At 50.4% G+C, this 57,671-nt stretch carries 48 protein-coding genes (1 of these 48 only partly in view); 40 read left to right on the top strand and 8 right to left on the bottom strand.

What is annotated here, in order from left to right; genetic code table 11:
* The 6 genes from HMPREF2625_RS08640 to hemW all read left to right on the top strand — a co-directional run.
* On the top strand, window positions 1–878 hold the 3' portion of the coding sequence (locus HMPREF2625_RS08640) for a ComEC/Rec2 family competence protein (protein WP_246826763.1). The gene continues 850 nt to the left of window position 1, outside the view; the window shows 878 of its 1,728 coding nt (coding positions 851–1,728); its start codon lies off the left edge, out of view; its stop codon occupies window positions 876–878.
* Window positions 875–1,903, top strand: coding sequence for a DNA polymerase III subunit delta (gene holA / locus HMPREF2625_RS08635; protein WP_070523950.1), 1,029 nt, complete (start codon window positions 875–877; stop codon window positions 1,901–1,903). The genes HMPREF2625_RS08640 and holA overlap by 4 nt, the downstream gene beginning before the upstream one ends.
* A 66-nt stretch (window positions 1,904–1,969) precedes the next feature.
* Window positions 1,970–2,566, top strand: a complete 597-nt coding sequence (locus HMPREF2625_RS08630; protein WP_070524456.1) for a type II toxin-antitoxin system PemK/MazF family toxin — start codon at window positions 1,970–1,972, stop codon at window positions 2,564–2,566.
* Window positions 2,567–2,781: 215 nt separating this feature from the next.
* The gene (gene rpsT, locus HMPREF2625_RS08625) at window positions 2,782–3,045 is read left to right on the top strand and encodes a 30S ribosomal protein S20 (RefSeq protein ID WP_004004703.1); all 264 of its coding nucleotides are present in this window, start codon (window positions 2,782–2,784) and stop codon (window positions 3,043–3,045) included.
* 178 nt (window positions 3,046–3,223) lie between these two features.
* On the top strand, window positions 3,224–5,083 hold the full coding sequence (gene lepA / locus HMPREF2625_RS08620; protein ID WP_041321792.1) for a translation elongation factor 4: 1,860 nt from the start codon (window positions 3,224–3,226) through the stop codon (window positions 5,081–5,083).
* A 109-nt stretch (window positions 5,084–5,192) separates the two neighbouring features.
* A complete protein-coding gene (hemW, locus tag HMPREF2625_RS08615; RefSeq protein ID WP_070523947.1) occupies window positions 5,193–6,464 on the top strand; it encodes a radical SAM family heme chaperone HemW in 1,272 nt (423 codons plus the stop codon).
* A 313-nt stretch (window positions 6,465–6,777) separates the two neighbouring features.
* On the opposite strand, the gene HMPREF2625_RS08610 is transcribed toward hemW, so the two are convergent.
* Together HMPREF2625_RS08610 and HMPREF2625_RS08605 are read right to left on the bottom strand one after the other, a co-directional pair.
* Window positions 6,778–7,185, bottom strand: a complete 408-nt coding sequence (locus HMPREF2625_RS08610; RefSeq protein WP_004004700.1) for a DUF4870 domain-containing protein — start codon at window positions 7,183–7,185, stop codon at window positions 6,778–6,780.
* Between the two features lie 226 nt (window positions 7,186–7,411).
* Entirely contained in the window at window positions 7,412–8,263 is an 852-nt protein-coding gene (locus tag HMPREF2625_RS08605) for a DUF3097 family protein (RefSeq protein WP_246826762.1), read from the bottom strand.
* 230 nt (window positions 8,264–8,493) lie between these two features.
* Between HMPREF2625_RS08605 and hrcA the strand changes: the two genes are divergently transcribed.
* From hrcA to HMPREF2625_RS08485, 24 genes are all read left to right on the top strand, one after another.
* Entirely contained in the window at window positions 8,494–9,594 is a 1,101-nt protein-coding gene (gene hrcA / locus HMPREF2625_RS08600) for a heat-inducible transcriptional repressor HrcA (RefSeq protein ID WP_048778169.1), read from the top strand.
* Window positions 9,595–9,691: 97 nt separating this feature from the next.
* The gene (dnaJ, locus tag HMPREF2625_RS08595) at window positions 9,692–10,828 is read left to right on the top strand and encodes a molecular chaperone DnaJ (RefSeq protein ID WP_004004697.1); all 1,137 of its coding nucleotides are present in this window, start codon (window positions 9,692–9,694) and stop codon (window positions 10,826–10,828) included.
* 84 nt (window positions 10,829–10,912) lie between these two features.
* A complete protein-coding gene (locus tag HMPREF2625_RS08590; RefSeq protein ID WP_004004696.1) occupies window positions 10,913–11,680 on the top strand; it encodes a 16S rRNA (uracil(1498)-N(3))-methyltransferase in 768 nt (255 codons plus the stop codon).
* A gap of 46 nt (window positions 11,681–11,726) precedes the next feature.
* Entirely contained in the window at window positions 11,727–12,842 is a 1,116-nt protein-coding gene (locus HMPREF2625_RS08585) for a PhoH family protein (RefSeq protein WP_070523943.1), read from the top strand.
* On the top strand, window positions 12,842–13,363 hold the full coding sequence (ybeY, locus tag HMPREF2625_RS08580) for an rRNA maturation RNase YbeY (protein WP_004004694.1): 522 nt from the start codon (window positions 12,842–12,844) through the stop codon (window positions 13,361–13,363). The genes HMPREF2625_RS08585 and ybeY overlap by 1 nt, the downstream gene beginning before the upstream one ends.
* Before the next feature lie 8 nt (window positions 13,364–13,371).
* A complete protein-coding gene (locus HMPREF2625_RS08575; RefSeq protein ID WP_004004693.1) occupies window positions 13,372–14,724 on the top strand; it encodes a hemolysin family protein in 1,353 nt (450 codons plus the stop codon).
* 53 nt (window positions 14,725–14,777) lie between these two features.
* Entirely contained in the window at window positions 14,778–15,896 is a 1,119-nt protein-coding gene (locus tag HMPREF2625_RS08570; protein WP_070523941.1) for a GTPase Era, read from the top strand.
* A gap of 30 nt (window positions 15,897–15,926) precedes the next feature.
* On the top strand, window positions 15,927–17,357 hold the full coding sequence (locus tag HMPREF2625_RS08565) for an LCP family protein (RefSeq protein ID WP_037230916.1): 1,431 nt from the start codon (window positions 15,927–15,929) through the stop codon (window positions 17,355–17,357).
* Window positions 17,358–17,702: 345 nt separating this feature from the next.
* Window positions 17,703–19,460 (top strand): 2-isopropylmalate synthase, encoded by a 1,758-nt coding sequence (leuA, locus tag HMPREF2625_RS08560; RefSeq protein ID WP_013399088.1) that lies wholly within the window; start codon window positions 17,703–17,705, stop codon window positions 19,458–19,460.
* A gap of 136 nt (window positions 19,461–19,596) precedes the next feature.
* Window positions 19,597–20,430 carry an undecaprenyl-diphosphate phosphatase gene (locus HMPREF2625_RS08555; RefSeq protein ID WP_172884759.1) on the top strand — a complete coding sequence of 278 codons (834 nt, stop codon included), beginning with the start codon at window positions 19,597–19,599 and terminating at the stop codon, window positions 20,428–20,430.
* A 95-nt stretch (window positions 20,431–20,525) separates the two neighbouring features.
* Window positions 20,526–21,842, top strand: a complete 1,317-nt coding sequence (gene mshC / locus HMPREF2625_RS08550) for a cysteine--1-D-myo-inosityl 2-amino-2-deoxy-alpha-D-glucopyranoside ligase (protein ID WP_070523939.1) — start codon at window positions 20,526–20,528, stop codon at window positions 21,840–21,842.
* Between the two features lie 123 nt (window positions 21,843–21,965).
* A complete protein-coding gene (locus HMPREF2625_RS08545; RefSeq protein ID WP_004004687.1) occupies window positions 21,966–23,021 on the top strand; it encodes a tRNA (adenine-N1)-methyltransferase in 1,056 nt (351 codons plus the stop codon).
* A 273-nt stretch (window positions 23,022–23,294) separates the two neighbouring features.
* Entirely contained in the window at window positions 23,295–24,953 is a 1,659-nt protein-coding gene (gene arc / locus HMPREF2625_RS08540) for a proteasome ATPase (RefSeq protein ID WP_141745436.1), read from the top strand.
* A gap of 21 nt (window positions 24,954–24,974) precedes the next feature.
* Window positions 24,975–26,693, top strand: coding sequence for a depupylase/deamidase Dop (gene dop, locus HMPREF2625_RS08535; protein WP_070523937.1), 1,719 nt, complete (start codon window positions 24,975–24,977; stop codon window positions 26,691–26,693).
* 8 nt (window positions 26,694–26,701) lie between these two features.
* Window positions 26,702–26,902 (top strand): ubiquitin-like protein Pup, encoded by a 201-nt coding sequence (locus tag HMPREF2625_RS08530; RefSeq protein WP_004004684.1) that lies wholly within the window; start codon window positions 26,702–26,704, stop codon window positions 26,900–26,902.
* A 48-nt stretch (window positions 26,903–26,950) separates the two neighbouring features.
* Entirely contained in the window at window positions 26,951–28,411 is a 1,461-nt protein-coding gene (gene pafA / locus HMPREF2625_RS08525; protein WP_070523935.1) for a Pup--protein ligase, read from the top strand.
* 204 nt (window positions 28,412–28,615) lie between these two features.
* A complete protein-coding gene (locus HMPREF2625_RS08520; protein WP_070523933.1) occupies window positions 28,616–29,737 on the top strand; it encodes an FKBP-type peptidyl-prolyl cis-trans isomerase in 1,122 nt (373 codons plus the stop codon).
* A gap of 73 nt (window positions 29,738–29,810) precedes the next feature.
* Window positions 29,811–30,206, top strand: a complete 396-nt coding sequence (locus HMPREF2625_RS08515; RefSeq protein WP_004004681.1) for an FKBP-type peptidyl-prolyl cis-trans isomerase — start codon at window positions 29,811–29,813, stop codon at window positions 30,204–30,206.
* A 97-nt stretch (window positions 30,207–30,303) separates the two neighbouring features.
* A complete protein-coding gene (locus tag HMPREF2625_RS08510; protein WP_004004680.1) occupies window positions 30,304–32,400 on the top strand; it encodes a WYL domain-containing transcriptional regulator in 2,097 nt (698 codons plus the stop codon).
* A gap of 423 nt (window positions 32,401–32,823) precedes the next feature.
* Window positions 32,824–33,060: a Sec-independent protein translocase subunit TatA gene (gene tatA, locus HMPREF2625_RS08505; RefSeq protein WP_004004679.1), complete on the top strand. Its 237-nt coding sequence runs from the start codon at window positions 32,824–32,826 to the stop codon at window positions 33,058–33,060.
* Between the two features lie 132 nt (window positions 33,061–33,192).
* Complete coding sequence (locus HMPREF2625_RS08500; RefSeq protein WP_037230906.1) at window positions 33,193–34,077, top strand: twin-arginine translocase subunit TatC; 885 nt, start codon at window positions 33,193–33,195, stop codon at window positions 34,075–34,077.
* 61 nt (window positions 34,078–34,138) lie between these two features.
* A complete protein-coding gene (locus HMPREF2625_RS08495) occupies window positions 34,139–37,060 on the top strand; it encodes a DEAD/DEAH box helicase (RefSeq protein WP_070523931.1) in 2,922 nt (973 codons plus the stop codon).
* A 16-nt stretch (window positions 37,061–37,076) separates the two neighbouring features.
* Window positions 37,077–38,180, top strand: coding sequence for an amidohydrolase (locus tag HMPREF2625_RS08490; protein WP_070523929.1), 1,104 nt, complete (start codon window positions 37,077–37,079; stop codon window positions 38,178–38,180).
* A gap of 138 nt (window positions 38,181–38,318) precedes the next feature.
* Entirely contained in the window at window positions 38,319–39,053 is a 735-nt protein-coding gene (locus HMPREF2625_RS08485) for a polyprenol monophosphomannose synthase (RefSeq protein ID WP_041322097.1), read from the top strand.
* A 64-nt stretch (window positions 39,054–39,117) separates the two neighbouring features.
* Here HMPREF2625_RS08485 and HMPREF2625_RS08480 read toward each other — a convergent pair whose 3' ends face one another.
* Window positions 39,118–39,816, bottom strand: a complete 699-nt coding sequence (locus HMPREF2625_RS08480; protein WP_256387841.1) for a TetR/AcrR family transcriptional regulator — start codon at window positions 39,814–39,816, stop codon at window positions 39,118–39,120.
* 200 nt (window positions 39,817–40,016) lie between these two features.
* Between HMPREF2625_RS08480 and HMPREF2625_RS08475 the strand changes: the two genes are divergently transcribed.
* The 6 genes from HMPREF2625_RS08475 to HMPREF2625_RS08450 all read left to right on the top strand — a co-directional run bounded on the left by HMPREF2625_RS08475 (window position 40,017) and on the right by HMPREF2625_RS08450 (window position 48,876).
* Window positions 40,017–41,459, top strand: coding sequence for a flavin monoamine oxidase family protein (locus tag HMPREF2625_RS08475; RefSeq protein ID WP_070523925.1), 1,443 nt, complete (start codon window positions 40,017–40,019; stop codon window positions 41,457–41,459).
* A 95-nt stretch (window positions 41,460–41,554) separates the two neighbouring features.
* The gene (locus HMPREF2625_RS08470; RefSeq protein WP_238382326.1) at window positions 41,555–42,448 is read left to right on the top strand and encodes a universal stress protein; all 894 of its coding nucleotides are present in this window, start codon (window positions 41,555–41,557) and stop codon (window positions 42,446–42,448) included.
* Between the two features lie 56 nt (window positions 42,449–42,504).
* The gene (locus HMPREF2625_RS08465; RefSeq protein ID WP_070523923.1) at window positions 42,505–43,977 is read left to right on the top strand and encodes an NAD-dependent succinate-semialdehyde dehydrogenase; all 1,473 of its coding nucleotides are present in this window, start codon (window positions 42,505–42,507) and stop codon (window positions 43,975–43,977) included.
* A gap of 132 nt (window positions 43,978–44,109) precedes the next feature.
* On the top strand, window positions 44,110–45,537 hold the full coding sequence (locus HMPREF2625_RS08460) for a gamma-aminobutyraldehyde dehydrogenase (protein WP_070523920.1): 1,428 nt from the start codon (window positions 44,110–44,112) through the stop codon (window positions 45,535–45,537).
* Window positions 45,538–45,678: 141 nt separating this feature from the next.
* Window positions 45,679–47,049 (top strand): 4-aminobutyrate--2-oxoglutarate transaminase, encoded by a 1,371-nt coding sequence (gene gabT / locus HMPREF2625_RS08455; protein ID WP_070523918.1) that lies wholly within the window; start codon window positions 45,679–45,681, stop codon window positions 47,047–47,049.
* Window positions 47,050–47,289: 240 nt separating this feature from the next.
* On the top strand, window positions 47,290–48,876 hold the full coding sequence (locus HMPREF2625_RS08450; protein ID WP_070523916.1) for an APC family permease: 1,587 nt from the start codon (window positions 47,290–47,292) through the stop codon (window positions 48,874–48,876).
* A gap of 83 nt (window positions 48,877–48,959) precedes the next feature.
* On the opposite strand, the gene HMPREF2625_RS08445 is transcribed toward HMPREF2625_RS08450, so the two are convergent.
* From HMPREF2625_RS08445 to trpD, 4 genes are all read right to left on the bottom strand, one after another.
* Entirely contained in the window at window positions 48,960–49,298 is a 339-nt protein-coding gene (locus HMPREF2625_RS08445; RefSeq protein ID WP_070523914.1) for an RNA polymerase-binding protein RbpA, read from the bottom strand.
* A 166-nt stretch (window positions 49,299–49,464) separates the two neighbouring features.
* Window positions 49,465–50,457, bottom strand: a complete 993-nt coding sequence (locus HMPREF2625_RS08440) for an SPFH domain-containing protein (protein WP_070523912.1) — start codon at window positions 50,455–50,457, stop codon at window positions 49,465–49,467.
* Window positions 50,458–50,522: 65 nt separating this feature from the next.
* Window positions 50,523–51,008, bottom strand: a complete 486-nt coding sequence (locus tag HMPREF2625_RS08435; protein ID WP_070523910.1) for an NfeD family protein — start codon at window positions 51,006–51,008, stop codon at window positions 50,523–50,525.
* 317 nt (window positions 51,009–51,325) lie between these two features.
* Window positions 51,326–52,417 carry an anthranilate phosphoribosyltransferase gene (gene trpD / locus HMPREF2625_RS08430; protein WP_210394406.1) on the bottom strand — a complete coding sequence of 364 codons (1,092 nt, stop codon included), beginning with the start codon at window positions 52,415–52,417 and terminating at the stop codon, window positions 51,326–51,328.
* 232 nt (window positions 52,418–52,649) lie between these two features.
* On the opposite strand from trpD, the gene HMPREF2625_RS08425 reads away from it, so the two are divergent.
* From HMPREF2625_RS08425 to HMPREF2625_RS08410, 4 genes are all read left to right on the top strand, one after another.
* Window positions 52,650–53,288 (top strand): aa3-type cytochrome oxidase subunit III, encoded by a 639-nt coding sequence (locus HMPREF2625_RS08425; RefSeq protein ID WP_004004662.1) that lies wholly within the window; start codon window positions 52,650–52,652, stop codon window positions 53,286–53,288.
* A 62-nt stretch (window positions 53,289–53,350) separates the two neighbouring features.
* Window positions 53,351–54,145: a cytochrome bc1 complex diheme cytochrome c subunit gene (locus HMPREF2625_RS08420; protein ID WP_004004661.1), complete on the top strand. Its 795-nt coding sequence runs from the start codon at window positions 53,351–53,353 to the stop codon at window positions 54,143–54,145.
* A gap of 43 nt (window positions 54,146–54,188) precedes the next feature.
* Window positions 54,189–55,295, top strand: a complete 1,107-nt coding sequence (locus tag HMPREF2625_RS08415; protein WP_004004660.1) for a cytochrome bc1 complex Rieske iron-sulfur subunit — start codon at window positions 54,189–54,191, stop codon at window positions 55,293–55,295.
* A gap of 3 nt (window positions 55,296–55,298) precedes the next feature.
* Window positions 55,299–56,963 carry a cytochrome bc1 complex cytochrome b subunit gene (locus tag HMPREF2625_RS08410; protein WP_070523908.1) on the top strand — a complete coding sequence of 555 codons (1,665 nt, stop codon included), beginning with the start codon at window positions 55,299–55,301 and terminating at the stop codon, window positions 56,961–56,963.
* A 524-nt stretch (window positions 56,964–57,487) separates the two neighbouring features.
* Here HMPREF2625_RS08410 and HMPREF2625_RS10960 read toward each other — a convergent pair.
* A partial coding sequence (locus HMPREF2625_RS10960) for a hypothetical protein (protein WP_210394404.1) occupies window positions 57,488–57,671 on the bottom strand: 184 nt, incomplete at its 5' end.

The following is a 57,671-nucleotide window of genomic DNA, read 5'->3' as shown; positions in this document are numbered from 1 at the left end:
GAGCAAATATCGCCATTATTTTCATGGCTGGCTACCGTTTTGGAATTCTCGTGCGCGTTCCACGCCGCCTTATGATCGGAATGGGTATTACCGCCGTCGTTCTCTACTCCACGATTCTCACCTTTGAGGGATCCGTAATCCGCTCTATTCTCATGGGGTCACTAGGGGCTTTGGCGATGCTCCGCGGCACCGGGAGAAATACTCTTAGCGCGCTCGCCACCACTATCGTGTTCTGCCTCGCCGCTGCGCCGAAACTCGCTGGTGATCTCGGCTTTGTGCTCTCCACCGTGGCTACGGCATCGCTGATAGCGCTCGGACCCTCACTCACGCGTCTCTTGATGCGCGTCCTACCGCACACCCTCGCCGAACTTATAGCAGCTTCCGCCAGCGCCTCGCTCTGGTGTACCCCTGTGATTTTAGGTATCAGCGGCAAAATACCGCTCTATACCATTCCCGCGAATATGCTTGCCGCTCCACTAACCGCGATCACCATGTTTGCTGGTCTTGCCGCGTTCCTGAGCTACAGCATCAACTTCACGGCCATCACGGATATTGCTCTTATTCTCGGTAGAATACCGGCACAGGGCATCGAATACATAGCGAAATATTTTGCACACGCACCCGCAAATCCACTCGATGTAGATGTTACTCTGGCATCTGTAGCTTTTGCTGGAGTTACTGTCTTTGCGGGTAGCCTGCTGATATGGCTCTGGGATTACCGTATTTACAAGCGCGAGCTTCACCTCGATTATGTACGTATACCCGGTACTCGGCATGTAACTAGTACGCACCGTCAATCACCAACGCACCAAATCGGTCAAAGACACTTCGGTATGATAGAAACAGCAACACACCGAACGAGCAATGAGGTACCGTGACTCCCAGGGGAAGCTCATCACGCGGCAACTACCGCGGCCAACGCGCTAATAAAGCGCTTGATAACGCATGGCGCACCGTAAATCCCGCACCGGTCATCATGCTCCACGGTTCCGAAGAGTATTTCGCTTCACGAGCACGTGAACGTCTGCGCACCGCTTTTTATAGCACCTATCCAAATGCAGACCTAGTCACCATCAACGCTTCCACCTACACTGCGGGGGAACTCACTCTCCTCGCGAGCCCGTCGCTCTTCGGGACTGCCAAAATAATAGATGCTGACAACGTCGCCACCATGAGTGAAGACTTCCTTAACGATGTTCTCAGCTACATGGCTGCCCCAGAATCTGACATTATGCTCATCATGCAGCATTCCGGCGGTAACCGCGGCAAAAAACTCATTGATGCCATACGTAAAAACCACGTTCTTATTCCTTGTAAACCGCTCAAAGCCGAGCGCGAAAAAACGGAATTTGTCACCGGTGAATTCCGAGCGGCTAAACGCACTATCGATCCCGGCGCCCTACGCCTACTTGTAGCCGCCACCAATGACACCGCTGAACTCGCCTCCGCCTGTGCTCAACTTCAAGCAGATGTTGCGGGAAATATTACCGAAGAGATCGTGAACCGTTACTATGGCGGGCGAACCGAAGTTACCGCTTTTCGGGTGGGAGACGCCGCTGTTACGGGAAACGCAGCAGAAGCGCTTAGGCTTTTGCGACATGCATTAGCAACGGGAACAGAACCTATCCCTCTGTTGGGGGCACTTGCCATGCGTATTCGCAATATTGCCCGCGTGCATCATGTGCGTGCCAGTGCCCAGGAACTTGCCCGTGAGGTAGGTATGGCTCCATGGCAGGTTGAACAGGCACAACGTGACGGAAGGCGTTTCACCGGTGAACAGATCGCCCGTATCGTGCAGCTACTTGCTGATGCCGACGCACAGCTCAAGGGGGAGGGTCTAGACCCGGTATATGCGGTTGAACGCGCGGTACTTGCCATTGCGTTGCCTCATAACCGCTCATAAATGCATTTTTATTTTGCTCATATATGAGCTAGGGAAAGATTTACGTCATAAGGCATAATGGACCCCATGCTACAAACACTGAAAAAAGCATTCTTCGCCGTTTTGCCTTCGCTTCGGAAAGCAGCAGAAGATGCTCTGCGCGATAACGCACAACAGTCGCAAGCACAGACCAACCACGATTCTGAACAACCTCAGACGTCAAATGCGCCGAAACCAGGCCCCGGTGCTTCTAAATCTGCTCCCCCTCAACAGCAGAGCTCGCAGAGGCAGGGCTCAGACTATCCAGGAGACTATCGCGGGTCTATTGACTTTGAGTATTCTCCCTCATTGGACGGCGATCCAGATCCTGGTGAGATCGTGTGGACTTGGGTTCCTTACGAAGAAGACCATACTCAGGGGAAAGACCGCCCGGTCATCCTTGTAGGACGTGACGGAGAATACCTGCTTGCCTTCATGATGACCAGCAAAGACCACAACAACCGCGATCATGCAGATTCTAATTATCTAGATATTGGCTCAGGCTCTTGGGATTCCCAGGGTCGGGCCTCCGAGGTCAAACTCAATCGCGTCTTACGGGTGCGTCCTGAGAACATGCGCCGTGAAGGGGCAATTATGCCTCAAGAGACTTTCCGTCTTATCGAACAAGCCTACAACCGCCGTTAGTCCGAGATTGTACCTATCTCAAAAGCGCGAAAATCATATATCATCCTTGAAATAAAAGGTATTCTTACAGGCACTTATCTGCTATGATTTGTGGTTGAGTGTCTGGTGGTCATCAGGCACTGCTGACCGGTTGCCATAGGCATCCCCACGCCGCTCAGTCGATGATCGGTCAGCATAGCCCTCACCGACCAATAAGACAAACAGAAAGTTTAATCGTGGCTAATATCAAGTCCCAGAAAAAGCGCATCCTCACCAACGAGAAGGCTCGTCTGCGTAACAACGCTATTAAATCTGAGCTGAAGACCGCAACCCGCCGGGTTAAGGAAGCTGTTGAGGCACAGAACAAGGAAGCTGCCGAAGAGGCACTGCGTTTTGTGAGCCGCAAGCTGGATAAGGCTGTTTCTAAGGGTGTTCTGCACAAGAAGAACGCTGCTAACAAGAAGTCCGGTCTAGCGCATCTGGTTAACAAACTTTCCTAATGTCAGCCTCTGTATGAGGCGCATTGCGAAGTGATAAGGTTTCCCCGTCGGTTGTCTCCCGGCGGGGAATTCTTTGTGCCCGCCAGCCGTGCCGGTTCGCGCTTCCAGCGTGCATTATGGGAAAATAAAAGATAATTGTGCCAGCTGCCTGATGAACCTCCATGAAAGGAATATGCGAGTGGCTCCTCTGTCGAAAAATCCGCCAATACCGGCGGCTACCGACCCCGCGATTATTCGCAACTTCTGCATCATTGCACATATCGATCATGGAAAATCCACGCTCGCTGACCGTATGCTTCAGGCAACTGGCGTTGTCGCGCCGCGCGATATGAAGGCACAATACCTTGACCGCATGGATATTGAGCGTGAACGAGGCATCACCATTAAATCCCAGGCAGTACGTATGCCATGGGAGATCGACGGCACTTCCTATGCGCTCAACATGATCGACACTCCAGGACACGTTGACTTCACCTATGAGGTCTCTCGCTCACTTGCCGCATGCGAAGGCGCTCTGCTTCTTGTTGATGCAGCACAGGGGATTGAAGCCCAAACTCTCGCCAACCTCTACTTGGCAATGGAGAACGATCTTACGATTATTCCTGTCTTGAATAAGATCGACTTGCCCGCCGCTATGCCCGATAAATATGCTGAAGAGCTGGCGAACCTTATTGGCTGCGAACCTGACGAGGTTCTGCGGGTCTCAGGCAAAACTGGTGAGGGTGTAGAAGCTCTGTTGGACCGTATTGTCGAAGGCATACCCGCGCCTGTGGGGCAGGCGGACACGCCGGCCCGCGCCATGATTTTTGACTCGGTTTATGATTCCTATCGCGGAGTGGTCACCTATGTGCGTGTCGTAGACGGAAAACTTGAACCGCGCCAGAAAATCAAGATGATGTCTACCGGCGCAGAACACGATCTGCTTGAGATTGGGGTAATTTCACCCGACCCCATTCCCTCCAAAGGGCTGAGCGTGGGTGAAGTGGGTTATTTGATCACTGGTGTGAAGGATGTTCGGCAATCCCGCGTGGGCGATACCGTAACCTCTGCTGTAAAGCCTGCCGCAGAATCCCTAGGCGGCTATGAAGACCCGAAACCTATGGTGTTCTCTGGGCTATTTCCTATTGATGGTTCAGATTATCCGGCGTTGCGAGATGCCCTAGACAAGCTCAAACTCAACGATGCTGCGCTTGTCTACGAACCCGAAACTTCTGCAGCACTCGGGTTCGGTTTCCGGTGTGGCTTCTTAGGCCTGCTGCACCTTGAAATCGTGCGCGAACGCTTGGAACGCGAGTTCAATCTCGACCTTATTTCGACCGCCCCCAACGTTATCTACGATGTTGTGGACGAATCGGGTAATGCAAAGCGCGTGACTAATCCAAGCGAGTTCCCCGAGGGTAAAGTCGCAACCATTCGTGAACCGATGGTGGCATGTACGATTATTGCCCCCAGCGACTATATTGGGGCGATCATGGAGTTGTGCCAGTCGCGCCGCGGGCAAATGGGCGGCATGGACTACCTATCTGAGGATCGCGTTGAGATGCGGTACCGCCTGCCGTTGGCCGAGATTGTCTTTGATTTCTTCGATCAGCTCAAGTCCCGTACTCGTGGGTATGCATCCTTGGACTGGAAGTTCGATGGTGAGGAAGAGGCTGACCTGGTGAAGGTCGATATCCTGCTTCAGGGTGAGAAAGTGGATGCTTTCTCGGCTATTACCCATCGCGACAAGGCCTATTCGTACGGTTTGATGATGACGAGTAAGCTTCGTGAGCTAATACCTCGTCAGCAATTTGAGGTTCCTATTCAGGCTGCTATTGGTTCTCGCATCATTGCCCGCGAGAATATCCGCGCTATGCGCAAGGATGTGCTGTCAAAATGCTACGGTGGCGATATTTCGCGTAAGCGCAAGCTGCTGGAAAAGCAGAAGGAAGGCAAGAAGCGCATGAAGATGGTCGGCCGCGTCGAGGTACCGCAAGAGGCATTCATCGCCGCCCTATCTTCGGGCGAAGAGAAAGAGAAGAAAGACAAAAAGAAGTAAATCTTTACCGTCTTTCTTGCGGGTAGAGACCTGACTCCAAGAAAAGAGCGTCTCTACCCGTCATTTTACGCACACGCACTCGGCTAGATTCTCATGAAGGAGGCATTGTATGGCACCCGCGCAACCGGTTGGCGCGCCCGCGCCGCGTGATGGACGCATCCCTGCCTCGTGTGCGCACGGGTGTCAGAACCGTGATTTTAGCCTCTACGTACATATTCCGTTCTGCTCGGTGCGATGTGGGTATTGTGATTTCAACACTTATGCCACCGAAGATTTTGGTGACGGGATAGGGCTGGGTACGTATGCGGACGATGCTACAGCTGAGATTTTCTTTGCCGCTCGCGCTCTTGAAGCATCCGGGGTGGTAAAGCGGCCGTTGCATACGGTATTCTTCGGCGGGGGTACGCCCACGAAACTCCCTGCGTATGATTTGGTGCGCATCCTGAGAACTGCAATTGATATTTTCGGTATCGAAGATGGTGCTGAGGTCACCACCGAGGCTAATCCTGACTCTGTCACCTATGAGGATCTGCAGACGTTAAAAGACGGCGGATTTACGCGTGTTTCTTTTGGTATGCAATCTGTTGTGCCCGAGGTTTTGAAAGTTCTTGACCGTACCCATACGCCCGAAAATGTTCCTAAAGTTGTGGCGTGGGCGCGAGATATTGGTCTTCAAGTATCGATAGATTTAATTTATGGCTCTCCGTCAGAAACGCTGGAGCAGTGGGAGCAAAGTGTGCAAGCGGCGATTTCTTATCAGCCAGACCACATTTCTGCATATTCTTTGATTGTTGAAGACGGTACTAAACTTGCCGCACAAATTCGGCGCGGTGAATATACAATGCCTGATGATGACCTCATGGCAGATATGTATTTGCGTGCAGAAGATCTTCTCATGCAAGCCGGATATCGGTGGTATGAGGTCTCGAATTATTCTCGGTCTGAGCATACTCGAAGTGACCATAATATGGCGTATTGGCGTAATCAAGATTGGTGGGGAATAGGACCGGGAGCACATTCACATATAAACGGTACCCGGTGGTGGAACCTTAAACATCCCGTTCCCTATGCGTATCGCGTTCGAGCTGGGCAGTCGCCGGCCGCTGCGCGAGAGATTTTAGACTCAGATTCTCGTTCTTTTGAGACGATTATGCTGTTGATTCGAGTACGTGAGGGGCTGCCTATGCACGAGCTTCTAGCCGTGCATCCTGCCGCTGACCTGGGGTCTTCTTTACGGTGGTTGCTCTCGCAAGGTCTCATTGAATCCGATGTTTTTACGGATACCGGTATGCCCAATCCTGATGCTTCGGTAAAACTCACGCTGCAGGGGCGACTTTTAGGTGATGCTGTTACTCGAGAATTACTTCCAGATATAAAATAAATGTCTCGTAAAATATGCGAGAATACTTACCTCAAAAATATAATTGCCTTAACTTTCAGGATAAAATAATTGAATTACTAGACATTAGGTTGAAACTAAGGTAGAGTTTATATTGGCAGGACGGTATATGTTACAGCGTGTTGTCGTCTTTGCTGAAGTTGAGTGAATACGGTTGAAGGTCCCTTGTGTATCAGGGGCCTTCAATCGTTAACAGGTGTTTTATATGGTATGTAATATGCGCGTAAAAATAAAGGGCCACATATTCCATATCGAAATAGTGACCCGGGGTGCCTTATACGATGTATAAGTCTGTTTATACGCGGCGCTCGGCTGCCTGTTGTTGCTGTTGCCCTTCCATTTCTTCTCGGTGCTGCTTCTTCTTTTCTTTGAAGTCTTCAGCAGGCTTGAGGAAAAGGTCAAGGATACGCAGGTTGAGCTTGTACCTATGAGGTTCTCCTTGGGCGGCGTAGATGCCCGCAATTACGGAACTGATCGCCATATAAAGCCACAGAATAGCAGTAAAGAACATCATGAGGCTTGCCATGCCGGGTACGAAGCTCAAAATGAGAAGAACAAGAATCATGATTGAAGGCAGAAGCGTAAAGTTCATGGCTTCACGTGACTCTTGCTCAGTGAAGGGGGCGCGGTCACGATACAAATAGTAGATAGCAGCGGCAGGCAAAAACCCGATGATGCCGCTAAAGTGAGCAAAAGTCGCCATGCTCCGGTCCTGCGACACAGGCAAAGGTGTAATGTTTCGTTTATGCCCCTCCGGGCGAGTATCTTGAACCACAGAAATCCTGATTATTACTCGTCTATTTTGCTCTGCCGTACACATGCCTCAGTTGGTGCACCTGTACAACCTAAAATCCTTATTTATTGTAACGTGTTTTGCCGAACGCCTCGCCAGAGGCGCGGCATAGACAACCTGAGCTACTCACATTACCTTATTCAGTCAGAAAATCAATGAGCGACTCAACCGGTCCTAGCAGCGTAGGATCAAGGTCGGAATAAGAGTCAACTCGGGAAAGAATACGTTTCCAGGCGTTTGCCACGTCTTCCTGGTTTTGATGTGGCTGTCCCAACCGACGTAGAATTCCTTTCTTCCAGTCCTCACCTCGAGGCACCTGCGGCCATGCCGGAATTCCGAGAACCTGCGGCTTGACGGCCTGCCAAATATCAATGAAAGGGTGCCCCACAATCTTAATATTTCCAGCAGCGCCGGGAACAGCTAAAGCCTCCGCCACAATACGTTCTTCCTTGGTGCCTTCCAGAAGATGATCCACAAGAATTCCAAGTCGTCGCTCTGGACCGGGGGAGAACTCTTTAACGGCAGTTGCTAAATCATCAACACCATGAAGGGGCTCGACCACAATACCTTCAATCCGAAGATCATGGCCCCACACTTTCTCGACGAGTTCCGCATCATGAAGCCCCTCAACCCAGATTCTGGATGCGCGCGCCACCCGTGCTGGAGCGTTTTCAACTGCTACCGAACCAGAACGAGAAATTTTGCGCCCTGAGGTCTTTCGTGGTGTTGGGGCAACAATCTCAACAGGTTCGCCCTCAAGGAAGTACCCGATTCCTAACGGAAAATTTTTGACCCGTCCGCGAGCGTCTTCAAGCCCGAAAAATATTTCTCCACCGATACGTTCGGCACGCACTACTTCGCCAACCCACCCGTTAAGATCCTCAAGGACCATCCCGCGTTTTAGCTCGACCCGACGAGGAGGAGCAGGCCTGTTATTTATTGAGGCACGTGATAGATCTTGTGCACCCCAAGCGTATCGTTCACTCATATCTTGCATCCTTCGTACAACGGCACCACGGATATTGCCTGGTTTCCACAGGTTAGCTTTTGGCAGAACCCATCCAATTCTAAAGTATTGATAACTCGCTTCTGGCGAAAGACTAGTACCGCTAGGGGTTACCCGGCTATGATAAAAGTAGTTTTTAGCACTCTCTCAACAAGAGTGCCAGATTATGCTTTTCCAGATTATTAACCACCGATAGGGTCGCAAGGAGTACCATGTCACACGAACGCCGCATGCGCATATTGCAGGCAATCGTTGAAGACTACGTGCGCACAGGCGAACCCATAGGTTCAAAGACGCTGGCACAGCGCCACCATCTTCAAGTATCCAGTGCCACAATACGCAATGATATGGCAGCTTTAGAAGAACAGGGGCTTTTGAGCGCACCGCACGCCAGCGCTGGGCGTATTCCTACAGAACAGGGATACAGGTTCTTCGTCGATGCTCTAGCCGCGCCGCGTGCTCTCTCTGCAACCCAAGTTTCGGCGTTACGGCAAATTCTTGAAAGCGCACACAGCGTAGAAGACATGATTGAAGCCGCCACCCGAACACTTGCCCATCTCACGCATCAGGTGGCGCTTATCCAGTACCCAACACGTAACGCTGGAACTCTCTTGCATCTTGAGTTCGTACCCCTAGATTCACGCACGCTCTTAGCATTGCTTATCAGTGATCTTGGCACAATCCACCGGGTCACTGTGATACTGCCAGAGACTACAGCCTTAGCGCATGATGAAACTGTGTCAGCTCTTGCAGCGATTAAAGAGAACCTGCTTAAAATGCTTCAGGGTTTACCTTTCGAAAACATAAGTGCATTGCTGCCAGAAGCGCATCATCCAGCGTTGCGAGGCCGCTCTCCGGAGCTCACCGAAGCTATCGTGGATCATCTGCGAGCACAGCCTTATTTTGAACGAGATATTCGCTTCGCGATCTCTGGCACCTCAAACCTAGCACGAAGTCACGACGACTTCTCGGCGAGCATAGCTCCCATTTTGGATGCGCTCGAAGAACAAGTTACGCTGCTTCGCGTGCTGTCTCACGCATCGGTTCAAGAAGCCGGGTACAGTGTAAGGATCGGTCACGAGAATACGGAGCAAGCGCTTCAAGGAGCTTCTATTGTCACTGGTGAATACGATTCACCCGTTGTAGTTTCATACGGCAAACAACATTTACCAGACAATGAAGGCGCCCTGGGGAAGCATACGGCAAAACTTGGCGTGGTGGGTCCAGTCCGCATGGATTACCGTGGTAACATTGCGGCGGTGAACGCGGTAGCTCGCTATCTAGGTCATGTCTTAGGCACACGAGCATCATGACATCAAGCGGGTAACTCCTCAGAGCCCCACAAATTTACAGATTTTATATTGACACCATACCCGGAGCACTCCGGTACGAAAAGGATAGAAGAAACACGTGAGCGATCACTACTCAACTCTTGGAGTCTCAAAGGACGCAAGCCCCGAAGAGATTAAAAAAGCGTACCGTAAAAAGGCGCGTCAACTGCACCCCGATGTTAACCCATCCGAAGAGGCAGCTGAGGAGTTCAAACGTGTAACCCTCGCCTATGAAGTACTCTCAGATAACGAGAAACGCCGTAATTACGACGCTACCGGCGACGAACAGGGTCGTGCAGGATTCCCCGGAGGCGCAGGAGGATTTGGCGGCTTCGGCTCAGGAAGTTTCGGGTTCCAAGATCTTTTCGATATGTTTACCGGAGGCGGTGGACAAAGCGGTCCCGCGTCCCGCGTACGCCAGGGACAAGACGCACTTATCAACGTCTCAATATCCCTCAAAGACGCAGTTTTTGGCGTCGAAAAGACTGTAGAGCTTAACACGGCCGTCACTTGTAAATCCTGTGAAGGTGAAGGAACAGCTCCCGGAACCCACCCCGAAACCTGTGAGACCTGTCATGGCCAGGGATTCATGCAGCGCCGTGTTCAATCCATCCTAGGAACCGTCATGCAGCAGGTAGAGTGCCCCAGCTGTCAGGGATATGGCACCGTCATCAAACACCGCTGCCCAGAATGCCACGGACAGGGCCGTGTGGGCGAAAAACTCCCGCTGACCTTCACCGTTCCCGCCGGTGTTAATGACGGAGCCCGCATACGTCTGCGAGGTAAAGGCGAAGCTGGACTCAATGGTGGTCCCAATGGCGATCTTTATATTGATCTCAACGTTAAGCGCGATAAATACTTTGTTCGCGATGGTGATAATCTCACCACAACGGTGAATATTCCTATGGTCGCAGCCGTTTTAGGAACCACCGTACCCTTAGAAACCTTCGATGGGGTTCAAGAGATCACCATCCCTGAAGGCGCACAAAGCGGCGACATCGTAACTTTGAACGGCTTAGGTGTTACCCGCCTTCACTCCGATAAACGCGGAGACCTACAGGTACGTATTCAGGTCACAACACCGACCAATGTAAACTCCGAACAACGTGAGTTGCTCCAAAAATTCGCTGAACTTCGTGGAGAAGACTTGCACGAAGGCACCCACGTCAAACAAAAACATGGTCTTTTTTCGCGACTCAAAGACCAATTTAAATAGACAACATTCTTTGTATCCGAAGTGTTCTGAAAATCCTAGTACGGTAAGATGAAACACTTCGGATACAGCTTTATCAAGGATCTTATGAGCGCCCCCATTTTCTACATTACCGCCAAAGAGCTAGCCAGCTGCACGGCAGGGAGTACATTTACTCTAACTGGCCCGGAAGCGCATCACGCCAAGGTGAAACGCTTAGCTATAGGGGAGAACCTTGACCTTGCAGACGGCCAAGGGCATCGTATCCACGGTATTGTTTCAGCGATTTCCTCTAAAGGACTTGAAGTTACAGTCCAAAACCTAGATAAGGATGATAACAGCCTCTCAGTTTCCCTTGTGCAGGCACTCGCCAAAGATAACCGAGACATATTGGCAATTGAGACCGGCACCGAACTTGGAATTCGGAGCGTTATCCCGTGGAGTGCCGATCGCTCTATCGTGCGGTGGAAAGGGGAACGCGCTACTAAAGCTCACCAAAAGTGGCAAAATACTGTCTCTGCCGCCGCTAAGCAATCGCGTCGAGCGCTCATTCCTACCGTGGAAGAGCTGTATTCTTCGCAGGAACTCGCAGAACACATACGCGAGCTCACGGATCAGGGAGCGTATGTCTATATTCTGCATGAACAGGCCACTGAACCCTTAAGCGAATATCTGCGAAAGATTGGGTACAGCCCTGATAATCCCACCAGAATTTATATTCTTGTAGGACCTGAAGGAGGCATCACCGAACGGGAAATCGAACTTTTCACGCGGGCGGGTGCGCACAAGGCACTGTTAGGAACTGAAATTCTGCGAGCCTCCACTGCTGGTGCCGCAGCACTGTGCACTATCAACGTAGTGTTGGGACGCTGGTAAGTAACGTTACACTTATTTAAGAACCAACAAGCCAAGGAGCTTACTTTTGACGACTACCTCACGACCCCTCTCAACGGCACGTACCGTATCTTTCAAAAGCGCCGCAGAGATGATAGCGGTTCTTGGCCCTCAAGACGCGCATCTCACTATTGTTGAGGACTATTTCGACAATATTTCAATTCGTCCCAAGGATCTTGATCTTCTTATTTCCGGTCCGTCCGTATCTGTTACCACGGTTGCGAAGCTTCTCAATGAACTCCGTGTATTCGCTAGTCACGGTACACAGATTACAGTACAAGTTATCCATCGTCTGATGGGTATGCTCGGTGATGAACTTTCAAATCCGGCGCATACGCTCTCAGCGAGTATTCTTTCAACACGCGGTACGACGATTCGCCCGAAGACGGTAAACCAGAAAAAATATGTGGATGCTATTGACGCAAATACTGTTGTCTTCGGCATTGGTCCCGCTGGTACCGGTAAAACATATTTGGCTATGGCAAAAGCAGTGCAAGCCCTACAAAGCCGCGAGGTTAACCGAATTGTCTTAACTCGCCCCGCAGTAGAAGCAGGCGAGCGTCTAGGCTTTTTACCGGGAACTCTCAACGATAAGATTGACCCTTATTTGCGTCCTCTCTATGATGCTCTACACGACATGCTTGAACCGGAGGCTATCCCTAAGCTTATGGAGGCAGGAACAATTGAGGTTGCACCCCTCGCATATATGCGCGGGCGTACATTGAATGACGCTTTCGTCATCCTTGATGAAGCACAGAACACGACGGCTGAACAGATGAAGATGTTCCTGACTCGTTTAGGTTTTGGCTCCAAGATGGTAATTACCGGCGATATTACACAGGTTGATTTGCCGGGTGGCCAAGCTTCGGGGCTTAAACAGGTGCGTAATATTTTGACCGGAGTTGATGACATTGTTTTTAGCACCCTGGATTCCTCTGATGTCGTGCGCCATAGTCTAGTGTCTAACATTGTCTCCGCGTACGATCAGTGGGGCGAAGATCAAAAGGCTATGGAACGTAAACGTAATCGTAAAGTTAAGCGCGCCACGATTGAAGCTGCGGCTGAGAAACTTTTGGATCGAGCCGGAATTAACGGTGGTGAGTCTGGGGAGAACCAATCACAGCAGAAGGGCGGACAACGCTAGTGGCTGTACTTGATTTTCATGTTGAGGACCCTAATGAGAAGCCTGGTAACGTCACGACTCAGCTTGTTCATGATGCTTTTGCGTCAGTAGATACCGAAGTTCTCAGCAATCTGGTGGATTACATCTTCGCGAAGCTTTTCATAAGCAAAGATACTTATCTCTCTATCGCCGTTGTTGGGGAGAAGCAGATGGAGAAGATTCATCTGGAATGGATGGACTTACCTGGGGCAACCGATGTCATGAGCTTTCCAATGGATGAGCTTGTTCCCGGCACTGAAGATGAGCTTGCCCAGGGTATGCTGGGCGATATTGTGCTCTGCCCGTCGGTTGCGGCTCGTCAGGGTGCTGATGCCGGGCATTCCACGCTTGATGAGCTATGTCTGCTGACAACGCATGGGATTCTCCATTGTTTGGGGTATGATCATGGGACTGCACAGGAAGAAGCTGAAATGTTTGGGCTTCAACGCTCTTTGCTTGAAGGCTTCTTGGGACGCGCTGCCCCCGTCGAGACTCGACATTAGGGGTATTTATGGCCGGGCTATTACTCTTTATCCTTGCTCTAATCGCAACGGTTTTAGCGTTTACAATCACTGTTGCGGAAACCGCCTTTGTCTATTTACCACGCACTGAGGCAGAGGAAGTCGCGCAAGAACACCCACATAGTGTTTTTGCGCGGGTTTTGACCGAAGCAAGTACCGGAAATGACGAGCGGTATACGCATCCCTTGCGGCTGGCGCGGGTTCTTACAACCGGGGTGGCTACTCTTGCCTTTATGGTCGCTATCCTTAGCATAGTCGAGCATCACTGGCTGGCTGGGCTTATTACTCTGGCATGTGTCGCGTTAGTGGGATATCCGCTGCTTACGGTGTTGGCCCGGGCTTTAGGCCGTAACCGCGCGGTTGTGATGTTAAAAGGTCTTGCTGCTCCTGTGCATTTCACCGCGATTACTCTCGGGTGGTTGTCGTCTTTTCTTGATGCACTTGTACATAAGGCAGCACCACAGCGTGTTTTAGATGGTCCTGCCGGTGTTTTTGCCGAAGATGAGCTTCGCGAGTTCCTGGACCGTGCCTCTGATGCTGAGACTATTGAAGATGATGAGGCACAGATTGTTCAGTCGGTTTTCGAGCTTGATGATACGCGCATCCGCTCTATTATGGTGCCGCGCACAGATATGTTGACTGTTGAGGCTAATGAGAGTATCGAGAACGCGCTTAGCCTTTTTCTGCGTTCGGGATATTCGCGTATGCCGGTGATTGGGGAATCAAACGACGATGTGCTTGGCATCCTATATCTCAAGGACTGCATGCAGGCTCATCTTGCCCATAGCCGCGGTGATGCGCCAGAGCCTAGCATTATCTCTCTTATGCGTGAGGCACGTTTTGAGCCTGAATCGAAGAAAGTTATGGATCTTTTGCGACAAATGCAACGGGAATCAACGCACGTTGCCGTCGTTGTTGATGAGTATGGCGGTACCGCCGGTATGGTCACGCTTGAGGATCTTATCGAAGAGCTCGTTGGCGATATTTCGGACGAATATGACAACGAGAAACCTGAGTATTCCCTTCAGGAAGATGGAAGTTTCAAAGTTTCGGCGCGCCTAAGCGTTGAAGATCTTGGAGAAATTTTTGGGATTGACCTTGACGACGAAGATGTAGATACCGTAGGCGGTTTGTTAGCGAAGCACCTAGGGAAAGTACCTATCGTGGGATCTGAAGTTACGGTTGAGGGTATTACCATTCGTGCCATTGGTAGCAGCGGGCGGCGCCATCAAGTCGATATGTTACGAGTGTACCGTCAAGAATCGCAGCCTCACTTAGGCGAAGAATCAAACTCACCGGAGGGCACAGGCTTCAACACGCCGCTAGATTCATCTTCTTCTTAGCAAACATTCAACTAATTTTTATACGCTTAGTATTTCATCAGAAACGAGGAATCATGGATATCGAACGTGGCGGCTCTGCTCAGCCTGCTTTCCCTGAGCATTATCGTGCAGGGTTTGTATCTTTAGTGGGGCGTCCCAACGCTGGAAAATCAACCCTTACGAATGCTTTGGTAGGGCAGAAGGTGGCGATTACATCAAGTCGCCCCCAAACAACACGCCACACGATTCGCGGTATTGTGCATCGAGACGATTATCAGCTGATCCTTATTGATACTCCAGGTATTCACCGCCCTCGTACCCTTTTGGGGGAGCGACTTAATGATCTTGTTGCGGGCACTCTTTCTCAAGTGGATGTCCTGGGGTTTTGCATCCCGGCAAACGAGAAAATTGGTCCCGGTGACCGTTATATTGCTTCTCAGTTGGTGGCTTCAAGTAATAAACCTGTCGTGGCAATAGTCACAAAATCTGATACTGTCGGTAACGATCAGCTTTCTGAACAGCTTATAGCGGTGCAGGCTCTTGGCGAAGAGGTAATGAGCGCAGAACGCGCCGATCGAGCCCGCCGGGCTACGCATCGTGAGAATCGTGTATCGCGTAGCAAGAAAGACAATAAAAATATACCTTTTGCCAAAGGTTCAGGTCCCGCAGCTCAACGACGAACTGGCAAAAATTATGAGCCCACAGTCCATGACGGTCAGGGTGGTTGGGCTGATATTATCCCGGTTTCAGCGGTACAGCACTTTCAAGTCGATGCCGTTGCTGACGTTTTAGCAAGTTACATGCCGGTTTCACCTCCGCTCTATCCTGAGGGTGAACTTACAGACGAACCTGAAGCTACCATGATCGCAGAATTTGTGCGTGAGGCCGCCTTAGAAGGCGCACGTGAAGAGCTGCCTCATTCTATTGCCGTCACTGTTGAGGAAATGAACTTTCGAGAAGGCCGTTCAAAAGATAACCCCTTGCTGGATGTACATGTTAACCTGTTTGTGGAACGCGAATCGCAAAAGTACATTATTATCGGCAAGGGTGGTTCTCATCTTCGGAAGATTGGTACACAAGCGCGTGAGCAGATTGAGGCTATGCTAGGCACTCGTGTATACCTCAATATTCATGTCAAGGTAGCTAAAGAGTGGCAATCTGATCCCCGAGCGCTGAATCGTCTAGGTTTTTAAGCGGTCCTGATACATAGAAAGAGAGTTGGTATGCCTCAGGCACCTTCTATGAAGAGTAGTGGTCGCCATATGCGCCACGGCATCATGAAGTCGGCGCGTAACAAGTGGATTGCGCTCTTGAGCGTCTGCATGTTGGTCGTCCTCATGGGCTTCGGTGGAGCTATTCTGCTGCGTCTGCGCGCAAATTTGCATACTGAGCCGCTGAATATTAGTGACTTTACGGGTGCGGTTGAGAATGGTGCACTCGACATTCTGATTATTGGATCGGATACCCGTAAAGGTAATAATGGCGCCTACGGGAACGATGATGACCGCAACTCAGAAGCTCGTTCCGATGTGATGATGCTCCTGCAGATCAGTGCAGATCGTAAGAACGTAAATGTGCTGTCCTTTCCTCGTGACTTGGTGGTTTCGATCCCAAAATGCACCGACCCTAAGACCAATAAAGCCTATGAAGCTGAGGACGATATACAAATCAACGAATCATTGGCACGCGGCGGTCCCGGATGTACGGCAGCTACTATCAGCAAACTCACAGGCGTACACATTGACCACTTCATGCTGGTAGATTTCAATGCGGTCAAAGAACTCTCTCGCGTAGTAGGCGGCGTCGAAGTCTGTGTAGATAACCCCGTCAACGACGAGTACAGCGGATTGAATCTACCCGCTGGCAACTCGAAGGTCGAGGGAGAGCAGGCGCTTGCGTTCCTGCGTTCACGCCACGGCTTTGGTGATGGCTCTGACATTGGTCGTATTCAAGCTCAACAGGGGTTCTTGTCAGCTCTGCTTCGTAAGGTCAAGGCAGAGGGAACACTCGATAATCCAAATAAACTTTTGAATATTGCGGAGGCTATCACCCAGAACGTCACGGTTGATGATGATCTGGGCAATCCCAACGAGATTGCCGGTATCGGTGCGACCATTGGCGGCATCGACCTGTCCGAGGTGGTTTTTGCAACTATCCCAACCGAGCCGTGGAACCAAGATCCCAACCGCCTGCAGCTTACCTCTGAGGCACAGTCGGTGTTCCAGCGCCTTCGTGATGATAAGTCGTTGAAGGTTGAAGAAGCGAAGCAAGGCGATAGTGCACCTGCACAGCTTGATAAGTCGATACCTATCACCGTGTATAACGCTACGGGCATTGACGGTCGTGCTGCAGCCCTTGCTCGTATCATCGGTAATCTTGGATACACAAGTGTAACCCCGGCAAGTACTGCCGAATCTGTTTCTACCACCACAATTTCTTATGGCGAGGGTTACGAAGCTGAGGCGCGCGAAATTGCTGCAAAGATGAATATCACGCGGGTAGAGCCGAACGCTCAGGTTACCGGCGTAACGCTTACCATCGGCACCGATTTCCCCAGTGGCGATGCGATGGAGAAACAAGATTCGCAGATCGCGGGTGGAGCTGCCGGTCAGACTGCTGATCAGGCCACCTGCCAGCATGCATTTGCGTACTAATGTAGTAAGGCTTTGACGCCTACCTTACGGGAGGTGCAGCCTAAGGTTTAAAACCTTAGGCTGCACCTCCCGCTTCTGCTTCAGGCAGGTACGTCTTGGAAAATTTCTATTCCATATGATGGACGAGAGGAGTGTTGGGAAATAGCTCCTCTTCTGTCTCGTGGTAGCGTTGAGGTATGAAGACTCTCGGCGACTGTGCAGTTTCGCATCTGCTTCTCCTTATTCGCCGGAACGGGGCTTAGTTATTTCCGCACCCGTTCCGGGTATTTTGTGCGGCGCATTTTCGCGATTTATCACACCCGTTTATGAGCCTAATTTCAAGGCACGATTCTCAAGGAATTTAGTATGCAAAACTTCCAGCAGCCTTCGTCCATGCCAGTACATAAATATCGTCCTTTTCACGAGCAGATTAAAGTTGATCTGCCGGATCGTACTTGGCCTTCACATGTAGCTACTCAAGCGCCACGTTGGTGTGCAGTTGATTTGCGTGACGGCAACCAAGCATTGGTCGATCCCATGGACACAAAACGCAAACTGGCGATGTTCGATTTACTCGTTCGTATGGGGTACAAAGAAATTGAGGTTGGTTTTCCCTCAGCTTCACAAACTGATTTTGATTTTGTGCGCACTCTGGTAGAAGACGGACATATTCCGGAAGATGTCACCATTCAGGTTTTGGTACAGGCACGAGAGCATCTGATTGCTCGCACCTTTGAAGCCATCGAAGGTGCTCCTCAAGCCATTGTTCATTTTTATAATTCAACTTCTGTGCTGCAGCGCCGCGTAGTATTCCGTCAAGATGAAGACGGTATCTTGGATATTGCTCTGCAGGGTGCACGCCTGTGCAAGAAATACGAAGAGCAAATGATTACGGATACCAAGGTTCTGTATGAGTACTCGCCGGAATCTTTTACGGGGACCGAGCTTGAGTATGCGGCGCGCGTATGTAATGCCGTCGCAGATGAGCTTGAGGTCGGCGTCAATGGTCGCGAGCTCATCGTAAACCTGCCTGCTACCGTTGAGATGGCAACGCCTAATGTTTACGCAGACTCTGTGGAATGGATGAACCGTCATCTCAATCACCGTGACCACATCGTTTTGTCCCTACACCCCCATAACGACCGTGGTACGGGTGTTGCCGCCGCCGAATTAGGATATTTGGCGGGTGCTGACCGCATTGAGGGGTGTCTTTTCGGCAATGGGGAGCGCACCGGTAATGTCGATCTGGTTACTCTGGGCTTGAATCTCTATACCCAGGGGATCGATCCTCAGATTGATTTCTCTAATATTGATGAAATCCGCAAAACCGTTGAATATTGTAACCAGATGCCGGTTCATGAGCGTTCCCCCTATGGCGGCGATCTGGTGTTTACCGCTTTCTCTGGCTCGCATCAAGACGCTATCAAGAAGGGTTTTGAAGCTCTTGAAACTAGTGCGGCCGAGCAGGGTAAGACTGTGGACGAGGTTTTCTGGGAAGTTCCGTACCTTCCTATCGATCCACGAGATTTGGGACGCACCTATGAAGCCATTATCCGCGTGAATTCGCAGTCTGGTAAGGGCGGTGTTGCATATCTGCTGAAGAAGGATTACGGCCTGGATTTGCCCAAGCGTGCCCAGGTTGAGTTCTCACAGATTGTGCAGGCTCGTACTGATGCCGACGGCGGCGAGATGACCTCGCAAAATCTGTGGAATATTTTCACGGATGAATACTTGCCTGCTCCTGATGATCAGCCTCGTTGGGGTAAGTATCGTATTGAGTCGATCAATATTGAGTCTGCTGACACGGGCTCGACATCCCTTCGCGTAGGGCTGAATATTGATGGTCATCTCTTTACCCGTACCGGTACGGGAACTGGTCCCGTGGATGCGCTTCAGAGTATTCTTCGTGACGAAGGCGTAGATCTGCGTGTGCTCGATTATTCTGAACACACCATGTCCTCCAGCTCAACCGCAAACGCTGCCTGCTATATTGAGGTTGCTATTGATGCGCGTGTGCTTTGGGGCATCGGGGTGGATGACTCGACCACTCGTGCAGCGCTGAAGGCTATGGTTTCAGCTGTGAACCGTGCGTTGCGTGATGAAGCGCATTCATCATCCATCTAAAGGTAAATCCTGCCTGTAAACACGGGGTTCTAGTGGTACATGTGCTGCTAGAACCCTGCTGTTTGTTAGGGAACGCGTGAGGACGACGGTTCACAAACCCAGACATGCGTTATCAGGTACGGTATTCTTGATTATCGTGGAGTATATTCAAGCAATTATTCTAGGTTTCGTACAGGGCCTTACCGAGTTCCTTCCGATCTCGTCGTCTGCCCATTTGCGCATTGTCGGTCAACTGTTGCCCGAAAATGTTGATCCTGGTGCCGCTTTTACCGCTATTACCCAGTTGGGGACTGAGACGGCGGTCCTAGTCTTTTTCTGGCGTGATATTGTGCGTATTATTCGTGCCTGGTTCGGTTCGCTCACCGGTAAAGTCAAGCGAGATGACCCTGATGCACGTATGGGATGGCTCATTATTATTGGTTCAATCCCCATTGGTGTTCTGGGTTTCCTCTTGGAAGACTACATCGACACCTCGTTCAGGTCTTTGTGGATTGTCGGGGCGCTTCTGATCGTTTTTGCTGTCTTCCTTGCGGTGGCCGATCGTTTCGGTAAGGAACAACGAGAGCTTAAAGACCTCAATATGAATCATGGTCTAGTCTATGGTTTGGCACAATCCTTAGCTCTTATCCCAGGTGTTTCTCGCTCGGGCGGCACCATTATGGCTGGCTTGTTCATGGGATACACTCGTGAGGCTGCAGCCCGCTACTCATTCCTGCTGGCGATGCCTGCTGTGTATATGTCTGGGCTTTATAAGGCCAGTAAAGTGGTTATCGGTCAAGAACACCTAGAGTATTACGGTTTGCTCTCCACGCTCATCGCAACCGTGATTGCTTTTGTCGTTGGTTATTTGATCATCGGTTGGTTCCTCAAGTATGTATCGACTCGGTCATACAGTATTTTCGTGTGGTACCGCATTATTCTGGGCACGCTAATTTTCGTAGGCCTGGGTACAGGCTTTATTACGTCGTAGTACGCTTTGAGCGTTCACCATGTCATACCCGTCCGCTAGGTCGAGCTGGGCGGGTATGCTTGTAGGTAGATTTTTGGTCGTTGAAAGGAAGCCCTATGCGAGCTTGGGATACGCCCACAGTTCCGTCTCTGCCGGGGTCGGCGCCACTACCGCAGATCTTTGATACTTCGACGGGCACTGTGGTTCAGCTTCAAGAGCCCCAACACGCAGGGTTATATGTCTGCGGGATAACCCCGTACGATGCAACGCATATGGGCCATGCTTCAACCTATGTTGCTTTTGATGTGCTCAATCGTGCCTGGCGTGATGCCGGGGTAAATGTCACTTATGTACAAAATGTGACTGATGTGGACGACCCACTATTAGAGCGTGCCACTGCTACTGGCGTTGATTGGCAAGAACTTGCCGAAGAGCAGACTGAACTTTTCAGGACCGATATGGAGGCGCTTCATGTGCTTCCGCCTGAGCATTATGTGGGCGTCGTTGAATCCATTCAATGGCTTTTCCCGGTGATTGAGGATCTTGTTGAACGTTCCCTGGCGTATCGTGTGGCGGGGTATGTCGATGAAAAGGGTGTGCAGCACCCCGACGGTGATATCTATCTTGATCTAAAGGCGGTACAGGCGCTTCCACAGAATGAGGACGGATATTCCTGGACTCCTGGCGAAGTCAGCCACATGAGCCGCGATGAGATGCTCGATATTTTCTCTGAACGTGGGGGAGACCCTGAGCGTTCGGGCAAGCGTGACCCGTTAGACCCGCTTTTGTGGCGTATTAAGCGTGAAGGTGAGCCTTCGTGGGATGCAGGCTCTCTAGGGGAGGGACGTCCCGGCTGGCATATTGAATGCACGATGATTGCTCGTAAATTTATAGATGGTCCGCTGACGGTTCAAGCAGGTGGTTCCGATCTAAAATTCCCGCACCATGATTTGGGCGCCGGACATTCATGGGCCGTCTCGAACCGCCCACATGCTTTGCACTATGCGCACACTGGGATGGTGGGACTTGATGGTCATAAGATGAGTAAATCCCGCGGTAACCTTGTGCTGGTTTCTAAACTTCGTGCAGCGGGTGTTGACCCCAATACGATCCGACTCACTATTATGGATCACCACTACCGTGAAGATTGGTTCTGGACTGATGAGGATCTTAAGAAGGCTCAGGCTCGCCTAGATCTTTACCGTCAGGCGGTTGAAAGCGCTAACGGTACTGATTCATCTGCGGCTGAACAGGCGCTAGAGAAGGTACGGGAGTATCTGGCGGATGATCTGAAAACATCAGGTGCGCTCATGGCACTTGACACTTGGGCTATTTCGGCTCTTGAGCAGGTGCGCGATGGTAACGCTGAGCCTTGTGGCGGCGGAGAACTTCTTCGAGATACGCTCTCAGCACGCCTAGGAGTTGTGCTCTAAAACAGGTTCTACTATGAACGACTGGTTCCCGTACTAAGCTTTGAGTCTTGATATGGGAACCTTTGTTTATCCATAGAACCGGTAGAATAGAAATAAACTACGTGACAAGGAGACACACAGCATATGACCACTCCCACCGGTGCCATTAACCGCCGTGGTTCATTCCGCCCCGGCGAGCGCGTGCAACTAACCGACGAGCGTGGTCGCATCACCACCATCACCCTGCAGCAAGGTGGGGAGTATCATTCACATCGAGGGTTCCTCAAACACGATGAACTCATCGGTGCGCCTGAAGGAACTGTTATTGAGAACACTCACGGTTTTCTTTATCAGGCGCTGCGCCCTCTGTACAAAGATTTTGTGTTGTCTATGCCGCGTGGTGCTGCCGTGGTATACCCCAAAGATGCCGCTCAGATTATCGTGAAGGCCGATATTTTTCCGGGGGCTCGTGTTGTCGAAGCCGGTGTTGGTTCCGGTGCTCTTTCTATCGCTTTGTTGCGAGCTGTAGGCGATGATGGCTGTGTGCATTCTTTTGAACGTCGCGAAGAATTCGCTGAGGTCGCGCGTGCAAATATTGAGACTATGTTCGGGGGAACGCATCCAGCGTGGAAGCTGAGCATTGGTGATCTCCAAGAGAGACTTCCCGAAGTTGAGCAGCCCGGCAGTGTCGATCGTGTGGTACTTGATATGCTTGCGCCTTGGGAATGTTTGGATGCTGTTGCGCAGGCTCTTGCACCGGGCGGGGTGTTAATTTGTTATGTGGCAACGGTAACCCAAATGTCTCGTCTGGTGGAAGGGCTGCGTGCGGATGGTCGTTTTACAGAGCCTGAGTGCGATGAAACTATGGTACGCGGCTGGCATGTTGAGGGGTTAGCGGTTCGTCCAGATCACCGGATGGTTGCGCATACAGCTTTTCTGATCGTAGCCCGGCGCCTTGCAGATGGTGCAGTTCGTCTTTCTCCGAAGCGTCGGGCTTCTAAAAACGACTTCACCGATGATGATATGAATGCCTGGATTCCGATGAATGTGGGGGAGCGAGAGGTTACTGATAAGAAGGTGCGCCGGGCTCTACGGGACGCTAAAAATCTTGCGGAGCATGCAGTGCATGCCCATCGGGTGGCTGTAGCTGAATCTCAGGAAGAAACTTCTATGCCCAATGGTTTAGATAAACCCGAGTAGGCTTGACCAGTATTCCTGGCCCGCAGCGGTGGGCAAAAACACCGTCCATGACAAGTTTGCTGATGAGAGGAAAAGGATTTGACGCCTGAACATATAAATCCGTCTCGGGAATCGTCTTCAGATCCCAAGTCGTCGGCTCGTCAGCCAAGCCCCGCGCCGCATTATTCTGCAGCGCAGAGTCAGGTACCAATACCTTCATCGCGCGCGGTAAGCCCCCAAGAGTATGAGGCTTTACTGAGGCGTGTAAGCGCCGCTGAGTCTACCCGCACTAATATGAACCGACAGTTACGAGCCGCTTCTGAGAAAAATCGTAAATTGGTTGAGGCACTTACTCACTTCAAATATGAGATTGAGCGGCTACGGGCTTCACTAGCACAAGAGATCATGCCCCCGCTGAACTCGGGAATTATTCTCGCAGTCAGTACGGGACAGCGTATGACCTACGCGCAGGCTGCTGACGATAAGAGTTCCGCTGAAACCGAGGACTACCTTGATGTCCAAATCGGAGGACGTTTTATGCGTATTCCGCTCTCCCCGCTTTTGGACCGTAAAAACTTGGCACCGGGTATGACGGTGCTCCTCAATGAACAGTCTGAAGCTGTTCTATCCCTTGGATATGAATCCTATGGGGACGTTGTGACGATTCGTGAGGTTCTGAGTCCCCAGAAAGTACTCATCGATACTGCGTCTGGTGCTCAGCAAGTTGCCCGTGTCTCTGGGGAGCTTGATGTCGATTCCCTGCGCACAGGTGATGCAGTTACCCTAGATAGCCGCATCCGGATGGTTACCGGGATAGTTCCGGCAAGCCGCTCTCAAGAACTCGTCCTCGAAGAAATTCCGGATATTTCTTACGAAGATATTGGTGGCCTCGGAGCGCAAATTGAGCAGATCCGCGATGCCGTTGAGCTGCCTTACCTGCACCCAGAAATTTTCGAGCGTTACCATTTGGCGCCACCCAAAGGTATATTGCTCTACGGACCACCCGGAAACGGTAAGACCATGATCGCCAAAGCTGTGGCGAACTCACTAGCGGCGCGCGCTGCCGCGTTAAACCCAGGTACAAATACTCGCGGTTATTTCCTTAATATCAAAGGCCCCGAGCTGCTCGATAAATTTGTGGGGGAGACCGAACGGCAGATCCGTGATATTTTCGTGGCAGCACGGGAAAAAGCCCAAGCTGGTCACCCAGTCGTTGTGTTCTTCGACGAAATGGAGTCACTATTCCGTACCCGCGGCACGGGGCGTTCTTCAGATATAGAAACCACCATCGTTCCGCAGCTTCTTGCTGAAATCGATGGCGTTGAATCCTTACAGAATGTTATCGTTATCGGTGCCACAAACCGTGAAGATCTCATTGACGCCGCAGTTATGCGCCCAGGCCGTCTTGACCTGAAAATCCGTATTAACCGCCCAGATGCCTCTGACGCTACCGAGATTTTCGGGCTATATCTCACGGACGATCTGCCTCTAGATCCCCACGAAGTAGCCAAGCACGGTTCAGCAGATGCGACGCTAGCAGCCATGATCTCTGCCGCCGTCGCGCAGCTTTACGCTCGTACTTCCGCTAACGCCTATGTAGCAGCAACTTTGGACCAGGGTATTAACACGGCAGATAATCCCCGCCTGCACGAAGAGACCCTATATCGCGGTGACTTTGTCTCTGGCGCCGTTATCCGCAACATTGTGGATCGCGCTAAAAAGTACGCCATCAAGGAACACCTCAGCTACACAAGCTCACCTCCCACCGGTATTGCCCATGAACCCCAACCAGAAGGTATTACCACACGACACCTTCTCGAAGCGGTACGCGCAGAATTTGAAGATCAAGTTGAGCTGCCGCCCCTACCTGATGTTGAAGACGCACTCACCGTACGCGGAATACGAGGCAGGATTCTTTCCATCACGCCGCCACATACCGCCACTACACCTTAATCGTTCCAAGAAAGTAACCTCATGTTCCAGCCCGTCTACGGTATTCACCGCATCATGGGAGCAGAAACCGAATACGGTGTCATATCCCCGGATGCCCTCGGCACAAACCCCACGATACTGTCCGCTATCGTAGTCAACACGTACGAAAAACTGGAAGCAAAGCGCACAGAATCTCTACGCCGAGCCATTGAGGATAACGCGCAAAAAGCACAGCACACGTACTGGTCTACAGAATCCGAGTCCCCGCTCACTGACGCCTTCGGACACACCGTCAAAGAACAAGAGGCACACTCCTCACAACTCACACACACCCGTCGAGAACTCACAAGCGAAGATATAGCGCTTGAAGCCCTACGAGAAGCAGGAATTGACGGATCCCAAGAGCTCATCCACGGACGAGGAGGCTACCCGGAACGCCTCGACTGGGACCGAGTCACCATGAACGCCATGCTCGCCAACGGCGCCCGACTCTACGTCGACCACGCCCATCCCGAATACTCATCCCCCGAAGTACTCACCCCGCTCCAAGCAGTACTTTACGATGCTGCGGGCGACAAAATAGCCTACGATTCGATCACCGAAGTAGCGCACCACACCGATGATAACCTACCAACCATCAAACTCTACAAAAACAACACCGATTCCAAGGGACGATCCTACGGTGCACACGAAAACTACCTCATCAGCCGCGATATCCCTTTCGAAGACGTTGCCAGCACACTCCTAACCTTCTTTGCAACACGCATCATCTATACCGGGGCAGGCCGCGTAGGCATAGGTGTTAACGGCGAAATTCCAGGATTCCAAATCAGCTCACGGGCCGACTTCTTTGAACGCCCTGTCGGGCTTGAAACAACTATTCGACGGCCCATCGTTAACACCCGCGATGAACCCCACGCCAACTCCGAGCGCTACCGTCGTCTGCACGTCATCCCTGCAGACGCCAATCTTTCCCACTATTCAAACCTCCTTAAATTCGGCACAGCCACTCTAGTACTAAACCTCATAGAATCCGGACGCGCCCCAAACCTACACCTCGCCGACCCAGTAACAGCGTTACACACCACCAGCCACGACCTATCACTCAGTGCTCAGCTCCCGCTCACAGAAGATTCTGACAGCACCACCAAATTCGCCACAGCTCTAGAAATTCAACGCGCATACCTCAACGCCTGCAAAAGCCACGAACAAGAGAACCCCACCGGAGTCGATAACGACACCCAACAAATACTCGCCCTCTGGGAAGAAACACTCGATGCTCTAGAAACAAATCCTCTCGCACTTGCAGATCGTCTCGACTGGGTCGCTAAATATGCGCTCGTCAGCAGCTATGTGGCCAAAGGTGTTCCCTATACCGATGCAAAGCTCAAAGCCCTTGACATACACTATGCAGACATAGATCCTACACGGGGTCTTTACCACCGCCTCGTTGCGCGTGGTCGGATGCGCACCCTCTTCACGTCTCAAGACATCGAAGACGCCGCCCGTACCCCACCATCAGACACCCGTGCTTATCTCCGAGGAACCCTGATGAGCCGATGGCCCGATGAAATCATTGGTATCAACTGGGATACCGTATCTTGCCGGGGGCGTTACTCCCACGAACTTACCCGACTCGCCATGCCAGAGCCCACACGCTACACTCAATCTGAAGTAGACCCGCTCTTACCACGAGTTACCCACTCCGACGAACTGCTTCAACTCCTCCAACAGAACACGACACCCCATAAAGACCTTTAGGAGAAAACATGTCACGTGAACGCATCCACGCTTCAGAGCTCCAGTACCACGAAGAACTCACTGAACAGGAGGAATCCCTCACCCAACAAGACACGACCGTTGTACATGACATAAGCGAAGTCGACGATATCCTCGACGAAATCGACGGGCTGCTCGCCGAAAACGCCGAAGAATTCGTCACCGGATTCGTCCAAAAGGGCGGTCAGTAGCTCAAAGACTTGCTCAAAGCACTTTCGTCCCCTTACTAGAAACACACCATGGAACAACGCATATTTGGCATAGAAAGCGAATTCGGACTTAGCTACGTACCCCAGGGGCTAGGACGGCTCAGCGTCGAAGAAACAGCTGCAGCGCTCTTCAAGCCCGTCCTTGATGAATGGCGCTCTACTAACGTTTTCCTGCCCAACGGTGGACGGCTCTACCTCGATGTAGGTTCACACCCCGAATACGCCACCGCCGAATGCGCCACCATCGACGAACTCCTCGCCCAAGAACGCGCGGGCGAGCTCCTCTTCGCTCAGCTAGCGCAACAAGCCCAAGAGCAATTGCGCGCACACCACGATCGCCCTCTCAACGGCACAATCTACCTTTTCAAAAACAATGTAGACTCCGCCGGCAATTCATACGGCAGCCACGAAAACTACCTTATTAGCCGCAAACTCGAATTCCCCACCCTCGTTAAACAACTCGTACCATTCCTCGTCACCCGCCAGATCCTTGTAGGCGCAGGAAAAACCCACCCCAACGGAGGGCCCTTACCAGGTTCAACAGATCCACAAGCCACTACAGGCATACCTTCATACTCGTTCTCACAGCGAGCAGACCATATCTGGGAAGCAGCAAGCACCTCAACTTCCCGCACGCGACCCCTCATTAACACCCGCGATGAACCCCACGCCGATGCCTCACGATACCGCCGTATGCATGTCATCAACGGCGACTCCAATATGGCGGAACCCACGGTACTGCTCAAAATAATCAGCACCGACCTCGTGCTACGCATGCTCGAAGACCGATTTCCTGTCACCAGCTTAGAACTCGCATCGGTCCCGCAAGCTCTACGCACCATCAGCCACGACCTCACCGGAACCGCAGCTTTTGAAACCACAGACGGACAACGCTACACAGCTCTAAGTGTTCAAAGGCACTACCTCGACGCCGCACGCCAATACATCACACAATACGGAGCCCACCACCATCGCGTCGATTACACACTAGACCTCTGGCAGCGCACCCTCGACGCCATCGAAACCGGTGACTACAGCAGTATTGACACCGAAATCGACTGGGCTATCAAAAAGAAATTCCTAGACGCATACATCGCCCGTAGCAACGCGGCTGGAACTCCGACAGACTATGCGAGCGCTCGCATCCAACAGCTTGATCTTGCTTACCATGATATTGACCCCCACCGCGGGGTTTATCATGCTCTAGTCCGGCGTGGAGCCATCACAACGCTCCTCCCGTCTGATGCCGCACGGAACGCGATGCAAGAACCTCCGGCAACCCGCGCACGCCTACGTTCACAGTTTGTGGAGGCGGCTAAAAATGCGGGGGAGCAGTCTACCGTAGATTGGGTACACCTTAAACTCAACGCATACCCGCAGCACACCCTAGTATTTAAAGATCCCTTTCAAACAGAGAGCTCCGAACTCACAAAGGTTCTTGAGATGCTTCGCCATAAGAACCCTCCTCAGTCTGTTCCGCCTTTGGTGTAATGTTCCACAATATGGTTTTACAACTAGCTTTTTATTCTAGGGTTTGATACTTTACGTATGTTTTATGTTCTTATTGATTTGCTCTACACCGTTGTATTTGTCGGGTTTTCGCCCGTTTAATATTAAGTTATAGAGCATCACATAATTTCGGTGTATCTTAAACGTTTAACTCCGAAATAAAGAAAACCTAGGGAAGGAACCTTTGTGTCGAAAAAAGCCTTGGCTGCTTCAGTGCTCACTCTTTCGATGTTGCTAAGCGCTTGCGGCGCTGGTGACTCGGGTCAAAACGAATCTTCGCCGTCCGCTTCTACTAGTGAAAACACTGTGAGTAGCTCAGAAGCACTTGACAAAGTACAGGTAGATCTTAAGGGCGGAACTCAGGTTCCCGCTGTATCTTTTTCTACACCTTTTTCTACAGATCGGGAGGTTGCCAGGGTACTGGATGAAGGTACAGGTGACTCTCTTCAGGATAGCGATACTGTTCTCGTCAATGCTTCAATTTTTAATGGTGAAAATGGTTCGTTGGTAGGCAGTTCTTATAACGAAAATGAGCAATCTATACCCATTCAAGTTGGTCGATTAAAAACGATAGAACCCACTATTTACGAAGTTATGAAGAAGATGAAGGTTGGTGGTTCTTTTGTATATAGTACGAACGTGTCCCACGAGCAGCAGCAACAGCAGTCTGCTTCCTCAGTACGACCAACTGTCGAAGCTGGTGCACCAACCAATCTTGAGGTTTATACCGTAGCTCGGAAGCTTCCCACAGAAAAGGATCTTCCTAAATATGCTCAGGGTACTGAGCAAGCTCCCAATCCGAAGCTTCCTGCCTTCTCTCTGAATGAGACTACGGGTAAGGCAGAGCTGAAGTTCGCAGATGATAGGGGAGAGGCTCCGCATGAGCTTGTTGCTCAAGATTTGATTACTGGTACCGGTGCCGAAGTCAATGAGAACGATGCAGTGTATGTGCGTTATATTGGCGCTCAGTGGTCTGATGGTAAGGTCTTTGATGGGAACTACGATAAACAGGTCGCAAATTTCCAGCTTAACGGAGTTATTAAGGGTTGGAAACAGGGCTTAAAGGGTAAGAAAGTAGGTTCTCGAGTTGAGCTTGTTGTTCCTGCTGAACTTGCTTATGGGGAAGAGGGACAGAATGGTGGACCCAAGGGAACCCTAGTATTTGTTGTCGATATCTTAGCGACTGTTCCCATGAGCCCAGCCCACGCTTCAGCGCAGCCTTCTCAGCAGACCAAGGAGTCTTCTTCAGCTTCCCCCACAGCTATCCCCTCTAGTTTGGCGCCTACGGATGATCCTACCAAACAGTAAATTCTATTCGAGCTCTACCGATAAGCGCTGTACCCGTCTTCGGTAGGGCACTTGAGAGAAAAGGAAACATATTATGTCTTTTGGCCAGCGTAAGCTTGATCGAGAAAAGCCGGAAATTGATTTTCCCGAGGGTGATGCCCCGACCGAACTTGTTATCCAAGATCTTATCGAAGGTAAGGGGGCTGAGGTTGTTCCCGGTTCTCGTGTCTTGGCTCACTATGTAGGTGTTGCTTTTTCCACTGGTGAGGAATTCGATGCTTCATGGAACCGCGGCGAGCCGCTTCCGTTCCAGGTTGGCGTGGGGCAGGTTATCCGCGGTTGGGATGAAGGGCTGTTAGGCATGAAGGTTGGCGGTCGGCGTCGCCTCGAAATTCCTGCAAGCATGGCCTACGGTGACCGCGGCGCAGGATCGGTCATTAAACCTGGTGAGTCCCTGATCTTTGTGGTGGATTTGGTAGACGTTCGCTAGAAAATCTCAAACTTCGGGGCTGCTGTCGTAATTTACGAGTACGAATACAGCAGCCCTGAGGTGTTTAAGGTTTTATATATCCCCGTATGATGGATGTATGGCAACAAAAGCGCGAGATTTTTCGTCTAGTTCATCGTTGATCAGGATTTACCATCGGCTATGTAACAGTTCATGGCGCGGTATTTCTCGTGCAGAGTTCTTAGAAGTATACGGTTTAGACGAATACACCATCTTTGGCTCGGGGAATAAGCGAAAAGCTGAGACCGTCGCTAAAAAGTTTGAACGTGCAAAAGATTGTCTGCGTGATGCTGGTATCACGTTTAAACATATTGAACGTGATGGCAAAAGCTACTATGTGTACACTCCGGTCCCTAATCCGCTTCTTGATTGGGAACTTACGCTAGAGGACGCACAATTTCTTATGGGTCTGTGCCGTGCCTGGGAAGGTACCGAGCTTGAGAGCTCTGCACATCGTATGATGCGTAAGATCATTCTTAGCGTTCCCACGCTATCAGCTTCTACACGTTTAGAGGAACTAGAGGAACCGCTCCAGCGTATACGTCTAAGTGATGATTCCCATCTAGAAGAGATTTTTAGTGCCTTTAGCGACCATAAAACCATTGACATGGACTATGGGGACCTCAATACTCGCCATAGCGAGAATCTGTCCGTGTGGGGGATAGGGTACCGTTACGGCAATTGGTATTTTGCGGCGCACTATCCCTCTCGAGAGGGTTCTGAGGCTCCGGAGGAAGAACCGAATCATGCGTATATCCACCGCTTTGAGCGCATTCAGAGTATGCGCATCAACGGTAGTCAACAGCAGCAAGAGAATTTTGTTCGGCCTGGTGAAACGTTTGATTTTCAAACCATGCTTTCTGAAAACCTTCAGGGCTATGCCCGTACCGTACCTGCCTTATCTTTAGATTCACATGAGCAGCTGCTTCTTGACTCATATGGTATTCGAGAAACTGCGGTGAAAGCCACCGCACGCGGATTGAAAATACTGGTCCCAAAATCGTCCGCAGATTTTTCGGGTAAAGACCTTCAACGGGCTCAAGATGCATATCGAGCTCAACACAACCTGGTGGAACGTTTGCTTTCTACCCATCAGCACAGGGCTGATTTGCCCGAAGCATGGCGTAAGAATTCTCGCCGCAAACGTGACGATGATACAGACCGTTTTATCGACATGCTCTTGGTACTACATCGTCTAAGCCAAGACGATGCGGCTTGGTCTGAAGGGGGCGTTCCTTTTAAACCAGCGACTTCACTTCTACAAGTGGATAACGGCAAGTCTAAAAGCAACCTTGTCAGTGATTTTACCGATGTATGCGAGGACTATGGAGCTGCAGAGTTGGATCTTGCGACTCCTATAGTCTTCACACCCCGTCAGGATCATGAACTATACGCCGAGCTAACCTATTCATGTGACGATCTGATTTATCAGGGCGTTCCTCTGTCAGCTTTAGAGCGTGCCATGCTCTTCTTTTCGATGTCAGCTGCTGAGGTTCTCTACCCAGACGATGCACGCGTTTCCAGAATTCGTGAGCTGCTGTTGGTGAGCTACCCAAAGGATGCTGAGCGCTTGCGCGGAAGCCTAATTTTTACTCCTGAACACCATCTTATTCCTTTAATACATCGGGCAGTCTCTCAGAAACGAACCCTTATTTTTGACTATGCAGGGGTGCAGCGCACCGTTGATATTTGCTCACTGATCTTTGAAAATAATCGTTTTTATCTGCATGGGCTGTGGCGTGAAGCTGCCGATTCTAATGCCTGGCGAAATTTTGCTCTTGACCGCATTAGAAATGCGCGGCTTGGCGGTAAAAGCCATCAGGCCGTCGCCGCTAAGATTCCCAACACCCCGCATCTTTGGTCTCGGCAGCAACAGACAAATACAGAACACCCTTATGTTCGAGTCAAAATCCACGTTGAAAGTCTCAGAACAGAGCGGCGAGAGAGTACTATCCGTACTTTGAAACGGCGGAGTACTCACGTTTCACGATCCCAGCCTTCTAAACCTGAGACGCCCTTGATTTACCATGAGCTGCACTACTATCCTGGTGAAAGCGAGGCAGGTCTTGAGCAAATATTGCATTTCGTTGTAGCGTATGGAGGTGCTCTAGAGATTCTTGAGCCAGAACCTGTACGGTCTCTACTTAAAGATCGTCTGATGTCGCTTCTAGCATAGATATCTGCGAAAGACACGCCCAGACATCTATAAGTAGAATAACAACCTTGTATAATAATTCCTATGCCGTGGTGGTTTTGGGTATTACTATGGGGCACCTTAACGATAGGTTCTCTAGCGTTTTTAGCGTGGTTCGTATATCGTGCACTCACACGGGGCTTCATGTTACTCGATCTTGTAGCAACATGGATGGAATCCATCGAAACTCGTTTCGATGAAGCGCAAGCGAATACCCGCCGAAAATTGCCTGCCGAGCAAAGCCTAGGGATTTTTACCCCAGTAACCACGGCGTACAATGAATACGAACATGGAAAACAGACACGCAGGTCTGAGCGAATCAAGCGACGGGTCTCCCGACGAGATCGACTCGGCCAACCTCAAAATATCGGAGACCTGCTCTAAGCACAGAAAGGTTCATACCTTATGGGTCAGTTGTTCAGTCACCCGGCAACTATTATCGTAGTCATCCTCCTCATCGTTCTGCTCTTTGGTGCTCCCAAGCTCCCAGGTATGGCACGTAGTCTTGGTCAGTCGATGCGTATCTTCAAGTCCGAAGTCGAGGGTATGAAGAGCGATAGTAAGAAGGAAGACGATAAGGACGATGTTGTCACCGCTGAGGTTGTTGACAACAAAGCTAAGTCCGAAAAGTCTGAAAACTAATTTTCAGTACAACAACACAACCCGTGCGACCACCTCTCTGGTGGCACGGGTTGTCCAGTAGTTTATCTACCCATATCGATAATTTTTGAATAACAGGTATGAGGCGGAGCTTAGAATAAAACGAGGAAAACGATGGCAAAACCGGATCAGGATGTACGCAACCGCAAACTAAATCCTGAAGCCCGTATGGAGCTGAAGGAACATCTGCGTGAGTTTCGTGACCGCTTCATCAAAGCGGCTATTGCAACTGCTATCGCCGCCGTACTTTCCGTTATTTTCTTGTACCAGCCCTTTATTGATGCAATCTCTGAGCCTCTCAAGCAAATCAACGCAGCAGATAACCGCTTTGCAACCTTAAACTACGGCTCAATTTCTTCGCCCTTTGACCAGCTCATTCGTGTGGGTACGTACATCGGTCTTGGACTCGCTGCACCCGTTTGGCTCTATCAAGGGCTGCGCTTCTTACTTCCCGCACTGCACACCAAAGAGAAAAAATACCTCTATGGTTTCCTCAGCGGCTCAATCTTTGCCTTTGCCTGCGGTGTCTTCATCTCTTGGTACAGTCTACCCGGCGTTGTTCGTGCACTCACAATGTTCACCCCGCCCGGCGGCTCGAACGTCATTGACGCTCCAACCTATATTTCCTTCATCGTTAAGTTTATTTTCTTCTTCTCACTAGCATTTATTATCCCCGTCATCCTCGTGGGATTGAACATGCTGGGGGTTATTCGGGGTAAAACTATCCTCAAATCTTGGCGCTGGATCGTGGTTCTTGTAGCGCTTATCGCAGCTATGACGGCCCCCGGAACGGATATCATGATGATGTTCTACCTGATGATTCCGCTCCTAACTTTCTTCTTCCTCGCCATAGCAATATGCTTGCTCAACGATAAACGGCGCGACCGCCGCGAAGCTAAACTAGCAAAGGGTCTTACAGAGACCGAGCTCAATACGGCCACCAGCGCTGAAGACCTTGAAAAGCTAGGACAGCTTGAAGAGGAACCCTCCCAAAAGTAAAACTCCAGAATCCTCCGTCTACTCAAGACGGAGGATTTTTAGGCGCAGGTACACTAGAATTATGGCTGAAAATCCCCAAGAAACCACTCACGGCTCGAACGACCGCCCGAGCTACTCTGCGCAGTATCAGGCAGCGCAAGAACGTAACGCTCACGCAAAAACAGCGCTTGGGAAGTTCGAAAAGACTCTTGGGTTCCCCCTTGACAGCTTCCAACGTCAGGCATGTCAATCCGTCGAAGCCGGGCATGCAGTCCTTGTTGCTGCACCCACCGGTGCTGGCAAAACAGTTGTTGGAGAATTCGGCATCTACCTTGCCCTCCAAACTGGAACAAAAGCGTTCTACACAACCCCTATCAAAGCACTCAGCAACCAGAAATACCATGACTTTGTGCGTGAATATGGTGAAGAAAGCGTGGGTCTGCTCACCGGTGACACCAGCATCAATACCGAAGCCCCCATCGTCGTCATGACTACCGAAGTCCTTCGCAACATGCTCTACGCCGAATCTACGACCCTCATCGGTCTGGGATACGTCATCATGGACGAAGTACACTATCTCGCCGACCGGTTCCGTGGAGCAGTTTGGGAAGAAGCGATTATTCACCTTCCCGAACACGTCACCGTCATCTCACTCTCTGCAACTGTATCCAACGTCGAAGAATTCGGAGCATGGCTAGATACCGTACGAGGTGATACCGATGTCATCGTCTCTGAACACCGCCCCGTCCCGCTCTGGCAGCACCTCATGGTAGGAAACCGCGTCATCGACCTCTTTGTACCCGATGAAACTTCTCAGAAAGAAGCTTCACCTGCCAAACGTCGTAAAAACCACACAAAATCACCCCAAAACGCTCCCTCGGGGCTACGCATTAACCCGCTCCTCAAACAACTGCGGCCAGGCTTTCGACGCCATACCCACCGCCACAATGCACCCAAACGCGAGCGCTTTCAACGCGGCCGCAACCGGCATGACAAACCCACACATGCACTCGAACGATCCCGTCATAAAACCTTCACCCAAGATGTCGACGTTCTGCGTCCGCACCGCATACCTCGCCCCGAAATGGCCCGTATCCTAGACAAGCAAGGGCTATTGCCTGCCATATGCTTCATCTTTTCACGGGCAGCATGTGATGACGCCGTTACCCAATGCGTCAACGCGAATATCGTCCTCACCACCGAGGAACAGCAGCAAACCATCCGTGCCTATATTGCAGAAACCACTGCACACCTTGATAACCGAGACCTTCATGCCCTTGGATATTACGAATGGCGAGACGGACTCATCCGCGGGGTGGCAGCCCACCATGCAGGTCTGCTACCGCTCTTCAAAGAAGTTGTTGAGACACTTTTTGCACAGGGGCTCATCAAACTAGTCTTTGCCACCGAAACCCTCGCGCTCGGCATCAACATGCCAGCCCGCACCGTCATCCTCGAAAAACTCACCAAGTTCAACGGTGAAACCCACGTCGATATCACCCCCGGAGAATACACCCAACTTACCGGGCGGGCAGGGCGCCGCGGAATCGATCTTGAAGGACACGCCGTAGTCCTCTGGCGTCCAGGTCTTGTACCAGAACAGGTTGCCACCCTCGCATCCACTCGCACATACCCCCTTAACTCATCATTCCGCCCCACCTACAACATGGCTGCGAACCTCATCGCAGCCTATGGCGCCGAACGAACCCGCAAAATCCTCGAATCATCCTTTGCCCAGTTCCAAGCAGATAAATCAGTTGTAGGAACAGCTGCACGAGTACGTAAAAACGAAAACGCGCTCGAAGGATACCGAGACTCCATGCAGTGCCACCTTGGAGACTTCACAGAATACATGCGCCTGCGGCAAAACATCAAAGATCTAGAGAAAAAAACCCGCAAAGCCAACCAACAACATGCACGCGCCCAAGCTCACCAAAGCATCCAAGAACTTATGTCCGGAGACATCATTCACATACCTCATGGGCGCTCCCGCGGCTACGCTATCGTCATCACCCGTGCCGAATCCAATGCAGACCCACGCATTGGTATCCTTACCGAAGACAATCAGCAGCGCACCGCAAGCGCACGTGATTTCACGGGGCTCATTGAACCCGTCTCCTACATCAAGATCCCCAAGAAAATAACCCTTAAAACACCCAAAGAACGCCGCGACGCCGTCTCACGGATGCGTCAAGCGCTCATCGATGAACGACCACCCCGCAAACTCGGAAATACCCCCATCGCCACACGTCATAACGATGCCCAAGAAAAACTCGATACACTACGCACCCAACTACGTAACCACCCCTGCCACGGGTGCTCTGACCGGGAAACCCATGCACGCTGGGCAGAACGATGGCGCAAACTCAACGCAGAAACAGAAGGACTACGCCGCCAAATTACCCGACGCACCAACACTATTGCCCAGGTCTTCAACCGCATCGCAAAGCTCCTCACTGAATACGGCTACGTTACTGCTGATTCCCATAACGGGCTCAAGCTAACGACGAAGGGGGAAGCCCTGCGCAAACTCTACGGGGAAAAAGACCTTCTCACCTCTATTTGTCTCGAAAAAGGCTTCCTCACAGATCTGGATCCTGCGGCTATAGCAGCAACCATAGCCGCGCTCACATACCAGGGCAAAAAGGAAACCATCGAAATTCTCCCACGCTACCCGCATCCCTCGTTACAAGCACCCATCGCGACCATCAACCGTGAACTAGCCCGGCTCAACGCCCACGAAGAACGTCACAAACTAGATCAAACCCCACCCTGCGACCTAGGCCTCGTCACCCCTATCTACCGCTGGGCTCGCGGTATGCACCTCGCAAAAGCACTCGAAGATACCGACCTCGCCGCCGGCGACTTCGTACGCTGGGCAAAACAAGTTATCGACGCACTCGACCAGATCGCCCATATCCCCACCATAAGCCCAAACCTACGAGCAAGCTGCGAAAAAGCTATAGCCCTCATCCGCCGCGGAGTCGTCGCACTAGACTCCTAAAACCGCTGGAAAGAACATGAGCATCTATATCTATACCAACGGGAGCATCTACAGCCCCGCCGACCCCTACGCCACAGCGCTCCTCACCGAAAACGGTACCGTAACCTGGATAGGCTCAGATGCGGGAGCTCGCTCCATCACGGACGAACGCATGCGAGCTATCGATCTAAACGGCAAACTCATCACGCCCACCTTCGCACGTGCCTTCGCACCCATAAACAACTACAGCGAAAAAACGCTCTACGAGTACTTCCTCAGAACACATACCCAGGGATACCATACCCACACACTCGCAGGAACAATACGAGACATCTCGACCCTACGCGCATCACTCGACACGTTTTATACAACACACGCAACAGCCCCAGACGTACGATTCTTCATAATCCCAGAGCCACAAGCGACCTCCGCATCATACGCTGAGCTCGTCACCACAGCCCAAGACCTGCTCAATAAATCATCTATAGCACTCACTGGATTTCACGCCACAAATCTAGACCACCTACCTACTATGGCCTCCGAAGCAGCAGAACATGGTCTTGTACTCTCCATCAACACCCAAGATAGTTTCACTAATGCCTTTAGCTATGCGCTAGCCGTTAGGGAACAGCATCCTTGGCTTAACATCCGGCTTGATATGGTTCATAGAGTTGTCGATGATCGGTGCCTTCAAGATCTCACAGATGCACGGATTAGCCTTGGCATCCAAGCAGCCTTTGATGCTGAGACCGCAAAGTTAGCCCGCCGGGCGAATGCAGCTGGTACCGCGTTCGCGCTGGGGTCAGACTCGTCTCTTGTTGAAGTGCCTCTTGGATGGGAGCTCATCTCAGCCCTTATAAAACCGGCATATGGCATTTCAGCACGCAGTGGTTTCGCCGCACTTACACGAGGAGTCTACCGTCTAGCCCACGACGAGAACCCCTTTGCGGGTCAAATACTCCCTGATACACCAGCGAATATAGCACTCTGGAACGTCACTGAACTTATGGTGCAAACCCCGGATTCTCGCGTAGCCTCGTGGAGTACTGATCCCCGTGCTCGTATTCCACTTTTACCGGTTCTTGCTTCAGATGTGCCGTTGCCTGTATTAGATCGCATGTACACTAGGGGAGGGGAATAGTACGTTTCCTAGCTCGTAAAAGTTACCTGAAAATATGCCGTGCATCTGCAGAATACGCCCTTACGCCGTATTTCGCCGGTTATACTAGTAAACCTAGACCCTACCTTCACTCTAACAAAGGAAAACAAGGGAATTATTATGCGTGTACTGACCGTTATTCCGACGTATAACGAGAAGGAAAACTTACCCGTTGTTGTTGAACGTCTTCGTAAGGCAGCACCCGACGTCGATATTCTAGTTGTTGACGACAATAGCCCTGACGGTACAGGTCAGATTGCGGATGCTATGGCTGAGCAAGATTCACAGATTCACGTTCTTCACCGCACTGTGAAAGACGGTCTTGGTGGAGCTTATCTTGCGGGGTTTGATTGGGGTCTCAATGAGGGATATGAAGTCCTTATCGAGATGGACGCTGATTGTTCTCACCAGCCCGAGCAGTTGCCATCGCTAGTACATGCTGTTGAGGCTGGGGCAGATTTAGCTATTGGCTCCCGTTATGTACCCGGCGGAAAAACAGAAAACTGGCCCATTCAACGCCAAATTCTTTCTCGCGGAGCAAATATTTATACGCGGGTTGTTCTGGGGACTGCAATCAAAGACATCACAGCAGGTTTCCGCGCATATAGGCGTGAAGCACTACAACGTTTGAATCTTGAAGGCATTGAATCTAAGGGCTATGTCTTTCAGGTAGACCTCGCTTGGCGTTCTGAGCAAGCAGGGCTCAAAATTGTTGAGGTTCCTATTACCTTTGTTGAGCGTGAGGTCGGAGCATCAAAGATGACCGGAAATATAATTTTTGATTCTATGCGTAAAGTGACGACTTGGGGCGTTTCTAACCGCGTCAATAAGCTCAAAAAGAAGCTAGGCAAATAACTAAACTTCACATAAAATAAGTGCCCGAACTACCCTTGGATAGTTCGGGCACTTTTGTATAGTGTCACTCTGTATTCGTGTTGTATTCCTGTATCGCTGTACGCGCCAGACCATGAAGAATCGCTTCGAGCCCTAAGCTAAATGCGCTCTCTGCTGGAGTCTGCGAGCTACGCTGCATCGCTGTATATGCGTCTTGTAAATATGGATACTCATCTGCTGAAGCCGCAGGGTTAAAGATAGATTCGGGGGCGTGGGCATCTACTGCGGATCCCAGCAGGAATGCCTCTAAAGATTCAATAACATTTAAAGTTTTATATTCTGGACACCCAAAAGCTCTTAACGTCTGAACGAGGACGTCATACATATGTAACGTCTGAGGGGCCCGATCGATCGGGGTCAATGCGAGCGCTGTTACCAAATCGGTGCTCTCACTGAACGCGTCTCGATAAGACTTCCCCCACAGACTCAAAGATTCAGTCCAGAGTTCTAGCTTTTCGGTGGGGGATAGGTGTTGCTCGTTAAGAATTTTAGTCGCTCGTATCAGGGGCTCCAGCGTAATGTCATTGATGACCGCATCGCTTATAGCTCCCAGTACTTCGTCACGAGACTGAAAGTGATTGTATAAGGAAGAGGGTGCGACGCCTAGTTTCTGAGCAAGTGCGCTCATAGTGAAATTTCCTTGATCGGCCAAAAGTCTACGTGCTGACCGCACAATTTTGGATGCGCTTAACACTGTTGAAGAGGGACGTCCAGCGCGTCGCATGGGGGAAGAGATCACGATAAATCCTTTACTATTTCTTTGCTTTCGGCGTGTGCTGCCGTCCCGTCTGTGAGCAGTTATAAAACATACCATCAGAAATTTTACGCTTCATAAATGCCCCTAGATTTGTAATTTCTGTGTTCTGGGATACACTAAAACGAACACAATTCGTTTTGTGATTCTTTGAGCGAAAGGGTTTAACCATGACGACCAAGAACGAAACTACGAATGAATTGACCCGCGATGTCGTAATTATCGGCGCAGGTCCTTCCGGACTCACTGCAGCATACCGACTGCAGCAAGCAGGACATACCGTTGCAGTCCTTGAAGCACGTGAACGTGTAGGCGGGCGCACATGGAACAACCATATTGACGGCGCATTCCTTGAAATCGGCGGACAATGGATTTCCCCCGATCAGACTGTTCTCACCGAACTCGTTGAAGAGCTCGGACTTAAGACCTTCTCTCGTTACCGCGAAGGTGAGAATCTCTATCGCGACCCTGACGGTACCATGCACCGGTACAACGGAGACATGTTTCCTGCCAACGAGCACACTCAACGAGAAATGGAACGACTCATCGGAATTTTAGATGAGCTTGCGGCAGAGATCGGGGCCGAGAAACCTTGGGCGCACCCCAAGGCACGCGAACTCGATACAATTAGCTTTCACCATTGGCTCCGCGAACAATCCAACGATGAAGAAGCATGCAACAATATTGGGCTCTTCATTGCTGGTGGCATGCTCACTAAGCCGGCTCACGCATTCTCAGCTTTACAGGCAGTACTTATGGCTGCATCTGCAGGATCGTTCTCTAACCTTGTCGATGAAGATTTTATTCTCGACAAACGTGTTCTGGGTGGCATGCAGTCCGTCTCCTTAGCCCTCGCAGAAAAAGTGGGACAAGAGAATATAATTCTCGAACACCCGGTCCGCGTTCTACGTTGGCAAGAAGACGGAGAATACCCCGTACTTGCTGAAGCTGAAGCCTTCTCCGAAGATGGAGAGGCCTCACCTGAAAAAAACATCATTGTTCGAGCAAAGTACGCTGTTGTTGCGGTTCCTCCGAACCTATATTCACGTATCCATTTTGTGCCGCCGCTAGATCGCCGACAGCATCAAATGCATCAGCACCAGTCCCTTGGTTTGGTTATCAAGGTGCATGCTGTTTACCCCACACCGTTCTGGCGGGACAAGGGTCTCTCAGGAACCTGTTTTGCCGCTAACAACCTGGTACAAGAGATTTACGACAACACTAACTACGACCCAGCAACTGGAGAAGAAGAAGCTCGCGGCACTCTAGTAGGGTTCGTCTCCGACGAAGCAGCGGATGAAATGTTCACCATCAGCGCCGAGGAACGCAAAGAACGCATCCTAGACTCCATGGCGCAAATGCTCGGAGAAGAAACAAAAAATCCCGTGGTGTACTACGAATCAGATTGGGGTGCCGAAGAATGGACTCGTGGCGCATACGCAGCCAGCTATGATCTTGGCGGACTGCATCGCTACGGCGCAGACCAAGAAACCCCAGTAGGACCAATCTACTGGTCATGCTCAGACATTGCTGCCGAAGGCTACCAGCATGTCGATGGTGCTATACGCATGGGAGAAAAAACAGCAAAACTGCTAGCCGCAAAACTCAAATAAGATCATTCGCATCGTAACGCACACACGGGCAGCTTTACTGGGTGAACCAAAGAATGACACACCCAGTAAAGCTCCCCAAAATACGGATGGGAAACATGAAATACGTCGTAGGATATTCGCCTGATGCACGGGGTCGTTCAGCTCTCCAACTAGGAGTCGTACTAGCTCGCTCCCTGGGTGCAGAACTTGATGTAGTATATGTCATTAAACCGCAAAGTCCTCGCCTTGCAGCGCCACGATCCAACTTCGAAGACTTACTCCAAAAGCAAGCCGTTCAATGGCTTGAAGAAGCACAACATTACGTGCCCGCCCAAGTAATCGCCCGCTTCCACCTGCGACGCGCCGATTCCGCAGTCAGCGGCCTACTAGAACTAGCTGACGCCATAGACGCCGGACTCATTATAGTGGGCGGCGGTAACACCGGAAATTGGCTTTGGCACTCACTAGGGGCGGTTGGGAACGCTCTTCTACACCGTTCACGTATTCCCGTCGCTCTAGCACCACGTAAATACAGCGCTTCACACACGATCAAACAGTTCGACTGCGCCGTATCCCCAGACATCGACTCCATAAACCTTGTCGAAGAAGCCATAGCCACCCAAAACCGAACAGGCATACCAGTACGCCTAGTCTCACTCTACGAAGAAGGAAAAGACCTAGACGATACAACCTATCGCAGCATCATCCAAGACCTCGTAGACCAATCCGCAGTCAAACCAATAAACCCGCAACAGCTAAGCATCGCCGTAGGCGCAGGAACTACCATCGTAGAAGCGGTCGATTCTGTGCACTGGAATGAAGACTCCGTGCTAATGGCCGGATCCTCCAAACTAGCCCAACGCGGAGAACTCTTCCTAAGCTCAACAACCGCAAAAATCATGACCAAACTTCCTATTCCCCTCGTCGTAGTACCACGCGACTACCACCCTGGACGCAAAGGCTCCCAGCAGCAGCCGTGGACAGGCTCAATCCCCATCATCAAGCAATAGCACAGCTCCTCACGTGATATACACCGCCGTACTATCACCCCAAGGAAAGGAAACCAATGGAACAACATCTTCAAGAACTCATTAACAAAATACCCACTGGGCTACTCATCGGCGACACTTGGCGTGAAGGATCCGCAGGGGAGACGTTCGATGTCCTCAACCCAGCGACCGAAGAAAAGCTCACGACCTTAGCATCAGCAACACCTGAAGACGCAATAGCAGCCCTAGACGCAGCATGCCAGGTTCAAGACCAATGGGCACACACGCCGCCGCGTGAACGTGCAGAAATACTACGACGGGCATACGACCTCATCACCGATCGCTCCGAAGAATTCGCCACCCTCATGACCCTCGAAATGGGAAAACCCCTCGCAGAATCACGAGGAGAAGTAGTCTACGGAGCCGAATTCTTACGATGGTTCTCCGAAGAAACCGTACGCGACTACGGACGCTACCAGCCCACGCCCGAAGGTAAAAACCAAATACTGGTAAAGCATAAACCCGTAGGGCCATGCCTCCTCATCACCCCATGGAACTTCCCACTAGCCATGGCAACACGCAAAGCCGGAGCTGCAATAGCAGCAGGATGCACAATGATCCTCAAACCTGCACGGCTCACACCCCTAACCGCACAATACTTCGCACAAACCATGCTCGATGCGGGGCTACCAGCAGGAGTACTCAACGTAGTTGCATCAGCAACTGCATCAGCCGTCTCAGATCCTCTCCTTGCAGACTCACGCCTGCGCAAACTCTCATTCACCGGCTCCACCCCCGTTGGCAAAGCCCTTCTAAAATCAGCCGCGCAAAATGTTCTACGCACCTCCATGGAACTCGGCGGAAACGCCCCCTTCATCGTCTTCGAAGACGCAAATATCGACGAAGCCGTTGAAGGCGCCATGGGAGCAAAAATGCGCAACATGGGCGAAGCCTGCACCGCCGCAAACCGATTCCTAGTCCACGAATCCCGTGCCGAAGAATTTTCCACCAAACTAGCGACAAAAATCGCAAATCTCAAAACCGGCAACGGTCTAAACCCAGACACCACCTGTGGCCCCCTCATAGAACAAAAAGCAGTAGATTCCATCCACGAACTTGTACAAGACGCTCTCGACCGAGGTGCCCAAGCTCTGGTCGGCGGTTATCCCCAAAACGGTCCCGGATACTTCTACCAACCCACAGTCCTCATCAACGTTCCTCACGATGCACGCGTCATCCAAGAAGAAATCTTTGGACCCGTAGCACCCATCATCACCTTTTCTACCGAAGAAGAAGCAATCCAACTCGCCAACAACACAGAATACGGGCTAGCATCCTACGTCTACACAACAGATACATCCCGCGCCCTGCGAACACTAGACCGCCTAGAAGTCGGCATGACAGGCCTCAACATCGGCATCATGTCAAACGCTGCAGCCCCATTCGGAGGCGTTAAACACTCCGGACTAGGACGGGAAGGAGCCGCCGAAGGCATCGCCGAATACACCTACACACAATACATCGGCATCAAAGACCCATACGCCAGCTAAACCACCCAAAAACCATCCAAGATACGCACAACACAACAATTTCTCGAAGGGTTCGTTTTACCTTTCCACAAGGAAAAACGAGCACACACAAACTTACAAACCTACGTAAGTCCAACCCCAAAGGAGAACGTTATGAAGCGCTTGAAGAATTTCATCAACGGCAAGTTCGTCGATTCCACCTCTGATGAGGTACTCGACATCGTATACCCCGTAACCGGCGAAGTCATAGCACAAGCACCAATATCCACTGACGACGACGTCAACACCGCCATGCATGCGGCTCAAGACGCATTCAAAACGTGGAAACATACGACCCCTTCAGATCGCCAGCTACTTCTCCTCAAACTCGCAGACGCGCTCGAAGAAAACGTCGACGTACTCGTTGAAGCCCAACACCGCAACACCGGACAGCCCCGAGAACTCATCCGTGACGAAGAAGTCCTCGTCGGCGCCAACCAGCTACGCTTCTTCGCAGGGGCAGCACGCACCCTAGAAGGAAAAGCAGCAACCGAATACATGGAAGGACATACCTCATACGTACGGCGCGAACCCATCGGCGTCGTCGCCCAAGTAACCCCCTGGAACTATCCCCTCATGATGGCATTATGGAAGTTGGGTCCCGCGCTCGCTGCCGGGAATACTGTAGTTCTCAAGCCATCTGACACCACACCAGAATCCACCCTCGAGTTGGCAAGGCTTATAGGGGAAATATACCCTGCCGGTGTTGTCAACGTTGTGCTGGGGACCGGTGAAACTGGTGAAGCTATGGTAGGGCACCCGGCCCCTGCCATGGTTTCTATTACCGGATCAGTACGCGCAGGTCAGGCAGTTGCTACCGGCGCTGCAGCTGGTCTGAAACGTTCTCATTTAGAGCTTGGCGGTAAAGCGCCAGCAGTTGTTTTTGCAGACGCGGATTTGCCTCGTACTGCGCGCATGCTCGCAGATTTCGGTTATTTCAATGCTGGTCAGGATTGTACGGCAGTCACTCGCGTACTCGTTCAAGACAGCGTTTACGACAAGTTCCGAGATCTGCTGGTAGCTGCTGCAAAAGACACAGCTACTGGGCACGAAGACGATTCAAAGAACTTCTACGGTCCGTTGAACAACATCAATCACTTTAAGACCGTCATGAATAAGCTCAACAGCCTCCCTGGACACGTTACAGTTGAAACCGGTGGCAAACAGTGCGGCACCCGTGGCTTTTTTGTGGAACCTACGGTGCTGAGCGGAGTCAATCAAGACGATGCTGTTGTCCAAGAAGAGACCTTCGGACCAGTTCTTACGCTCCAAAAATTTACTACAGAGGCGGAAGCAGTTGAGCTCGCTAACGATGTAAATTATGCGTTGGCGTCATCAGTTTGGACATCAAATCATAGTACTGCTATGCGAGTTTCTCGCGATCTTGATTTCGGAGCGGTTTGGATTAATACGCACGTACTTCTGACTGCTGAAATGCCTCATGGTGGATTCAAATACTCGGGTTACGGTAAGGATCTTTCCTTGTATTCCGTTGAAGAATACACACGTGTTAAACACGTCATGAGTGATTTGAGCGCATAAAGAACAGCTTCTCCAAGCTCAATTCGGCAAAAAAGAGCTCCTGCGTCATCACACGTTAGAGAAGAGCTTGTGGAGCGGTACAGCTCTGTTGTCTAGGTGCTGTACCGCCTCTTCACAATTCACATATTATCCATGTAGCTTATGCTACGTTTTCCTTTGAAAGGTAGTCTCATGGTAGAGATGCATCGTCTTCCTCAAGAGATAAAACTTACCGGAGAGTTCCCCGGTCCCTCATCACGTGCTCTTGCGCATCGTCGCTCACAAGCTGTTCCTGCATCTGTCGCTTCTGGGCTCCCAGTTTACGCGGCTGATGCAGACGGTGGCGTCATTATTGATGTTGATGGTAACTCGTTGGCTGATTTGGGAGCAGGTATCGCAGTCACAACTGTTGGTGCATCAGCTCCCAAGGTGGTACAAGCAGTTCAAGAATCGGTCACACACTTCACCCACACCTGTTTTATGGTTACTCCTTATGAGGGGTATATCGCAGTTTCTGAAAAACTAAACGAGCTAATACCCGGACGCTTTGAGAAACGCTCAGTACTTTTCAACTCTGGTGCGGAGGCAGTTGAAAATGCTGTAAAAATTGCTCGTGCAGCTACCGGTCGCAATGCCGTAGTTGTTTTTGATCATGCCTACCATGGGCGAACCAATTTAACAATGGCGTTGACTGCAAAAGTAGCACCATATAAGAAAGGCTTCGGTCCTTTTGCTCCTGAGATCTATCGTGCTCCTATGAGCTACCCTTACCGGGACGATCAGAGCATGGATGGTAAAGAGGCAGCTCAACGCACCATCAACATGATCGAGAAGCAAATTGGTTCAGAATATGTAGCCGCGATTCTCATCGAGCCTATCCAGGGTGAAGGAGGGTTCATTGTTCCCGCCGATGGTTTCTTACCAACGCTGGTTGCATGGGCACGCGAAAAAGGTATCGTCTTTATCGCTGATGAAGTACAAACTGGTTTCTGCCGCACTGGCAAATGGTTTGCGAGTGAGTACGAGGGCATTGAACCCGATTTGGTCACCACTGCTAAGGGCATTGCTGGTGGTATGCCGCTTTCAGCCGTCACTGGTCGGGCAGAGCTTTTTGATAAAGTTCAACCAGGAGGATTAGGCGGAACATATGGTGGTAATCCTGTATCTTGTGCGGCTGCTCTTGCAGCTATTGAAACTATGCAGGATCTTGATTTGAACGCACGAGCTCTGCATATTGAGAAACTGGTGACAGCAGCGTTAGCCCCGCTTGTTGATGAGCTAGACATTGTAGGGGATTTCCGCGGACGCGGTGCTATGCTCGCACTGGAGTTCGTAGCAGACTCTATCTCTAAAGCCCCGCATCCCACGGCGGCTAAGGATATCGCGGCTTACTGTCAGCAACGAGGAGTACTCATTCTTACTTGTGGTACTTACGGCAACATTATTCGTCTGCTTCCTCCGCTTACTATCAGTGATGAGCTCCTAAAACAGTCAATGAATATTCTTATCGAAGGTATTCGAAGCGTTTCATAATTTTTGGAGGCTTACAGGACCCCGGTCATATCTCATATAACGATCGGGGCTCTTGTCACAGCTAATCCTATTCCACACATGCGCCAGTTATTTACCTATAGCTATTATGCGCACACCTTGTAGACAAAAATTCAGGTGATTTTACTACTGTTCTAGATCAATTAGACTAAATCGCATATTGAGCAGGTCGCTATAAGCACACACCGTCTGGCGACGACACTCCGATAGAGGGAGAGCACCTTGTCTCAGAATAATCAACCCCACAAGTTACATAAAGGTCAGAGTCTAGCCAAAGATTCTGCATCAAATAACCCCCACGGTGCTATTGATACAAGCGCCGCTAACAAAAAGGGATTATCTTCCGGATCTGTATCTCTTTTTGGCTCCATTATTATTGGTATCTCTGTGGTAGCACCCGCATACTCATTATCGGGGGCTCTGGGTCCTGTAGGAGCTGTAGCGGGGGAGCACATGCCCGCGATCTTTCTCGTTGGGTTTATCCCTATGCTATTGGTAGCTATTGGCTACCGAGAGCTTAACGCTGCTATGCCGGATGCGGGAACAACATTCACTTGGACAACCAAAGCATTTGGTCCGTGGGTTGGTTGGCTCGGAGGCTGGGCACTATTAGCAGCTACCATCTTGGTTCTCTCAAACCTCGCAGGTATAGCTGTGGATTTCTTTTACCTGGCTTTGTCTCAGGTTTTTTCTAACCCAGATCTAGCGACGCTTTCAAGTAATACCTTTATCAATATCGGCACATTCTTAGCCTTGATGGGTTTCGGGTGTTACATCACATACCGCGGGCTGGATGCGACTCAGAAAATCCAAACTGTTTTCATTATTTTCCAGCTTGTCGTACTCGCTATTTTTGCCGGTGTCGCTCTCTATAAAGCTGTCACAAATACTGGGTTTGCTAACCTTGTTCCGACTCTTGAATGGTTTAACCCCTTCGGAATCGAGTCATTCTCTGCTTTCTCTTCCGGCATATCTCTTGTCTTCTTCATATATTGGGGTTGGGACGCTGTCCTCACTATGAATGAAGAAACAGAAGGCGAGCATACAACTAGCGGTCACGCAGCTGTTGGCACTATCCTCACAGTAGTTCTACTGTACCTGTTAATCTCTGTGGGGACTTTGGCATTTGCGGGTACGTCCTCAGAAGGTCTGGGTCTAGGAAACTCTGATAACCAGGAGAATATTTTTGCTGTTCTTTCGGGACCTGTACTAGGTTCTCTCGGAATTATTATGTCTTTCGCAGTTCTTATTTCGGCCTTAGCCTCTTTACAATCCACGGCAGTTTCACCAGCTCGAACATTGCTAGCCATGGGATATTACAAGGCACTCGGGCCTAAGTTTGCGAGTATTAGCCCAAAGTACCAATCACCTAGTTATGCGACCATCGCTTCCTGTCTGATTGCTACCTTGTTCTACGTTCTTATGCGTTTTATTTCAACCTCTGTGCTTTGGGATACCATCTCCGCTTTGAGTTTGATGGTCTGTTTATACTACGGCGTGACGGCATTTGCTTGTGTATGGTATTTTCGAAAGGTGGCCTTCTCATCAGGCTTTAAATCATTTGTGAACAAGTTTTTGTTTCCCCTTTTGGGAGGCATTATGCTTCTTGTTTTCTTCATTCAGACGACTTATGATTCCATGGATCCCCATCATGGCTCGGGGTCTGAAATTGGGGGAGTCGGGCTAGTTTTCTGCTTAAGTGTCGCGATTCTTCTCTTAGGAATTTGCGTTATGGTGTATCAACGTTACCTCCGTCCTGCCTTCTTCAAAGGCGAAGTCCCGATGGAGGTAGAGCATATGATTGACTAGTTATTTCTCATGTGCACAAGTGCACAAGAAGGGGAGAGGAGCCTCTAAAAGGGTTCCTCTCCCTTATGCATTATGAAAGTATCCTACAGTGCATAATGAGAACGGTAGTATTTCAACCGATCTTCTAGAGTCTTCTCTAACTCTTCAACGCTACGTCGTTCCATTAGCATGTCCCAGTGTGTACGAGCTGGCTTATCATCGTCATTCTGGGCGTCACTCTCGCCGTTGACAAGATATGCTTCTTTGCCAGTTTTAGCAACCCAGACCTGTGGAATTTCAGCTTCAGCAGCAAAGGTCACAAATACGCGGTCACCATCAGTGGTTCGGTACTCTACACGTTGACGGGGTGCAGGCTGTACATTGGACTCGGTTTCCATAGATTGAGTTCCAAGACGCATACCACGCAGGCTACGATCGCTCACAATTCCTCCAGACTCCAGAAAGGGTTTCCGCAGATACTCAGCGGCTGCATAACGTTGGGCGGGGGAGAGCTATTCCCTCGAACGTCTAAAACATCCATTATATCGAGAATATTCTCCGCCGCCCAACTATTAGAGACAGCTATTCGCGAAGTCAAGCTAAACTATCTTAACTATTGAAGCCATATCCTTGAGATGGGTTCTCAAAAGTATCAGGCTTTGTATACGCTGCTTTTGTCGATCCATCGTTAATGTCCGATACCGGCAAATTGCCGAATGCGTTACCAAGACCTCGTAGAGCATCGCCAAGTTCTGTGGGGATAAACCAGAGTTTATTAGCTTGGCCGTCAGCAAGTTTGGGCAAGGTTTGCAGATACTGATAGGTGAGTAGCTGTTGGCTCGGGTTAGATTGATGGATGGCTTCGAATACCTTATGAACAGCTTTAGCTTCACCGTCAGCTCGAAGGATTGCAGATTGAGCGTCACCTTCAGCTCGAAGAATTTGAGCCTGTTTTTCAGCTTCCGCGCGAAGGATAGCAGCCCTAGATTCACCTTCAGCCGTCAGAATATCTGACTGCTTCTGACCTTCGGCCGTCAGAATGGCAGCACGACGATCACGCTCTGCACGCATCTGCTTCTCCATTGAGTCCTGGATAGAGTGTGGAGGCTGAATTTCTTTAATATCGACACGAGATACTCGTAGTCCCCAACGGCCGGTTGTAGCATCAAGAACTCCGCGCAATTCCGCGTTGATTTGATCGCGAGAGGTCAAGGTCTGCTCAAGGTTTAGACCACCGACTACGTTACGGAGGGTCGCACTAGTGAGCTCGTCAACAGCACGAATATAGTTCGTAATTTCATAGGTTGCATCCTTGGGGCTTGTTACCTGAAAGTAAACAACGGTATCGATCCCAACCACAAGGTTATCTTCGGTAATCACGGACTGCGAGGGGAACGAGACAACCTGCTCACGGACATCAATTAGAGGCAGCACGCGGTCAATAATCGGTACCACCATATGTAAACCGGGTTCTAGCACGGTTCGGAACTTACCAAGACGCTCAACGATTCCTGCTCGACCTTGAGGAATCACCCGGATGGTTTTAGCCAACAAGATAAGAACAAAAATGAAGAGAATCACAAGAAGAATAATTGGGACCATATCTTCATTACCTACTTTCTTTTTCGGTGATTAATAACAAAATTTAGGGGCGTATATGGAACATTTTATTCAGCTTCAGGGGTAATAGCTGATCCTTCTGGCAAAGTTGATACATGCGGGTACACAAACGCTGTAGCGCCGTTAATAGTTTCGACCTGGGCGTAGGAACCGGAGGGGATAGGAGCTCCTGAAGTACGTGCTGTCCAAATTTCGCCTTCAAGACGCACTAAACCAGATTCAGCAGTGACATCCTCTGTCACAAGAACAGTTTTACCCCTAAGGGCTTTGGCATTTGTAACGGTATTTCCGGCAGAGCGATTGAGGCGTTTCAGAAGAGGCGGACGTAGAATAAGCACAAAAAGGATGCACAAAACCGCGAAAACTATTCCTCGAGCGAAGAAATGTTCGATCAATGGTGAAATAGCCGATGTGATGAGGGCAGATAGGGAAAGCATCAAGAAAAAGAGATCTAGAGACAGCATCTCAATTATCGCAAAGAGCAAAGCTAGCATCAGCCAAAATGTCCATGGGCTGTCAAAGAGCCAATCCATATTTTCCTCCTCATCGTAGGCACAATAATCCAACGCAATAGAGCGCCCAAGCTATACAAACATTATTCCATGAGGTGCATCACCAATCAAAGAGTTTACTCACACAAACTCACAACACTACAAATAGCCGATAATATACATTATGTAAAGTAGAATCAGAAAACCACACCCCAGCCACTCAACCTTCCGTGCAATTGAACCGGATTAGCTGCCAGTGCGCCCTCGTAAAGACGGTTTCACCCCAGCAGCTTCTTTCTCCTCAATGTCCAGTAAAGCTATAGATACACCAACCTCTTCTATTTACATGAATAGGCGCTTTACGGACTCGGCGTTTCTACCGCCAGGTGGCTAAACTCTACCCAAGCGTTCAAAACTTGAGCTGCTGCCCCAGTATCAATAGATTGGCGTGCATCCACCAAGGCTTCTGTGTACCGTTCCTCAAAACTCCTGCCGTCGTTTTTTCGGTAAGCTATCAGACCGGCCGCCGCATTAATAAGAACTGCATTGCGAATTGCATGCAACGAGTCTTTTGCCGACTCGCCCTCCCCAGCTAATACTGCGCGAAACACACTGGCGTTATACTCAGCGTCTCCCCCTCGCAGGCTATCTAATGAAGAACGCTCAATCCCATAGCCTTCGGGATTAAAGACATATTTCTGAAGAGTACCCCCACTTGCTTCCCAGATCTGGGAAGTTGTAGCAATTGTCAATTCATCAAGCCCATCATCCCCCCGGAATACAAGGGCATGGTCACCTCGATTCGCGAAAACCCAAGCCATCTTTTCTACCATCTGCGGATTAGCTACCCCAATTGCAGATGATGACACTCGCGCAGGGTTTGTCATGGGTCCTAGGTAGTTAAAAGCCGTTGGTATACCTAACATTTTTCGAGTCGGCCCTACGAACCGCATGGAGGGATGAAAAGTCATTGCAAATAGAAAGGTGATCCCTACCTGCCGAGCGCACGCGGCAACAGACTTAATCGGCATATCTAGCTGAATACCTAGCGCCTCCAAGACATCTGCCGACCCTGATTTAGAGGTTGACGCCCGGTTACCATGTTTAACAACTGTCGCACCTGTACCAGCAATAACCAAGGCTGCCATGGTGGATATATTGACGGTATTCTGCTGATCTCCGCCAGTGCCTACAATATCAACCGCGTGTACGTCAAGATCAATAGTTTCAGCTTTTGCAAGCATTCCTCGCGCAAGGGCGCCTAACTCTTCAGAGGTCTCCCCCTTCATGTGGAGCGATGTCAGGAAGGAAGCGAGTATAGGTTCAGGCGTTGAACCAGTCATAATTTCATCCATAGCCCAGTCCACATGGCGAGAACCGAGATCCTGCCCAGAGATGAGCTGATTCAAAATGTATTTCCAGGTTGATGACTCATGTGCAGTTATATCCATACTCCCGATTTTAACCTTCCTGCAGGATTCATCTGCTGCCAGCGCATAGGGTGCCACAGCTTTGAGGCTTCTCTCCCCCACGAACTTACCAAAACATTACACATAGAGCGTGTCGCACAAATCTCGTAAAAACCGCTAGTTTACAGGGAACTCTAAGGATTTTCCCAACACATCGCAAGATTTAAGAGGTTATGTATTCGCTCTTCGCAAGTTTTAGCGACATAATGTCTATGTGACAACTGTAACCAATAACCCCAGCAGGCCGGCACATCCGGCTCTTAACCGACCCAACACGGTCGCCATTGGTACCGTCGTGTGGTTGGCATCAGAGCTGATGTTCTTTGCCGGGCTTTTTGCTATGTACTTCACCCTTAAGGCATCACGTCCTGACATTTGGGCTGATAATGTACATATCCTTAACGTTCCCTTCGCTTTTATCAACACAATCGTTCTTGTGCTGAGTTCTGTGACATGCCAGATGGGCGTATTTGCCGCAGAACAGCTCAAACCACGCCGCTCCGGTTCTTTGCTGAATATTAAGGCATGGGGTATGGCTGAATGGTTTGTGTTGACTTTCATCATGGGCGCAATCTTCGTCTGTGGCCAGGCTTATGAGTACGCAACCTTGGTTTCAGAAGGCGTAACCATTGCATCTAGCGCTTACGGATCCGCTTTCTACATCACAACAGGGTTCCATGCGTTACACGTGACAGCTGGTCTAGTAGCTTTCCTCCTGATCATTGGTCGCGCATTTGTCGCTAAGCGATTTGGTCATTACGAAGCCACTAGTGCAATCGTTGTCTCGTACTACTGGCACTTTGTAGATGTCGTGTGGCTCGCTCTATTTGCCGTGGTGTACTTCGTCAAATAACAGTCCAACACTCTCGCCCCGTCCGTATCCATTTTTACTAGCACACACAAGGAACAAAAGACGTGAAGGCACTTTCACAGAAGCGGCGTCACCCGCTTGCAGCTATTGTGTTGCTTGCGTTGGCTCTCATCCTTACTGGTGGTCTCTACACAGTTGCCACTGCCACCAATCAGGCCAAGGCCGAGTCAAGCCATGCATACACTCAAGATGACGTAAACGCTGGTCAGAAACTCTTCCAAGCCAACTGTGCAACCTGCCATGGAATGAACGCTGAAGGCACCGCTGATGGTCCTTCGCTCATCGGTGTTGGGGCAGCCGCAGTTGATTTTCAGGTTGGTACCGGCCGCATGCCTATGCAGATGCAAGGTACACAGGCTCAAGTCAAACCTGGTGAGTTCAACGAGGAACAGACGAAGCAGCTCTCTGCATATGTTGCTTCGCTGGGCGCCGGTCCTGCAATACCTGAAGCAGAGAATCTAGATACCACCAAAGGCGATGCCGCAAATGGTGCCCGTGTCTTCCTAGCCAACTGCGCAATGTGTCATAACGCGGCTGGTGCGGGTGGTGCTCTTACCCGAGGGAAGTTTGCTCCTTCTCTCATGGGTGTTAGCGAACAACATATCTATGAAGCCATGGAAACTGGACCTCAAAATATGCCTGTTTTCAACGACGCAAACCTTACCCCGCAAGAGAAGCGTGATGTTATCACCTATTTGAAAGCACAGGAAAAAAATGTTTCCCCTGGTGGTCTTAAGCTAGGCTCTCTAGGTCCTGTCGCTGAAGGTCTGTTGATTTGGAGCGTCGGTCTAGGGATCGTGCTTATCTTTGTTATTTGGCTGACCTCTCGCTCAGCATAAATACGCACATACTATTCGTATCGGAAAAGATTTGAGGCAACACATGGGAAACCATCGTGACGGTCAAGACGCTCAGAGCGTTACCGTAGTTACCTCTTCAGAGGATTCAAAGGAGCAGTTTCAGAATCCTGGGCTGCCTCCACATCGTCCACGTCTGACAGATGTGGATTCGAAGCGTGCTAAAGGTGCTGAGCGCCAAGTTATTCTACTCTTTGTACTATCAATGCTCGGCTCTTTGTTATTCTGGGTCGCGTATTTCGGTATATCAGTTGAAGGTAACTTCTTTGATGTAAACAATACGGAGCCTACCAGTAAACTGCAGCTGCAGAACCTCTTGCTTGGTTTAGGTATAGCATTCGCTATGTTCGGCATTGGTATTGGAGTTGTTCATTGGGCACGTACGCTTATGCCTGACCATGAACTCGTTGAGGAGCGGCACGATTTACGTCCTGAAGAGGATCGCGCCGAGGCAGAAGAAATCATCGAAACTATTATTGATGAGTCAGGTATTAAACGCCGTCCTCTCCTGCGCAATACTCTCATTGGCTCAGTTATTCTGGCTCCGTTAACTTTTATTACGTTCCTGCGCGATCTGGGGCCGAATGATCCTGCCGTTCTTAAACACACGATGTGGGATCAGGGTGTCCGTCTTGTACGCGACCCTTCTGGGACTCCGATTAAAGCTTCTGACGTTACGATCGGATCCGCTTATCACGTTCTGCCGGAGACCATCACATCCCTCAGCCATGAAAATGGCTACCTAGAGGAAAAAGCTAAAGCAGTTGTCTTGTTGATGCGTCTTGACCCCAATGAGATGAAGATTTCGGAAGAACGCAAAAACTGGCACGTTGACGGTATAGTCGCTTATTCGAAGGTCTGTACACACGTTGGATGTCCCATCGCGCTGTACGAGCAGCGAACGCACCATCTGCTGTGCCCGTGCCATCAGTCTACTTTTGATGCGGCAGATGAATGCAAGGTTGTATTCGGTCCTGCAGGTCACGCACTCCCACAGTTGCCGATTACAGTCGATGATAATGGTTATCTTGTGGCTCAGAGTGACTTCCATGAGCCAGTTGGTCCCGCGTATTGGGAACGCGGTCAGCACGTCGAAGAAATGCGTGCAGAGCGTGAGAAGGAGGCGAAATAAGTAATGTCTACAACAACTGGCTACGAGTACAAACCTAAAAGCAACGCTGGGCGTATCGCGAATTTTGTTGATACGCGTGTTGGCATGTCTGGGGTTGTTAAAGAATTTGGCCGAAAAATCTTTCCAGATCACTGGTCCTTTATGTTCGGTGAGGTGGCTCTATACAGCTTTGTAGTGCTCCTTATTTCAGGAACTTTTTTAACATTCTGGTTTAACCCATCAACCGCTGCAGTTACCTATGACGGTTCATATGTACCCATGAAGGGTACAGAAATGTCTGTTGCGTTTGCGTCTACTTTAGATATCTCTTTTGATATTCGCGGGGGCCTGTTGATCCGTCAGATTCACCACTGGGCGGCTCTCATGTTTATGTTGGCCATCTGTATCCACATGCTCCGTGTCTTCTTTACAGGGGCTTTCCGCCGTCCACGTGAGCTGAACTGGGTTGTAGGTTGCGTCCTCTTTGTCACGGGCATTATGGCGGGCTTTACTGGGTACTCCCTCCCCGATGATGTGCTCTCTGGTAACGGTTTGCGAATTGTCGATGGCATTATGGTCGCAATTCCGCTTGTAGGTACATACCTCTCGCTTTTCTTCTTCGGAGGCGAGTTCCCAGGTGAACACATTATTAGCCGCCTATACAGCCTGCATATCATGATCATTCCGGCAGTTCTGTTGTTGTGCGTTGGACTGCATATGTTCATGGTTGTCCTGCATAAACACACCCAATATCCAGCGCCCGGTCGTACCAACAATAACGTTGTTGGTTTTCCTGTAGGCCCGGTTTATGCTGCAAAAGCAGGCGGTTTCTTCTTCATAGTTTTCGGTATCATCGCTTTCTTAGCTTCCACCTTCACTATTAACGCAATATGGAACTATGGCCCCTACGATCCATCTCCAGTTCAAGCAGGTACTCAGCCTGACTGGTACGTAGGCTTTGGTGACGGTGCATTACGTCTATGGCCTGGTGTTTGGCCATGGTCATGGGAATGGCAGTTCGGTGGAACATGGGTTCTGAATGTCCTACTGCCTTTTGCACTCGCAGGTGTCTTGATGGGATTCTTATTCACGTGGCCTTGGATCGAACGTTGGGTCACCAAAGATAATCGGGTTCATAATATTCTTGATCGCCCGCGTAACGCTCCATTCCGTACAGGCGCCGGTGTTGCAGGTATCATCTACTACTCAGTTTTGATGATCGCAGCATCTTCTGATTTGATCGCAACGCATTTCCACGTCTCGCTAAATGATGTAGCTTATGTATTGCGTGCGCTCTTCTTCCTTGGACCCATCCTTGGTTTCGAGATTACCCGAAGGATCTGCCTCTCCTTACAGCGTAAAGATCGTGAGCTAGTGCTTCATGGCATCGAAACTGGTCAAGTGGTGCAACTCCCCCATGGTGAGTTTATTGAGGTGCACAAGCCTCTTGACGAGTATCGTCGGTACAAGCTAGTTAGTTTCGATTCACCAGATGTAATACCTGCACGCCCCAATGCTAAGGGGAAGGTTACAATGCTTGAGAAAGCACGAGGCACCTTATCGAAGTTGTTCTTTACTGATCGTGTTCTTCCTGTAACTCCTACTGAGCTAGAAGAAGCTCATCATGAACATAATGAAGCTCAAAGGATTGAGGGCGCTTCCTCTGATAGCCCCGAGATTAAGGGCTAAAGTTACAACTTCATAAGTTTACTTGAGGGTTGGTTCCACAAAACTGTGGGACCAACCCTCAACGTTTGTATCGTATGTATCTCTTCCAGCAATGTTGCTGCTGACCCAATATCATATCCATCTTCTAAGCCAGGAGTCCAGACTTTCTCATGAAAAATTCTCATAAGCAGCATGGCCCTATTCCTGAAACTAAGAATTATAAATCTTTGCTTACTTATCAGCGATCGCTATATACCTGATGCCATAATGGAATAACTTCATGCGTACTAAGCACATACCCCGTCACAAACTATCATGCCGCTGGCTCTTAGAGGCAGGAAGGAGCCTCGCGGATTAACAGATAAAAGTAGCAACAACCTAGGTTTGAGGTTGAGACTCCAGAATTCTTGCAGAGAGAGCACTTCTGCGAGCATATTAATGCCGTCTTTTCTTTCGAGCCGAGCGTACTGATAAGCGAAGCTGCCTCTGCAAAAACTATTATCGTGCGATGGGCACGATTATATGGGCGGTTACTCTCCCAAGATTCATCCGATCAATATTGGTGCGTCTCTGCTGCTTTGATGATCCCCAGATAAGCTGCCAATACAGACAATTAATCCAACTAGCTTTTTCTTACCTCCCATATCTGGGGCAGATAGAACTTTATTCGAGAATCTCTGGAATACAGTAAAAGGTGGGGTTACATCATCCATATGGATGATGTAACCC

Origin of the sequence: Rothia sp. HMSC064D08 (assembly GCF_001809525.1) — a bacterium.
Lineage (GTDB): Bacteria > Actinomycetota > Actinomycetes > Actinomycetales > Micrococcaceae > Rothia > Rothia dentocariosa.
The sequence above is the reverse complement of the archived record's forward strand: the minus strand, read 5'-3'. Positions and strand labels throughout refer to the sequence as shown.

What these genes read in the sequence shown, in the direction of transcription:
- HMPREF2625_RS08630 (WP_070524456.1), top strand. Translation starts at nt 1,970, where the DNA reads ATGCTACAAACACTGAAAAAAGCATTCTTCGCCGTTTTGCCTTCGCTT.
- hemW (WP_070523947.1), top strand. Translation starts at nt 5,193, where the DNA reads ATGGCACCCGCGCAACCGGTTGGCGCGCCCGCGCCGCGTGATGGACGC.
- HMPREF2625_RS08610 (WP_004004700.1), bottom strand. Translation starts at nt 7,185, where the DNA reads ATGGCGACTTTTGCTCACTTTAGCGGCATCATCGGGTTTTTGCCTGCC.
- HMPREF2625_RS08605 (WP_246826762.1), bottom strand. Translation starts at nt 8,263, where the DNA reads ATGAGTGAACGATACGCTTGGGGTGCACAAGATCTATCACGTGCCTCA.
- hrcA (WP_048778169.1), top strand. Translation starts at nt 8,494, where the DNA reads ATGTCACACGAACGCCGCATGCGCATATTGCAGGCAATCGTTGAAGAC.
- HMPREF2625_RS08590 (WP_004004696.1), top strand. Translation starts at nt 10,913, where the DNA reads ATGAGCGCCCCCATTTTCTACATTACCGCCAAAGAGCTAGCCAGCTGC.
- HMPREF2625_RS08575 (WP_004004693.1), top strand. Translation starts at nt 13,372, where the DNA reads ATGGCCGGGCTATTACTCTTTATCCTTGCTCTAATCGCAACGGTTTTA.
- HMPREF2625_RS08570 (WP_070523941.1), top strand. Translation starts at nt 14,778, where the DNA reads ATGGATATCGAACGTGGCGGCTCTGCTCAGCCTGCTTTCCCTGAGCAT.
- HMPREF2625_RS08565 (WP_037230916.1), top strand. Translation starts at nt 15,927, where the DNA reads ATGCCTCAGGCACCTTCTATGAAGAGTAGTGGTCGCCATATGCGCCAC.
- leuA (WP_013399088.1), top strand. Translation starts at nt 17,703, where the DNA reads ATGCAAAACTTCCAGCAGCCTTCGTCCATGCCAGTACATAAATATCGT.
- mshC (WP_070523939.1), top strand. Translation starts at nt 20,526, where the DNA reads ATGCGAGCTTGGGATACGCCCACAGTTCCGTCTCTGCCGGGGTCGGCG.
- HMPREF2625_RS08545 (WP_004004687.1), top strand. Translation starts at nt 21,966, where the DNA reads ATGACCACTCCCACCGGTGCCATTAACCGCCGTGGTTCATTCCGCCCC.
- arc (WP_141745436.1), top strand. Translation starts at nt 23,295, where the DNA reads ATGAACCGACAGTTACGAGCCGCTTCTGAGAAAAATCGTAAATTGGTT.
- dop (WP_070523937.1), top strand. Translation starts at nt 24,975, where the DNA reads ATGTTCCAGCCCGTCTACGGTATTCACCGCATCATGGGAGCAGAAACC.
- HMPREF2625_RS08530 (WP_004004684.1), top strand. Translation starts at nt 26,702, where the DNA reads ATGTCACGTGAACGCATCCACGCTTCAGAGCTCCAGTACCACGAAGAA.
- pafA (WP_070523935.1), top strand. Translation starts at nt 26,951, where the DNA reads ATGGAACAACGCATATTTGGCATAGAAAGCGAATTCGGACTTAGCTAC.
- HMPREF2625_RS08515 (WP_004004681.1), top strand. Translation starts at nt 29,811, where the DNA reads ATGTCTTTTGGCCAGCGTAAGCTTGATCGAGAAAAGCCGGAAATTGAT.
- HMPREF2625_RS08510 (WP_004004680.1), top strand. Translation starts at nt 30,304, where the DNA reads ATGGCAACAAAAGCGCGAGATTTTTCGTCTAGTTCATCGTTGATCAGG.
- tatA (WP_004004679.1), top strand. Translation starts at nt 32,824, where the DNA reads ATGGGTCAGTTGTTCAGTCACCCGGCAACTATTATCGTAGTCATCCTC.
- HMPREF2625_RS08500 (WP_037230906.1), top strand. Translation starts at nt 33,193, where the DNA reads ATGGCAAAACCGGATCAGGATGTACGCAACCGCAAACTAAATCCTGAA.
- HMPREF2625_RS08495 (WP_070523931.1), top strand. Translation starts at nt 34,139, where the DNA reads ATGGCTGAAAATCCCCAAGAAACCACTCACGGCTCGAACGACCGCCCG.
- HMPREF2625_RS08490 (WP_070523929.1), top strand. Translation starts at nt 37,077, where the DNA reads ATGAGCATCTATATCTATACCAACGGGAGCATCTACAGCCCCGCCGAC.
- HMPREF2625_RS08485 (WP_041322097.1), top strand. Translation starts at nt 38,319, where the DNA reads ATGCGTGTACTGACCGTTATTCCGACGTATAACGAGAAGGAAAACTTA.
- HMPREF2625_RS08480 (WP_256387841.1), bottom strand. Translation starts at nt 39,816, where the DNA reads ATGCGACGCGCTGGACGTCCCTCTTCAACAGTGTTAAGCGCATCCAAA.
- HMPREF2625_RS08475 (WP_070523925.1), top strand. Translation starts at nt 40,017, where the DNA reads ATGACGACCAAGAACGAAACTACGAATGAATTGACCCGCGATGTCGTA.
- HMPREF2625_RS08470 (WP_238382326.1), top strand. Translation starts at nt 41,555, where the DNA reads ATGAAATACGTCGTAGGATATTCGCCTGATGCACGGGGTCGTTCAGCT.
- HMPREF2625_RS08465 (WP_070523923.1), top strand. Translation starts at nt 42,505, where the DNA reads ATGGAACAACATCTTCAAGAACTCATTAACAAAATACCCACTGGGCTA.
- HMPREF2625_RS08460 (WP_070523920.1), top strand. Translation starts at nt 44,110, where the DNA reads ATGAAGCGCTTGAAGAATTTCATCAACGGCAAGTTCGTCGATTCCACC.
- gabT (WP_070523918.1), top strand. Translation starts at nt 45,679, where the DNA reads ATGCTACGTTTTCCTTTGAAAGGTAGTCTCATGGTAGAGATGCATCGT.
- HMPREF2625_RS08440 (WP_070523912.1), bottom strand. Translation starts at nt 50,457, where the DNA reads ATGGTCCCAATTATTCTTCTTGTGATTCTCTTCATTTTTGTTCTTATC.
- HMPREF2625_RS08435 (WP_070523910.1), bottom strand. Translation starts at nt 51,008, where the DNA reads ATGGATTGGCTCTTTGACAGCCCATGGACATTTTGGCTGATGCTAGCT.
- trpD (WP_210394406.1), bottom strand. Translation starts at nt 52,417, where the DNA reads ATGGATATAACTGCACATGAGTCATCAACCTGGAAATACATTTTGAAT.
- HMPREF2625_RS08415 (WP_004004660.1), top strand. Translation starts at nt 54,189, where the DNA reads ATGGGAAACCATCGTGACGGTCAAGACGCTCAGAGCGTTACCGTAGTT.
- HMPREF2625_RS08410 (WP_070523908.1), top strand. Translation starts at nt 55,299, where the DNA reads ATGTCTACAACAACTGGCTACGAGTACAAACCTAAAAGCAACGCTGGG.